A 52686-nucleotide genomic window follows, 5' to 3' on the forward strand; every position below is an offset into this window, starting at 1 on the left:
TTCAACTATCTCTAGCAGGTGGGAAAACCTTGAGAGTACCATGGATTATTGTCTCAAACACCTTTATGCTTATCGACGCCAGATTCAAAGAAATTTAAACAGATCCCCAGAAACATGACAAAGTAGGGTTAACACATTACTTCAATTTCAATCTTTCACTTTTGAAGATGGTCTGATCAAAATTAGGCCAGTTGGCATTTTTCACATCTTCAGCAGTGACTACAAAGTGTTGAGGTCCGTAGGTAACTGCACCTGAAAGATTTGCTTTATTCCTTTTAGACACTTCTAATGTCCCTAGGTTTTGATATTCCCCATTTTTGTTTTCCGCCCAAAGAATATAATAATCTCTTTTGGGTGTCAAGCGAGACGGATTTGCTAAATTCTCTACGTTTACATCAAATGTGTAAACTCCTCCTTTTTGTTTTTTCACTTTAACCTGACCGTCTGCTCCAGGAACCACCGCAGAATTAGGGAAAGTATATTTCTTATTACATGACCCTAATGCAAAGATTACAGTGGCTAAAAGTGATAGTAAAATGATTCGATTCGTTTTCATAATAATTGTTGGTTTATAGTGTTTAGACACCAAACTTTCAATTAGGTCACACCTCTTTTGAATAAAAATCAATAAAAACTTAAAAAATACTATAAACATTTAAACATCAACTTCTTAAATATCAAATAAAAAATCCACGGTCTACAATAATCTGTGAACCGTGGATACCTTCTTGAAATATTTTTGATGCTTAATGCTTCACTATCACTTCATTTGCAAAATCTTTGATGGGTACATGGAATTCACCTTGCTCGTTGGCTATTACCACCGTAAGATTGCCAATGGACAATAATCTTCCCTTTTTGTCCTTATAAGACACTGTATCTCCTATCATGTAATTCCTTCTTACATAATATGTGTATAGGGTCTTTTGCACCAATTCGATAGAGCCTACTCCTAATGCCACTACCAGTGTCAGCACAACTCCTGATACGATAATTACCAAGTTGCCTGTGATCACACTGATATCTATACCAGCTTGGTTCAATGCAGTAAGAGTGAAAATTATTGCAATGATAAAAAAAACGATACCACTGACCATGGAAGCGCCTGTGAATGCTATAGCTTCTAAAAAACCTCTAATCGCCCTTTTGATAAAATTAGCGATATACAAACCTATGATTAAGAGTGCTAGAGCGCTAAAGAGTTTTGGCAGATACGACACCAAATTGGTGATCTCATTAGATATAACAGACCAGCCTAAGATATCGGCAGCCACTGTCAAAAAGACCAAATACAGAATCCACCTGACAAATGCGATGATCACTTTAGATAAATCAAACTCAATGGAGGAATCACCAAAAGATCTTGACTCTTTGAGTCTATTAGAAATTTCATCAATCTTTGATTTCTCCAAGACCTTTGCGAGCACAAAGGTGATCAATTTTGTAAAAAGCCATCCTAAAACAAGAATTACAACAGCACCTAACAAGCTTATGAGATTAGCACTCAGTTGCTCACCCATTTTCAAAAATGTATTCATCGTCACTTCTGCCCAATCGGTAATTGTTTTCATATCAATTAGTTTTGTTTTTGTTGATAAACAATTCATTTAAGGAAACTGGTAATGCATCTCCAAATAGACTTGCAATTTCTAAAATCAATTTAGCTTTAGAAACATCTGCCATAACTTTTTCTTTAAGCTCTGGTGGGGTTTCCTCTAGCTTTTGATCCAATAATTTAAATGGATTTATATCACTCATATCTCTATGGTTTTATAGACTTTCAATAACTTGCTCTTTGCTCTACTCAACCGCATTTTCACTGCGCTGGTACCGATTTCATATAATGCTTCCAAATCCCCAATACTTGCATCATCTTGATACTTGAGCAAAAGGATCATTTTCTCTTCTGGGTCGATTTTTTCTAAAGCCGATTTCAATCGCTCTACTTCCATACTTTGAATCTCAAAGTCATCCTCTGGGTTTTGGAGGTTGAGTAATTCATCAGTATCTACTGCATGACGCATCATCTTTGCATCCCTATCTCTATTGACATAGTTCACACAATGATTGTAAGACAAGCTATAAAGCCAAGTCGAAAACTTAGATTTACCTTGGAATTTACCAATACTAACGAACAATTTCAAAAAAATGTCATGGGTGATGTCTTGCGCTACTGCTTTGGACTTGGTAAAACTCAAGCATTTGTTAAAAACTAGCTTTTCATACCTGTTGTATAGCTCTTCAAAACAGCGGATATCCATGGTTTTCACCATTTCGGACGCTATGGCCTCATCCGTCATTAATTTTAACTTTTCTCTATCTACCATTGCGATTTAGACACCGTATTTTAGGAAAAGTCACTCCCACTGTGCAATATTTATTTAGCAATCAATTCAGCGACTCTATTCCCTAATCCTGTCGCCTTTTCTAAAAACAAATCGGCTATATCCCTACCCTCAAATTCTCCTTCACCTGTAATTGCAGATGCTCCAAAAGAAGCTTCTACAGTATCTCCCCCCACTATAATCATCCCATGTATCATCATGGCCCTTATCATCGAAAACATCACCGCCTCCTCTCCTATCGAAAACCCTCCTCCAGTCACAAAAACAGCCCCAAACTTATCCTTCAACATCCTTCCTTCAAATGGCCAACTATTGATAAATTCCTGAACTTCAGGAGCCATATTTGCATTGTAAACAGGTGAACCAAGGATAATAGCATTTGCCCCTGTAACCTCTTCTATCAGCACATCTTTGATGTCTTTTAACACAACACCAACCCCTCCTTGCGCCGATACACCTTTTGCCACAGCCTCTGCCATGGACTTGGTCTTCCCTGATTGAGAATAATAGGCAACTAATACAAATGGCGCTTCCTGTGAAAAAGCATCAATTGATATCAATTGTAAAAAAACCAATGCATAGATTTTTAAAACTATACCCTTCATCTATTGTGCTTAGGATGATTCAGCCAGCAAGTTATGATAAAATTCCAGGAGTTCCGAGAAGGGTTTAAAACCTTTCACTTCAATACAGAAAAACATTCTGCAATTTTATCTTGAAAAAAATTAAAAGTTGAGGGATACCAATAAAAATTTATTTGATATCCCTCAACATAGAAAATGTTATTTGAGGTTATTTTTTGAGAAAATCTCTCAAAACATAGTGTAGAATCCCTCCATTTTTATAATAAGCTACTTCTATTGCAGAATCCAACCTACAAGAAACTGAAAAAGAAACTGATTTACCTTCCTTATTGACAGCTTCAACTTGAAGTGTTTTTAGGGGTGTCAAGTCATCAGCAATTCCAGTGATCGTATATTGCTCTGTACCATCAATTCCTAAGGTTTCTGCTGTATCACCTGCCTCATATTGCAAAGGAAGTACACCCATTCCTACTAAATTGCTTCTGTGGATTCGCTCATAACTTTCAGCCAAGACAGCCTTGATGCCTAGAAGGTTTGTTCCTTTCGCAGCCCAGTCTCTGGAAGAGCCACTTCCATACTCTTTACCTGCCAAAACTATTAGTGCTGTATTGTTTTCCTTGTATTTTTTTGAAGCATCGTATACACTCATTTCTTCCCCACTTGGAATATGAGTAGTATAGCCTCCTTCTTTGGATGTGAGTTGATTTTTGATCCTGACGTTGGCAAAAGTACCCCTGACCATCACCTCATCATTTCCTCTTCTGGAACCATAGGAATTGAAATCCTTCCTTTCAACTCCTCGATCAATCAAGTACTGTCCTGCAGGACTGTTAGCTGCAAATGACCCCGCTGGGGAAATGTGATCGGTGGTAATTGAATCACCTAGTTTGAGTAAAACTTGCGCTCCTTTTATATCTTTTGGTTCAGCCACATCTTCCGATAAGCCTTCAAAAAATGGTACTTCTTTGATGTAAGTACTCTCATCTGACCATTGATAGATCTCATCCTGAGGGGCGTTTAGTTCCTTCCATTGCTCATTCCCTTCGAATATTTCACCATAGCTTTTTTGAAAATCAGCTGGAGAAAGTACCTTTCCCATCACTTCAAAAATCTCTTCATTACTTGGCCAAATATCTTTTAAATAGACTGGCTCCAAGTTTGGATCATACCCGATTGGCTCATTTTGCAAGTCTACGTCAACCCTTCCGGCAAGTGCATATGCAACCACTAGCATGGGAGACATAAGGTAATTCATTTTCACTTGCGGGTGCACCCTAGCTTCAAAGTTCCTATTGCCGGAGAGAACAGAACTCACGACAAGGTCATTTTCTTCCACTGCCTTCGCTATATGCACAGGCAATGGACCAGAATTACCAATACATGATGTACAACCGTATCCTACTACGTGAAACCTCAATGCTTCCAAGTCATCCAATAGTCCTGCGGAACTTAAATAGTCTGTCACTACCTTTGAACCTGGAGCCAGAGAGGTTTTAACCCAAGGTTTCACATCTAGACCTCTCTCCCGGGCCTTTTTGGCAACCAAACCTGCTCCAATCATCACAGAAGGGTTGGAAGTATTGGTACAAGATGTGATCGCTGCAATCACAATAGATCCATCATGCAAGGCAAACTTCTCATTGTTTAGCTTTACAACAACAGTTTTTAGTCCATTTTTAACTTTTGTCTCATATTCAACCTCATTTGGACTAGTACCTTTGTTTTCAGACGGTTGACTTCCTCCTTCTCCATACCATCTCCCCTCTTCTCTCTTATCTATAGGAATGTATGCTCTACCATGAACCTCTTGTAGTAGCTCTCCAAACTTTTCCTTGAACTCCCTTACCAAAATTTTATCTTGTGGTCGCTTTGGTCCTGACACGGTAGGTTCGACAGTACTTAGGTCAAGAGACACTACTGAGCTATATTTGATTTTCGCTTCATTTTCCCTCCATAGCATATTAGCTTTTGTATAGTCTTCCACTAAAGTAATCTGATCATCAGACCTATTGGTCTTTTTCATATAGTCCAAAGTCCTGTCATCAATAGGAAAATAAGTCACTGTGCAACCAAACTCGGGAGACATATTTGAAATGGTAGCCCTGTCTGGTACAGTCAAATTATCTAATCCAGAACCAAACACCTCAACAAACTTTCCTACCACACCATACCTTCTAAGCATCTCTGTGATGGTCAAAACCATATCAGTTGCTGTAGTCCCAAGTGGAAGCTTTCCTGTAAGTTCAAGCCCTACTACTTCTGGCATAATAAAATAAATGGGCTGTCCCAAAATCGCTGCCTCTGCCTCAATTCCACCTACACCCCAAGCAACTACTCCTATACCATTTACCATCGGGGTATGAGAATCTGTACCTACCAAAGTATCTGGAAAAACTTGTGAATCTCTTGCTATCACACCTTGAGCCAAATACTCCAAATTTACCTGATGACAAATTCCCATCCCTGGAGGTACCACGGAAAAATTATCAAATGCCTTTTGAGCCCATTTTAGGAATTGGTATCGTTCTCCATTTCTTTCGTATTCGACATCTACATTTTTTTGATAGGAATAATTTGTCCCAAAGTAATCTACTTGGACAGAATGGTCAATAACAAGGTCAACAGGTATGAGTGGGTTGATTTTGTTCGGATCTTTTCCCTTTCTTACAGCCTCCGCTCTCAGCGATGCAATATCAACTACCGCTGGAACCCCCGTAAAGTCCTGCATCAAAACCCTTGCTGGCTTGAAAGGCACATCTTTATCAGAGGCGTCTGGAGTCCAATTTGCCAAAGTTTCGACATGATCTTTGGTTATTGCAAAATCATCATAGTTCCGAAGTGCGTTTTCTAATAAAATCCGAATAGAAAATGGCAGATGATCAATCTTAAAACCAGCATCTTGCATTTTTTTCAAACTCCAGTAGGTGAATTCTCCCTTCTCGGACTTCAAGCTACTTTTTACTTTAAAAGGATCGAGTGACATGTAGGTATGTTTTAGTTTGGTTAAAGAAAATTAAAAAAACAGGGTGATTAAATATCGTGATTTTTCGTTGAAATGAAAAATCCCCAGCTAGACATGTGCATCTGAAATCGTGAATTTGTCAATTAATCAAAACAAAGACATTAATTAGAAAACACTAAATAGTCAACCTAATAAAATTGAAAAAAGTTTACCTGTAAACATTAAATGATACATTGAGCTACATTTTTATAGGCATTCGCTAGGTAAAAAATATCTAATTTATGATTTTATGCGTAGGGCGTGTTGCCAACTATAAAAATCAATACAGGTCATGAACTTAAGGAAAAATATCAAGTATGGTATATTAGAAAACTCCCTTACACTTTTAATTCATCCGATCAAGTATTTGAAACCTAGATGAATTACTTATAAACTCTGGTACAATGGTTTTCAAATGAGCTACAATGTCACCTTCATTTCCTTTTTCAAGCAAAGGAAAAAACATTTCTATCTGACCATTGATTTTAGAATAATTAAAAGATTGAACCCTAGCTATCAAAATTTTAGGGTGATGTGTAAGCCCAACAGACTCCGAATCATTTAGAAGTTCCTCATAAAGTTTTTCTCCATCACGAAGACCAGTAAATACTATCTGAATATCTTCCCCTACTTTTCTGCCACTTAATTGGATCATTTTTTTTGCCAAATCAATGATTTTCACAGCCTCACCCATGTCAAACACAAAAACCTCTCCCCCGTTCCCAATGATTCCAGCTTCGAGGACAAGCTGACAAGCTTCTGGAATAGTCATGAAATATCGTGTGATCTCTGGATGGGTCACCGTCACAGGGCCACCTTTGTAAATTTGACTTTTGAAAAGAGGAATTACCGAACCACTTGAACCGAGTACATTCCCAAACCTTGTTGTTACAAATTTTGTGTAATTTTCTTGATGATTCTTTTCCAAATACTCATTTAATGCCTGCACATAAATTTCTGCTGCTCTTTTGGTTGCTCCCATTACATTGGTGGGATTGACTGCCTTATCAGTACTCACGAGCACAAACTTTTCCACCTTATTCAAAACCGCCAAATCCGCCAATACTTTTGTACCTATGACATTATTATTAATAGATTCTTCTGGATGATTTTCCATCATTGGCACATGCTTGTAGGCTGCTGCATGAAAAATCAAATTTGGCTTGTAAGTTTTGAGCACCTGCTGTATTTTGTTTTTGTTTTTGATATCAGCAAGAATGAATTTTAGGGGAACTGATGTCTCTAAAGAGCTGAAAATCTGCCCAATTTCATAAAGGTGAGCTTCAGACTGATCAAGTAATAATAAAAGCTTTGGCTGATAGTGAACAATTTGCAAACAAAGTTCTTTTCCAATAGTGCCCGCTGCACCAGTGACCAATACGACCTTCCCCTCCAATTCCTCCTTAATAACAGGCCTATTCAAAGAAATCTGATCTCTCCCGAGCAAATCCTCTATCTTTACCTCTCGAATAGCATTCAATTCCAAGCCGCCATTAACCCATTGGCTTACAGGAGGAACGATACTCACCTGTAGGTTTAATCTTAAGCAAGATTCTGTTATTTCTCTTTTACGTGGTACAGCCAAATTTTGTATTGCTATGATGATATCACTAACACCATGTTTTTCAACCAGTAATTCAAGGTTTTCCAATCCTTTGAAGACGGTCTTTCCATCGATCTGCTTCCCATCTTTCTTGGGGTCATCATCCAGAAAGCCAACTACATCCAGCCGAGTCCCACTGTCTCTTTTGATTACTTCATGCGTAATCATACCTGCTTCTCCAGCTCCAAAAATCAAAGCTACTCTTCCTTTTATTGCTTTTGGCTGATCTTGCGATTTGACAAATAGAAAAATCTCTTTGACCAAAAATCTATATAAAACTAATGTGACCAAAGCAATCAATCCAGCTATGACAATTACAGAAGTCGGCATCAATGGAGCTCTAGAATTATTAAAATAACCTAATTGGCTTATCAATTCAACTAAAATAACTGAAATTAAAACTGTCTGTGCAAGTTTTACGATGTCTTTGAGGCCTGTTAATCGGATGATTCCATCATAACTCTTTGTAATAATCATTGCAATCAGCCCAAAGCCCATAAACACAATTATTCCCAAGAAATTTTTATGGAAATCTTGAAAAGTAAATTCAAAATTGAAACGAATTGCATACCCTAGAATACCAGAAATACAGAAAACGACGATGTCTAACACCGCCACCAACCATTTTGGTATGATTCTGATATTTCTTAAAATCCCTAACATATAACCTTTCGATTAAATTGTTTTTTCTAGTGCTTTAAATCCTGGTTTTTTCACCTCCATGGCACAAATGCACTAAGTATTGTCCAAGTGTGTGGTGAATGGTAGAAGATTTTAGATGTGAGATGTGAGATTTGTGAATTTCGTTTCTAGCTTCTCGTTTCTTGTTTCTCCTCTCTAGTTTCTCTCTACTAAAGAAAGGCTTTTCAAACTTTCCTATTTCCAATCCATCTTGAGCCATCTTCTAGGTCTTGATGAACTACACTTCCAGCACCGATGACACACCACCTGCCGATTTTGACATTGGGTAATATCACAGACTTCGCACCTACCAAAGTACCTTGTCCTACCTGCACATTTCCACACAAAGTACATCCAGGTGCAATATGTGTAAAATCCTCGATTTTACAATCATGATCAATTGAAGCTAAAGTGTTTAGAATCACATGATCACCAATACTACTATCCACTTTGACCACAACCCTCTCCATCACTATTGTACCCATCCCTAAAGATACTGACTTTGAGACAAGTGCAGACTCGTGGATTACAGTGGTAAACTGAGCATTTTTGAACCTTTCATTAGCAAACTTATATCTTCCTTGATTACTTCCTATAGCTATGATTATTGGATACTCATTTGGCAATGTGGAAGGAATCGGTGTGGTTACTCTCATGCCCATCACATACTCAAGCTGTAAATCATCATCAAAGATACCAGCTATATGCTCCTTATTGGGAAACAAATCGATTATCGCTTTAGCATGCCCTGATGCTCCTATGATATTAACCAAACCCATGGCCTAAGCAATTTGATTTCCCTTGAACTTCCCTACTGTAACATGCCCCTGCTGAGTGACTCCCTTTCCTGACAATACATTTACACAAGTGATGAGAAGAATTTTCAAATCAAGCACAAAACTCAAGTGCTGAACATACCAAACATCAAACTCAAATTTGTGACTCCAATCAATGGCATTACGACCGTTCACTTGTGCCCAGCCTGTGATTCCTGGTTTGACAAGATGCCTTTGGTTTTGAACAGAATCGTATAATGACAAATACTCAACAAGCAAAGGACGAGGGCCTACCATACTCATATCACCAACAAGTACATTGATAAGCTGTGGCAGTTCATCTAGTGAAGACTTTCTTACTATTCTGCCAAACTTTGTGATTCTTTGACTGTCTGGAAGTGAATTACCAGATGTGTCGAAAGCATCATTCATTGTTTTGAATTTTATGATTCTGAAAACCTCTCCATTCAACCCTGGTCTTTCTTGGTAAAAGAAAGCTTCACCATTCTTATTGATTAAGGTGAGGACCATCCATATGACAAGAAAAAACGGCAAAAAGATAATGGTAAGCACAAGTGCTACGAACAAATCTAATATCCTTTTACCAACCTGATTATACATACTTTTTCTTGTTTATGCCCTGCTCCAAAATTACGGATACAACCCTCTGTTGATCCTCCATTTTCAATTGGGGGCTACTTGGAAGACAAAGACCTTGTTCAAAGATGATTTCAGCGACCTCACCTCCAAAATACATGCATCCTGAAAAGGATTTCTGTAAATGAAGCGGTTTCCAAACAAACCTACTTTCAATATTATTGTCATTTAAGCTCAGCCTGAGCATTTCTTTATCAAATCCTGATTTATGCGCATCAATACGAATCGTAGTCAACCACCTGTTAGCAAAAACATCATCAGGCTCTTCCAAAAATGTAACTCCCGGAAATTCACCTAAAATTGTTTTATAAGATTCATATACTTTTCTTCTTCCAGCAATTTTTCCTGATATATCCTCTAGTTGAGCCAAACCAACGGCAGCTTGCACATTTCCAAGTCTAAAATTGTAGCCAATCTCCAAATGTTCAAAATAATGGACATTTTCCCTCGCTTGAGAAGCTAATTTCCTCGCTCTCTCAAGTAAGTTTGAATCATCAGCAATCAATGCTCCACCACCTCCTGTAGTAATAATTTTATTACCATTGAATGAAAATACACCTACTTTTCCAAGTGTACCGCAAGGTCTATTTTTATAGCTTGAACCCATTGATTCTGCAGCATCTTCGAGTATGGGTACTTGATATTTTGTACCTAAAGCCAGAATTTCATCATACATTGCTGGCATGCCAAACAAATCTACCACCACGATTGCTTTCGGCAATTTTCCTTTTTTGTCAAGCTCACTCAATGCTTCTTCTAAAGCCTCAGGGCACATGTTCCAAGTAGTGGGCTCACTATCAACAAATACAGGAATAGCCCCCAAGTAAACAATAGGATTGGCAGAAGCGCAAAAAGTAAAAGATTGGCAAATCACATAATCCCCTGCTTCAACGCCAAGTAACATTAACCCAAGATGAATGGCTGAAGTACCTGAGTTTAAACCAACAGCTTTCATAGGCTGTACATGTCCGTCTAGTGCATATTCGAACTCACTCAAAAAGTCTCCACCAGCTGCAATATAGGGAGTTGTAAGCACCTTTGATATATATAGCGCTTCATTTCCATTATAAAGAGGAGAAGATAAAAGGATAGGACTTTGCATTAAATTGTGATGATTTGACCTCTAAAGTAGTCAATCAATCATGCAAAACAAGTGTTTTAAAAAGAAAAAAAACATGGAAATCAGGCTTAAAAAGTCACAAAACTTAAAAAAAAATTAGAATTGCAAAAATCACATGACCTAAAGCAAAATAACATCAATGAAAGTATAAACCACTAATTTTCATTTAGCTCAAGCTTTTTTATAATCTTAGCATTTATTTCTGGAGAAACCTTTCTAGCTTTCTTAGATTTCTTCAAAGATAAAATCGGAGGGGTCTGACTTTGTATTTCTTTGACCCTTCTGAGCGTAATTACATCGAGCCTTAAACCAAGTACTACTGCGGTCAAAACAACCAAAGGCAGCATAACATAATCATTGAACCTGGTCCCCAAAAACATTACAGCAATAAAAAACAACATGATGCCTGTCATGGACAAAGCTACTTGATCATGTCTCAAACCCATCCTCATCATGAAATGATGAATATGGCTTTTATCCGCCGAGAATGGTGATTTCCCTCTTCTAATCCTTTTGGTAAAAATCCTACAAGTATCATATACTGGTACAATCAACAGCGCAAAACCTGAAGCTATAGGAGCATTGAATTTCCAACCTTCAAAACCAGACATGGTACCATTGGAATCAACAAAAAGCACAGTCATAACAGAAAGTGCAAATCCTAAACTAAGTGATCCCGTATCACCCATAAATATTTTTGCTGGATGCCAATTGTAAATCAAAAAAGAGAGAATTCCACCTACTAATATAAATGAAAACGAACTAAATGCGCTCATATCTGCTTGCAAAAACCACCAACCCAAAAAGGTAAATGCGACAAGTGATAAAGACCCAGCCAAGCCATCCAAACCATCAATCAAATTAAAAGAGTTAGTTAAGGCCACAATTGTGAAGATGGAAATACCATAACTGAGTAATACTGGTATTTCATAAATCCCCATAAAGCCATAGAGACCAGAAATACGAATATCTCCAAAAACCACTACCATGTAAGTTGCAACCAATTGACCCAAGAGCTTATGCCAAGGCCTTAAATCAACAAGATCATCTCTTAAACCCAATAAAAACATCAAACCAAAAGCGGTAAGAAAAAACCTTATTTCTACCAAGTCTGGAAATGAAAACCAGGTTATGCTTGCAACAAATGCGCCAATCACAAAGCTGACACCTCCCATAGATGGTGTGAATCCAGTGTGAATTTTACGCCCACCCGGAGCATCTATCATTTTGAGTTTTTTCAATACTAAAATCAATATCGGAGTTACAAGAAATCCAACGATGAATGAAGTGCTGAGGGCAAGAAAAGTTATCATAAAAAGACCAATTTGTTCAAAGGTAAAAAGGATAAATGTCAATATCAATAGAATATCAAAAAAAGTATAAAAAGTCTTGATAAATTAAAATAAATAATTTTTCCAAATTAGATAATTAATGTATTTTAAATAAATAAAAAGGTGTTATAAACTTTCTCCCTAGTCATATTTCACGAATTAAAGCAATAAACAACAGAATCTATGGGATTTAAAAAATTCCAATTACAACTATACAATATTTAATCTAGTCCAGCGTTTTTATTGCCGAGTCTTTTTTTATTTCTAAAAGAACGAAAGAGTTTGTTGAATTCATGTATACAAATCTCATACTTTTATCAAGCTTTTCAGAAACAATCTAAATTCTTGGGTGTCAAAATTACTCATTCCCTCTTGATAAAATAAAATTTGTCCCTTTTCATCTACAACAAAAGTTGTAGGAATTGACTGGGATTGCAAAGAAGAATTTAGACCATGAGATGCATGATAAATGGGAAAATCCCAGCCTTTATCCTTTACCAGCATTTTACTTTTCTCAAAATCCTTATCCGTCGCAATCATCATGAAATCAATACCCTTTTCATCTTTGAACTTCTCATACAATGAAGCTATATGTGGCATTTCAGCCCGGCAAGGCGGACACCATGTAGCCCAGATATTGATAAAGATAATCTTCCCCTCTAGTTGCTTCAGCTCAAATACTTCTCCATTGATATCTGTAAAATGGCCAGCATAGTTGAATGTCTCAAAGGTCTTATTTTCTAAAACAATCTTGGGTTTGATAAGTCCTGTTGAAAGCAAGGCCGATTGTATCCCACCCATGATTGGAGTGATCAATCCTGTAAAATACAAGAATGCAAATATTGATAGTATTAATCCCCAGCTTTTAAATTCTTTTTTCCAATTCATATTTGCAAAACCATAATTAATACCTAAAACTAATTCAGATTAATAAAACAACAAACAAATCCTCACCTATTCAGATGCACTTTTAACTACGTGATTACATTTTATTGATTAGTCGTATATGTAACTAGTCTTGTCTGAGCACCTTTGAATCTGAAGTAAAATTACTTACAGATTTCCAGTATTTTAGTGACAAAACATACAATTACAATCCTTAACTTTTTCTAAGCAAAAGGATAAATTCTAACTTGCGCCTCTTAATTTTAGTAAAGAAGATGAATATAGACCATTATTTAAAAATAGCCGAAGAGCTCAACATCAAGCTAAAGCAAGTAACTGATACAGTAGGGTTATTGGACGAAGGAGCAACTGTTCCCTTTATTTCTCGATACAGGAAAGAGGTTACGGGAAGCTTGGATGAAGTACAAGTGGCAGCCATTAGGGATAGATCCTTACAGCTTAGAGAGCTAGATAAAAGAAGAGAAGCTATCTTGAAATCAATTAAAGAACAGGGGAAACTTGATGAGGCATTAGAGAAAAAAATCAATGCCGCCGAAACTATGGCTATATTAGAAGATCTATATCTTCCATATAAACCAAAAAGAAGAACCAAAGCTACAATTGCAAAAGAAAAGGGATTAGAGTCATTAGCAACCTTGATCTTTGAGCAGAAATCAATCGATTTAGATTCAGAAGCAGCAAAGTATATCTCGGAAGAAAAAGAAGTAGCAAGTACTGAAGAAGCACTTCAAGGAGCTAGGGACATCATAGCTGAATGGATAAATGAAAATGTAGAGGTTAGAAAGAAGATGAGAGATCTTTTTGTCGAAGAGGGGATTTTTGTTTCTAAAGTCATCCCAGGAAAAGAAGCAGAGGCTATCAAGTACAAAGACTATTTTGACTGGTCAGAACCTGTTAAGTCAGCTCCTTCTCACAGGGTTCTTGCCATGAGAAGAGGTGAGAAGGAATTGTTTCTTATGCTGGACTCATGTCCTGAAGAGAACACTGCCATTGCTTTGATGGATAATGTGATTTTAGAAAACGAGGCAAATAGTTCTGTAGACCAGGTAAAACAATCCATCAGAGATTGCTACAAAAGATTACTGAAGCCTTCAATGGAAACTGAGGTTCGCCTATTGACAAAAAGAAGAGCAGACGAAGAAGCGATAAAGGTATTTGCTGAGAATCTTAGACAATTACTTTTAGCTGCCCCACTTGGAGAAAAAGCAGTAATGGCCATTGATCCAGGTTTTCGTACTGGGTGCAAGACTGTGTGCCTTGGACAGCAAGGTCAATTGCTTAGCTATGAAGCCATCTATCCAAATGAACCACAGAAACGAACGCATGAAGCTGGGGTAACTGTGAGATCTATGGTCGAAAAATATAATGTAGAAGCCATAGCAATAGGAAATGGAACTGCAAGTAGAGAGACAGAAGCATTTGTTAAAAGTCTTGGCTTACCCAAAAATGTTATCATCACCATGGTCAATGAAAGCGGAGCCTCCATTTACTCTGCTTCTGAAGTTGCCAGAGATGAATTTCCAGACCTCGATCTGACGATAAGAGGAGCTGTCTCTATAGGTAGAAGGTTGATGGATCCGCTGGCAGAGCTTGTTAAGATAGATGCCAAGTCTATAGGCGTAGGACAATATCAACATGATGTAGATCAAACGTCCCTAAAAAATTCCCTCGATGATACGGTGATGAGTTGTGTGAACGGTGTCGGCGTAGAGATCAATACTGCATCAAAGCAATTATTAACTTATGTCTCTGGTCTAGGACCTGTTTTGGCGCAAAACATCGTAAGCTATAGGACAGAAAATGGCCCATTCAAGTCTAGGGCTGAAATTAAAAAAGTTCCTAGATTGGGAGACAAAGCATTTGAACAAGCCGCAGGTTTTTTGCGAATTAGAAATGCAAAACATCCGCTTGATAGCTCTGCTGTACATCCAGAAAGGTATGATCTTGTTGAAAAAATGGCCAAAGACATAGGAGCTAATTTATCGGAATTGATGAGCTCAGACGAGCTTAGATCCAAAATCATTTTGAAAAACTACGTATCTGAAACCGTCGGAATTCCTACCCTGCAAGATATCATGGAAGAACTTTCCAAGCCAGGAAGAGATCCTAGGGAAACATTTGAAGTCTTCAATTTCCAAGAAGGTGTCAATGAAATGTCTGACTTGAAAGTCGGGATGAAATTACCTGGAATTGTCACAAATATTACGAAATTTGGTGCATTTGTAGACATAGGTGTTCATCAAGATGGCTTGGTACACTTGAGCCATTTGGCTGATAAATTCATCAACGACCCCAATGAGGTAGTATCTGTAAGTCAAAAAGTGGAAGTAACTGTGATGGAAGTAGACATCCCAAGAAAGAGAATTGGACTTAGTATGAAATCAGATCCTTTTGCTGAACGAGGAAAAGTAAAGCAAAAAAATAAAAAGGAGGAACCTGAAGCCGAAGGAGATCTTGCAGCTAAGCTAGCAATGCTTAAAGGTAAGTTTAGGTAAATAGTGAAGCGACTCAGTCATTTTAGCTAAATGGTTGAGTCGCTTTATTATTTAAAACCGTGAAACTACATGCAAGGTCCCCCTTTTACTAAGCTTTGTATTGAGTTAAAACATTGCTAATGCCTTTAAATAATATTTTAAAATTAAATTTCTTTTAGCAGAAACTCTCAATTATCATTTACTTCCACTTTTTACTGATAAGCCTTCTAAAAGATAATTCATTCAAACCTTACCCCTACTGCAGAGCTCTATGTAAGGACAATATTTACACTTTTCTAAGTTGTTGGTTTGGTCAAATGGGATATTTGAATCGTAGAGTTCCTCAAGAAGTACTTTGAGCGTAGACTCATATTGATCTTGCAAGAGCTTATAATCTTGGACTTCTTGAGCTGCAACTTTAGGGATTGGTTTTTCTTTCAGGTACGGATTAAAATCATCTTTGAATATTTCCTTGAAATTGAATAAGGCAGGTTTCAATGGCTTTGCATTCTCAGGGAAACTTGCCTGATAAAGTAGTCCATAATATAAGGTCTGCATTGCCGCTTTATTTCTTTTGGAGTCCTCTCGGTCAAACAAACTTGCTACAGTACTAAACTCTTTTTTATCAGCGCCAGATTTGTAATCTATCAATCTGATTACCCCATCTTTCTCATCTACCCTATCGATTATCCCTTGCAGCTTAACTTTACTCATTCCATCTGAAGTAGTTATTTCAAAATCAGCTTTATAAGTTTGCTCCATAGAGATGATTTTATAAGGAGCGTCAGCTTTGTCTATCGCAAGGAGTTCTTCAATATACTTTTGAAGGACATCCCTCACGATAGCCATCTGACCACTAAGCTTGGTATTCGCATCTTTTTCAAGGTTATAATATTGTCTGATTCCCAACTCAATCGCTGGGAAAACCCAGTTCTTAGACAAATCTTCGAAATCTTCTTTTTCGACTAAACTTCGCCCTTTTCGACTAATAAAACCTCCATATAGGTGCTCCATACTGTAATGAGCCAAGTTACCAAAAACACCTGCATCAATTTCCTCCTTAACCTCTTCCTTTTCTTTGACTTTGGCGATGTATTGAAAGTAAAACTTAAGTCTACAATCAAGGTAAACACTCAATGCTGAAGGAGAAAAATATTTTCTCGAAAACCCGTTTTCATCTACTTTGTAAGCTTCAAGAAGCTTCACTACATCTTTGTCCTTCTCTATGATAATCTCTTTGCTTTGATGTAAATCAACGGGCAAATACACTACTTCCTCGTCTTCTTGCAAGTTCATTTCGACTTGCATCTGCTGTATATACCTACTTTTCTCACCAGCTTTTCCTTGATCAGATGATGTGGTATAAATCATGTGAACCTCCTTGGCTTGATGAAGTAACCTGTAAAACGTATAGGCATAGATTGCATCGTTTTGCTCTTGGACAGGAAGACCAAAAGCCCTACGAAGGTTGAAAGGAATCATGGAATTGAGAGATGCAGCTGGAGGAAAGCTGTCTTCGTTCATATTGCAAATAATGACACGCTCAAAATCAAGATTTCTGGATTCGAGTACACCCATAAGTTGCAAACCCTGCAAAGGTTCCCCTTCAAAAGGCAGCTTAACTTCTCTGAAAAGTTGTCTGAAAATTTTTATGAAAAATTCCAAATCTACTTCCACTGCTTCTTGACTTCGGAAGATATCTTTTAGCCTATTGAGCTGCTTGTAGCACTGGAAGAGATATGATTGCTGGAGTCCTTCATCTGGAAGCCGCTCTACCAATGCTTCAATCAATGTGGTCAAATAATCAAAGAGATCCTGTGATGCTACTTTTTTGAAAATTAGTTCAAAAAAAGGACTAGCTTTTTGGAGTTTTTCCAAAGGGTAATAAATCCTATTTTCTTCCTGAATTTCCTTGAGTACGTCTTTACAGAACTCACTATTTTCAGCCTTAAGGTATATCAGAGATAAAATATCCTTCAGAGGTCTGTGATACACTGAAAGGACTTGATCTTCCATCTTAATGTATCGCTGAAGTTCAAGAACGGATTCAATAAAAGCGTAAACAGGAGTATTCTTTACAGGATAACCCATCGTCACATTCACCTTATCAACCTGCTCTGGCAAGCTGTGTAATACTGGAAAGAGCATTTGCTCATCAGGTAAGATGACTACCGTCTCTTCCCATGCTTGCCCTTTTGGGACATTCTCTAAAATAGATCCTACAAGATTGGCTTGATTGGATTTGAGGGGCGTTGCATAGGTAGTGATTTTAATATGCTCGCGCTGGATTTTTACTGGAATTTCTTTTGGGAAAGTTTTTTCAAAAACAGGATCCTTCGCATACGCTCTGAAAAACAAGCCTGCTTCTTGGTTGAGATCATCCAAATAGTATGTATCTACATCCCAGTATATCTCTGCACCAAATTCAGCTATGAAATGCTTGATCAAACGCTCTTCAGTGGCTGTGAAGGCATTGAAACCAATAAATACATGATGCTTCTCAGGGTTGGGTATCGAAGTCAAACCTTCTACCACTTTCCTGTAAAGTTGTCCTGAATAGGCCAATCCTGCGACATTCAAATGCGCTTGAAAAGATTCATAGAGGGTGCTCAACATTTCCCAGAACTGCAAAAACTTTTCCTTCTGGTAAGCTTCTTGAAGTTCAAAGGATTTCCAAAACTGCTGGATAAGTGCAACTTGCTCTTCAGTCAAAAAACTTAAATCAGCTGATAGTTCTTTAACCTCCGAAAGATGATGGTATAATTTTTTGGCCTCAGCCATAAACTGATCTACATCGTTGAAGTCCTTGAGGATCATCTCACCCCAATAATAAAACTTATCAAAAGACTCAGGACTGGGATGTAGTGATTGATAAACTTTGAATAGCTCAAAAATCAAGGTTAAATTATCTGCAGGACGCTGCTTCGCATATCCATAAAATAGCTCCTCTATCGTCACTACTTCTGGCATCCATGTCGGCTCCGAGATCAACTGTCCCAAATGCTGGGTAAAGAACAAACCAGCCCTGCGGTTGGGAAGTACAACCCGCAATTGCTCTAGGTGCTGATGCTCACTCAATATCCGCTCAGCGGTATTTTTCAAGAAACCTTTCATATGACTTTTACTATTTCTCCACTTTCCAAATAACACAAATACCCAACTGTCTCCAAACTGGTCAACTCTGCTACCAAATTCACATATTCTTTGACCTGCTTTTCATAACTTGATCGTTTTTCTCCAGTTTTGAAATCCACAACGATGGCATTCTCACCTTCCAAAATCACCCTATCGGGCCTCCTCTGTTTACCTCCCGGAAGTAAAATACCTTGCTCTGGTAAAAAAACAGCTCCAGTTCCAAACCAAGACTTGAACAGCGTATTTTCAAATAATCCATTCAATTGAAGTTCAATACCTCCCTTTTCTACCTCTGAAATTCTTCCTTCGAACATCAATCCCTGCAAATGTGACATCATCTCTTCATAATCCCTTGACTTCTCGAGGATCTCATGAATCAGCAAGCCAAAGTCTCTCTTTTTTCTTTGATCAATACCATCCTGTGAAAAGTCCACGGCATACTTCTTCACTTTCAATAAGTGATGCCATTGCTGATAACTCCACCTCAACTTCGAAGTGGAAGGCTCTGGTTCTTTTTGCAATACTGCATTTGGCCAATCTCCCAATTCAAAACAAAAGTCACTTTCCTCAAACTTTCCTGCTCCTAAACTTTTCCAAAAGGTATTGCTTGGTGCTTTGAATATCTGCTGAAAATGCACTTCCAGTTTGTTCACGTTTTCACCCTTCTTATCCCAAGACGATAGTGCCCAAAAAACTTCTTCTGCTCTGGTCAGTGCGACATAAACCATATTCAAACTATCCAAATATGCCATCACAGCTTCTTCAGCAAATACCTCTGAAAAATCTGACTGTGCCAATTGACTACTCAAAGACAAAGGCACTACAATAGGTTCTGGCTGCTGCGCTATCTGAAAAGGTGCCCACACTACATTGGCTTTACGGGTATCAAATATTTCCCAGTTCAAAAATGGCATCAATACGACTTTGAATTGAAGTCCTTTGGATTTGTGTATGGTCAAAATTCTCATGGCATCGTGACCTTCAGGAATTTTGACTGTTCGCTTGGTGCGTTGCTCATCCCACCAGCTCAAAAACCCAGATAAATCTGCTCTATTCTTCGAAACATAATCATAAACGGCATCTTTGAAAGCACCCAAATAGGCGAGCTCCAGCCCTGAAACTTGTAAACCTAACAATACGATCAGTTCCTCCACTACTTCCATCAAGGGGAGTTGGAGTAAGTACTGATATTGATTTTTGAATTGCTGAACTTCTGTATCTAAAAATCTGGGGGTTTCATTTACCTTAAATAATTGATGATCCACCTCATGCCCATCGATGACAACCTTGAAATACCACATGGTCTTAAACTGAATGAGATCTTCAGAATCCTGTAGGTATTTAAGACCAGCTACCAGCGCTTTGACAGCTGCTGATTTGGTTAGAAACATACTTTCATCAGATAAAACATCAAACCTATATCCCGTATCAGGATGATCCATGGCATATTGCATCATGGTGTCGGCGATACGCTCACCTTGTCGCTTAGTTCTGACTAAAAATGCGATATCTTGGAGTCGATACCCCACCTCCTGTAAATGAATCACCATATCTGGAAGCCTATTCAAGGCTTGTTCTTCAAAATTCCCCTCTTCCTCGTCCTCCTTGTCAATAACCAAAAACTCCCATTTCACTTTGCCTTGAAAGCCTTCCGAAAGCTTATGCTGAGGTACATGCTGCTGTACATCTTCATATGCCAAAGGTATGATTTCAGCCTTCTCTGCTCCATACCTATCTTCCACAGCTGCTGCAAAAGCTTCAGGAAGCATGTTGAAAATGGCATTATTGAAATTCACGATATTTGGTAAGCTCCTGAAATTGGTATCAAGATTTTTATTGCTGACATTGTCTTTGCCCATTTCATCCTCTACTTGATGGAGCAAAAGCTTCATTTCCCCTCCCCTCCACCTATAAATGGATTGCTTCACATCTCCCACCAGAAGATTGGTATGCCCTTGGGCAAGGGTGTTTTCCAATAGTGGTTTGAATGATGCCCACTGAAAACCAGAAGTGTCTTGAAACTCATCAATAAGGTAGTGATTAAATTGATTCCCAACCTTTTCATAAATAAATGGTGCATCGTGTGACTTGGTGATTTCTTTCAGGAACTCATTGGCATCCGAAATCAGCAAGATATTCTCCTCATCTTTGATCATGGTAAGCTCATCAAGCAAGTGCTTGAATACACCAAAGACTGAAAGATTTTTAGAAATTGCTGTCAGGGTGTTCCATTTGATGGTCAAAGAAGCAAACTGCGCCAGAACTTGTCCAAGTCCCTGATGGTAGGCCGTCTCGATTTGTGCAATTTTTTTACTTGATTTGGAGTACCACTTATCTACATTCTCAGGCAGTGTGATTTGGGTTGGAGAGAGCTCTGGAATCGGTTGATTCTTGTCACCCAGTTTGTCAAATTTGAGGGCAAAACTTCTGCTACCACCACTAAAATCTGTCCAATCTAAAGCATTAGAGATTCTAATTTGATTAGCTTGTTCTTTGAGGGTTGTCGCTATCTTGATGATTTCTTGTCTTTGAGCAAAGACAAAACCCTTCAAGCTTTCAATATTTTTCTTGTCCTTTAGAAAAGCCCTGATTTCTGGAGCATATTTTTTGAAATCCTCTTGAAAAATCTGTCTCCCTAAGTCTTTTATTTTATTCCTAATATCCCAAGACTTACCCTCTTGAATCTCTTCAATTGCATAGCTGACTAACCAGCGATGCAGGTCTTCATCATCCATCACTTGCATCACAAGTCTATCTACCACTTGATCCAAGACCGCATCTTGGTCTAACTCCACTTCGAATTTGGCATTGAGATCCATTTCTCTGGCAAATGCTCGAACTACTTTTTGAAAAAAACTATCTATAGTACTTACAGAAAATCTACCATAGTTGTGAAGGATTGTCGTAAGTGTCTGGGAGGCTCTGAGCATCAATTCATCTGCACCAATTTGAAGTGCACTCATGATCTCCTGATCCATTTTATTTGTAGAATCTACTTTGGATTTCAAGCGCTTCAGTTCTTTGATAATCCTTTCCTTCATCTCTTGGGTGGCTTTATTGGTAAAAGTCACTGCCAAGATTGATTTAAAACTAATAGGGCTCTTCAGGGCAAGTTTTAGATATTCCATAGTCAGGGTATATGTCTTACCCGACCCTGCCGAGGATTTGTAAATAATAAAAGGTCTAGTGCTCATATTGAAAATCAAGATAGGCAAAAGAAAAATAAATTGAGAGGATATAAAAATGTAATGACAGAAGATGTCAGAAAAAGGCAAAAAAAAAGGACTTATTAACAGCGCCTGCTAATAAGTCCTTTAAAAAAATGGAACGGTTACACTATTGGGTTCTAAATGACCAAGTCGGGCTATTAGCTACATTTCTTCCATCTGCTCTAGCGACCACATACCAATAGTAGGTAGTGTTAGGTCTAAGGTTGGATACTACGACTTGTCTTTCTGAGAGGTTTTCTCCGAGCAATGTTTGAGTGGAAGAATTTGACTCAAAGATATACACTGTATAGCTTAACTGAACATTCCTGTTTTGTTGTTCTATGTTCCACTGGAAGGTAAGGTTTGGTTGCTGATTCACAGCGCCATTTCCAGGAACAGGGTCAAACAATAAGACATTTCCAATATTTCTTTCATCTTTGATCAAAAAGAAATTGGTGACTGTTTGGTTGTTTTCAAATACAGCTAGATTTGCTGTAGATGTTAGGTATTCATTTTTTCTTGCGGTGATGATTACATCTCCTTGTCTCACTTTTTCAAATGTAAAAGCACCAGCACTATCAGTCAAAATCGTGGTACTGGAAGGTGCTGTAGACACCATCACTCCTACAAGTGGCTCGTATGTTTCCCCGTCTACAACCACACCAGAGATAGAACCAAAACTTTCTATATCAAACATGTCTTCTTCACATGCCGTCAAATAAGCACAGCAAAATATGGCAAGTATATAATTTAATCTTTTCATTTTAATTTCTTTTTACCCAGATAGAATTTTAAACCGAGGTTTGCCCCCCAAATGTTATCATTGAAACTTCCAGCCTCAATACCATCAAAGCGATCATTAAGGAGTTGATTCAAGAATACTTTTCCAGTAAGTCCTACTTGGTCAGAAAACAAATACTCTATTCCTGCACCATAGTGAATGAAAGGCAAAATCTTTTCTGTAGATAGGCCTACCTGATCCTGAAGATTGAAATATGCCCCTCCTCCTACTTTTAGGAATGGTGAGAATTTACTGCTAGAATTTGCTACATATAGCACACCTAAATCTGCAAAAGATTCCGTCTTTTGAAAAACCCTATTGATGTGAATTTGCTGTACACCTCCAGCACCTTCGATAAAGAAAGATGGGGAAATTCCAAAGCCTACATCTGCCCTGAAACCTGGCCTCATGAAACTAGTAGAATAGTCTCCGATATAGCTTTGGCCAGAACCTGAAAGTCCCAAATAGAATGGTGTTCTAAAGGTGTTTTGTTGAAGTCTACCTACGTAATCTGTCTGGATGTTAGCTTCTTTTTCGAGAAGGTAATCTTTGACTGCTGGGTGATCCATCCCTAAGGAGTCTTGGGTTACCCAAAGTTTATCTACTAGACCTTCGATAATTAAACTATGAACTGCCTTTTCTACAGCTTCATTGATTGCCATTTCTCGAGGTTCATTATAAGTGAAGCCAGTTTCTGCCTCCAAAAGTCTGCGAAACTTAACAAACCTAAAGAAGCCTGAAGTAATCTCCTGAGACAAGATAGACTTGGTGGTATAAACAGATTTGAGGATCTTACCATTGCTGGTAGAAATCGCTCTAAGGTAGATACTCACCCTATCTTCTCTGTATTGGGCTGAAGCATCGGCACCAAAGTACCTTACACCTGCACCACCAGTATATACATTGGTTTCATAAGAGACTATTCCCCCTTCCAACAAAATGCCTGCAAATAGTAATGGAGGTAGAACCACATTAGGGTTTTGCTCGTATTGTGCACGACTTGAGCTGATAATTTTCCTTTCGTTGATAAGGTTACTGATGTTTTCCCGCTCTATAGGGACAAACCATCCAGATTCCTCAAGCGACCTGATTAAGATATTGGTCGCACCTTGGGTAACTGCTGTTGACCAGCTTGCCCCGACATTGGATTCCTTATATTGCCCAGTTTGATCTCGAAATTTGTATACAGCAGCCACAATTGGTTCTTGTGGTTTTGGTAAGCTTTGAATTTCGGACTTCATGGGTGTTTCTGGCCCTAACCTGGCCCCTCTATCTCCAAATGGCTGATAGAAAAAAGGCGAACAACTCTCGAGTACCAAGAGTGTACTTAGCGCTAAAAAAAGCACTAAACTTCTTAAACGATTCATTGAATATTCCCTAACCTAATTTAATTAAATGGTACTTCAACCACAGTAGTAGCACCTGACTTGGTGTCTACTATGGTAATATTGAGTCCAGCCCCACCATCTGACACTTCTATTTGAAAATCTCCTAGTTGAAAAGTCCCTTCTTGCAAGCTACTTTCTCCAAATTGTCTTAAAACAAGTTCTCTAGACAACCTACTCAAAATCTGTCTATTCAAACTTTCAGAAAACTCCTGAAGTGGATCTCTTTGAGCACCTGCTTGCGTTCTACTCTGCGCATTTGGGTCTGTAGTAGTGTCTTGCGCTTGTGCCGAGGCCATCATCCATTGGTAGTTGAATGTATTACCTCCGAAATTTGGGTTTCTAGCTTGATAGACAAACTGCTGAGAGAATGCGTCAGAAAACCCAAAAAGTATAAATGCTGATAGTATTAATATTTTTTTCATTTTTCAAATTCTTTAATAAATTCCTGTTCCTTTCATGTCACTTCCACCAAGTTGCTTGAGAAGCTCCTCATAGTTTGCAAGATACATTTTTGTCGTTGCTGTGGCGTCTATGGCCAAACTTTCGATAACATCCCCCCTTGGCTGAAGCAAAGATTGAAATATTAATGTCTCATTGATCAATATCTCAACCATGGTTGTATTGAGTCTAAAGGGTTTTTCTTCGATGAAGATGGTATAGTTTTTTGCTCCTTCTGGAGCTTCCCATTCTCTAAAGAAAAAATCATAGAACTCTTTTCCACTTTTGGTTTTGGTTTCATCTATTATCAATCCATCCAATTCTAAATTCAATCCAGACTTCAACTTTTGTGTCTCCTCTTTTACAATAGATTCAAAGAGATTTTTTAATTCATCTGGAGCTTCTTGAAGGACTTTAGTTGTATCAATCACATTACTTTTTGACAATGAATCGATTTTTGAGGTTTCGATGTTCACAATTTCCTCTACCTGAGCTTGTAGCTTGGCGATTGGAATAATAAACATTAATATGATGATGAAAGCCTTCATTTTTTTTCTAAAACTCCATTAGCTACCGAATAGGAAAAGCTGAAGTAGTGATGTTAACCTGCATCCCTTGCCCTCCTGCACCTGGTCTTTGAACTACTTCTACTGGCGAACTTGCATCGTCTAGTCTCAAATTAAGACCTTGTTGATTTCCTGACTGAGAAACCCTTACAGTTTCAATGGATGAGTTGCCCAAGATGGTTGGATTGTTGAGGAAATCTAGGTTGATTTGATTATTGTTCCCATTTTGCTCCAGCAAAGCATACCTTGTAGCCAATCCCGAATTTTCAATTGAAGTATTGATCCTGTTATTGTTTCCAGATTGAAATGTGGCGACACTAATATTATCACCTATAGTATTGATGTTAACAACATTTGCATTTCCACTTTGCGATACCCTCGAACTTACTTTGAAGCCTTGTTGATTTATAAAGCCAATGTTTAGGTTCCCTTTTTGGTTAATTTGAGCAAAATTTCCTAACTGTAAAACTTGAGGCGTTTGAAAAATTGAAGCTGTATTTTGATTTCCAACTTGCTGGATTTGGGCTACATTCTCAAGCTTATCTACATCTATGTGTATAGCTTCTATTGCATTTAATTCTAGAAGACTTTTTTGATCCAATACTTCAACTGTCTGCTGAGCAAAGACATTGCCCGACAACATGAAAATCCATGCTAATACTAAAATGGAAGATGCTTGTTTCATTTTCTAGAATTTATTGAAATGTAAAACCTTTATCTGGTAAATTGAAATTAAGTAAGGTCAAATAAAAGCCTTACTTAATTTTAATTGTGAAATTCTTAATACGCTTCAATGACACCCCTTGTTTTAGGTCCTTAATTTTGCGTCACCGTAGCCATATTGCCACTCCCATTTTGGGTAATAATCGCCTGATTGCCTATACCCATCTGGGTTAGGGTAGCTATATTGCTAGATCCATGCTGCATGATCAAGCCCATATTTCCTTCTCCACTTTGGTAAATTGTAGCTTGGTTAAAGTCGCCTTCTTGAATCAAGTGTGATTGATTATCTGTACCCAATATGGTAAACACTGCTTCGTTGAAATCCCCCAACTGACTCGCCATCACATCTCCTCTTCTGGCTCCTTGGAATGCTACATTGATATCATTACTAAGACCATCTTGGGTAAGCCTGAATTGATTGCTTTGCGCATTGTTGTTATAAGTCACCACGGCATTGTTATCATCCTGATACTGTCTGATATAGACATCTCCACCATTTCCTCTGAAGTTGATGATTTCAGCATTGTTACCATCACCTTCTTGGGTTTGCTCTACAGAAACACCTCTAGTTCCTGGGCCTGCAACAGTGATGGAAGCATTATTACCGTTCCCTATCTGAGATTGGGAAACGGATGAGTTTTGAATCAAACCTTGACCTAAAAATATATTGTTATCATTACCCTGCTGATATTGGGTAGTCACATTGTTGTCTCCTGTAGTAGAAGAAGTGGTGTTATTATCACCTATTTGTGTTTGAGTAGTATTTGCGCTACTTCCAGCGCCTTGTTGGCTAAGAAATGCCTCATTTCCCACACCTGTCTGCGAAACTTCTGCTTGATTTCTTCCTCCAGCTGAAGTTTGTGAAACCACTGATTTGTTCTCCCCTACTTGCATGATGTTTACATCATTATTGTCACCAGTCTGTGTGCTGGTTGCTGTATTCTGGGCTATTGCCATTGCTGTTACAAAAAAGGCAATAATTGCTAAGTTAATTTTTTTCATTGTGTACTAATATTATATTTTCTCCCTGTAGATTGATTTAAATAAGGAAAAGGAAGCCTGAGTTTTAAGCTTCCTTTCCAATTGTTCTTAATAATTACCAGATTGCATAACATTTGCGGTGTTACCCATTCCAGTTTGTGTAATGCTTGCATTATGAGCAGATCCACTTTGATCAATCAAAGCGAAGTTGCTAACACCTGTTTGTAAAATCACCCCAATATTGGAATCTCCAAATACTACAACAGAGGCTTCATTAAGATCACCATCTTGTCTTATCAAGTGATTATTATCATCGCCATCTTGATAAAGTCTTGCTGTGTTTTCAAGTCCTGTTTGGATAATCCCCCTATCTGATGCTTCCCAATAAGGAATTACACCAGTATTGTTTCTGTCTCCAACTTGATAGATTTCAATCAAATTTTCTGCACCAGACTGAGTAGTCGTAGCTATGTTATCACTTCCTTCTTGGTCAATATATACACTACTTCCACCATTTTGGGTAGAAAAAGCATAGTTTCTATCTCCTTCAGTCTGTAAATGAATTGCAGTATTTTCACCACCTGATTGAACCAGACGTGAGTAGTTGAAGTTTCCTTCCTGAATTTGAGAACTATTATTCCCTGGTCCATTGAAAATGGATGCTTCAGCCTTGTTATTGTTCCCGATTTGATCTTGATAGCTCATATTTCCAGGAACAGCTCCTCCCCATGGGTTTCTCTGATAGATATCAGCAGTATTGTTATTCCCTTCTTGATTCTGTACAGCCGTACCATTACCCTGCTCTCTTTGTCTGATATTTGCCTCGTTACCTTGACCTATCTGATCTTGTAAAGCATAGTTACTATAAGTCACTTGACTGGTAGTTGCTTCTCCTTGTTGACTAATAGAAGCGGTGTTGCTACCAACTTGTGCTTGGTAAGCTTCATTCCCATTACCTACTGAAAGGATAGTCGCTGCATTGTTTCCTGATTGGTTTTGACTTGCATCATTCCCATCACCAGTCTGGGTAGTCGTGGCTGTATTCTGCGCCATCGCAAAGGAAGAAGCAAAAAGCGCTGCAAAGATTAAAGTAGATTTTTTCATAATTATTCTATTTAAAGGAAGAAATGAGCCTGTATCAATTGACCTTGAATTCTAATTTCTTTTCTGCCCAAATTCTACAAGGCATTTTGTTAAGAGAATTTTTTTGGGATTGATACAGACTATCTCTAGTTAGTGGTGGCTTAGTTACCTTGGATGATTGTAGCAGTGTTCATGTTGCCTGACTGCATAATCGTAGCAGTATGTCCATCACCAGTCTGTGAAAGAATTGCGGTATTTAGATTACCTGATTGCATCACTGTAGCCGTCAAATCACTGTCTAATTGTAATACAGGGTCTCCACCTATTCCTCTGATTACGTTTCCGTTGCCTGTTTGAGTAAAGGTTGCAATATTGTTGCTTCCAGCTTGGGTCAGGTTAGCGACATTTAAATCTCCATCCTGAGTAATTATACCAGTGTTTCTATCACCTGCTCCAATAATATGAGACTCATTCGACTCACCTGTTTGAGAAATTCTATAATCTAAGAAAGTTCCATCTCCGAATTGAGAAGCGGTATTTGACGTACCATCTTGAATAATTACGCCATTGTTTCTTTGAGAAAAACCTCCACCTTCGAATTGCTGAGATGCAGTATTGAAAGAACCAGCTTGATCGATTAGTACATCAGCAGCTCCAGAACCTTGATTGGTACCAAACAAAAGCTGATTTGCACTATTCTCGATTCCATCTTGACGCAATGTAGCATGATTGTGACCTCCTCCAGTTATTTCTTGATTACCTGAGTTACTAGTCCCAAACTGAATAGAAGACATGCTCTGCGTATATCCACTGTGCATGGTTTGAGTCAAAGTATTACTTATACCATCTTGAAAAGCAGAGGCATTTTGACCAGAGTTATATCCACCCGCGTTGAGTGTTTGCTCTACACTGTTAGATGTACCTAGTTGAGTGATAGAAGCGAAGTTTCCTGGTGAATTTCCTCCTCCACCTGTTTGGTTCATTTCTACCACAGCGCTGTTACTTGTCCCATATTGAGAAACAGTTGATGATTGTGCACCATTATTATTTGTGAATTGCCTCACCACTGATTCGTTATCAGCACCTTTTTGATCAACGGTAGAACTCTGATTTAAACCAGTCTGAGTGGTCTCAGAATTGTTGCCATTTCCATCTTGGGTGGTCGTTGCAGTATTTTGCGCCATCGCAAAAGATGAAGCGAAAAGCGCTGCAAAAATTAAAGTAGATTTTTTCATGATTTTATAATTAAATGAAGAGATGAGCCTGTATCAATTTACCTTTGCGGCTATTTCTAACCTAGATTCTTCAAGACTTAGGAGTAGAAACCCAATTGAAATTGATACAGACTATCTGTTAGTGATTGCTTAGTTTCCTTGGGTGATTGAAGCTGTATTACCTATTCCATTTTGAATAACAGATCCAACATTCATGCTGCCAGTTTGCATGATAGAAGCAGTGTTAAAGGAACCTTCTTGCATGATATCAGCTATGTTCAAAGTACCAGTTTGTGAAATGTTAGCAATATTGAAGTCTCCATCTTGCTCAATTGCACTTCTATTGCTCACACCAAATTGGTTTGATGAAGCTACATTGAAGTCACCAGACTGTAAGATATCTGCATGATTATCATCACCAGTGTTATTCACATTACCTCTAGGTCCTTGATCTATTCTTGCAGTATTGCCTTCGCCTAGTTGCTCAATAGAAGCCGTATTTATCAAACCTGATGATTGGCTTTGAGAGTTAATAGAAGCTGAGTTGAAATCACCTTCCTGAAAAATAGAAGCATCTGTACGACCCATCAAGTAAACACCAGCTTTGTTTCCATCACCTAGTTGCTCCACGGTAAGAAAACTTTTATCAGAATCAAAACTGTTACCGTTTTGCATGTATGCTCTTTGGGTACTTGAACCGATCACTCCATTGCCATTAACAGTTGACAAAAGGTTATTATCTCCTATTTGTCTTATTCCAGCATCTGAAGATCCAGCAGTACCAGCATCATTTGGACCTGCTTGAGTTAATCCTGCATAGTTATTAGCCCCTTCCTGCTCAACTGTAGCTGAAGCACCTCTTTGTTCTTGTCTTACAAATGCAGTATTATCATTTCCATCTTGAGATATAGTTGCAAAATGACCCGCACCAGCATTAAAACTATTTCCTAGTACTTGACTTACAGTTGCACTATTGTCTTCACCAGATTGAGTGATTTCAGAGATATTAGATGGATTTACTGTTGCATTCATACCAGTTACTTGAATTGTAGTGGCGGTGTTTCTACCCGTTTGGTCAGTTGTAGAAAGATTGTTGTTTCCTGATTGATCAGTAGTGGCTGTGTTCTGCGCCATCGCAAAAGATGAAGCGAAAAGCGCTGCGAAAATTAGTGTTGTTTTTTTCATAAGTTTACTTGTTTGTTTGTGTATTAAATTGGTTTTGGTTTGTGTGGATTTATTGTTAGTTATTTTGTTGACATATACCCCAATTGAGCTTGAATGGACGCTACTGATTATCTTCTTTTCGACCTACTTTTTGTTGCCTCACTATTGCCGAATTGCCAGAACCAGATTGGACGATAGAAACAGTCCCTGCACCTTTGTTTTCAATGATCACGCTGTTAGCATTGCCTTTCACTTTCACCTCACTTTCCCCCTCACGATTTACTTCCAAACTATCCTTGTCCGTAAAAACCTCCCCGTCTATAATGACTATGTTTTCACCTTCTACAGACGCTACATCTTTTCTAAGGGCTGCTTGCCTTTCCATGATCTCTTGTCTCATCTTTGCAGCACGAGCCATGTGAGCTTGCCTTAAGCTGTCTATTCTAGAGGTAGCTGCTTCAGTATTTGATTCCTGAGCATTTGCAGCTCCACCAGTAGCTGTGTTGAAAACTATTATCATAATTAATATCAACTTATACATTACAAAATATTTTTATTGTTATTTGAATCATGTTTTTTGCATTTCAAATCACTAACTCTACAAAAGTACCTTCTTTAGGAGGGATGAGCAATACGTACTTTCCGTATTTATTGAGAAAAATTAGTAAGTAATTTCACTTACAGTAGCACAGCTAAACAAACGCTAATCAAAACCCACTCATTAGAAATGGTGATTTTACTATTGAATCAAAAAAAAAAACCATCAAATTAAATTGATGGCTTCGATCATACTTTTAGCTCCTACCTTTCCCATGATATTCGCTCTGTGTTTTTCTACTGTTCTCGGGGACAGGTTTAACTCCTGGGCGATCACTTTAATTGGATACCCACTCGCCGAGAGTTTATAAATCTCTTTTTCACGTTGTGTAAGTTTTGACAAACTCACAGACTCCTCTTCATAATTATCAGCAAGATTTATAGTCGACAAGTCTGAATTACCTTCACCTACCTTTGACACCAAAGAAGTATTGAAAATGATTTCTTTTTGATTTAGCTGAACAATTATACTTCCTGTTACATCTTTGACCATGTAAATATCAAAAACAGCATCTGCAGAAAGACCTGTACTGACTTCCTCTATGTTTGCAAACTGAATCAAGCCTGATAAAAGCCTGTTGTATTGATGAAGTGCTTTAGAATCAGAGGGAAAATCTAAGGTTTCCAAAAAGCTTTTACCGTAAAAGGACTCATTTCCATCTGTGAAATTCAGCTTAAAAGCATCGTTACACATTTTAACTTTTCCAGATTCCAAAATGAACATGGGCACAGTATTGTTGTTGAAAAACCCCATAAATGACTCATGATTCTGCACTCCAAAAGCTTTAACTTTTCGAAATTGATTTACAATCTTTTTTTCTATGGTTGCATAATTAAATGGTCTAAAAAGCAAGTTATCCACTCCCAAAACTAAAGCGGACTTAATGAGATCTTCCTGCATATTGTCCAAGACCAAAAATACAGGAACACCATTATCCTTAAGAAATGACTCAATAACTTTGTAAACATTTACAGGATTGACACCCTCCCTATGCGCCCCACATATAAATAAATCAACTTCATTGGACTCTATGACTCCTATCGCAGGTATATAGTCAGTAACGTATGTAATTTGATACCTGTAGTCAGGTAAAAATTTCTCGAATTGCTGGAGTTCAGACGGGTTATTCCCTAGGATTAAAATTCGATGCATCACAAAATACAGTTTATTATTGGGCAACTAAACTGTATGCAATATACATATTTTTACATACGAAAAGCAATTTTATGCATTTGTAAATATTGTTTTTGCGTGACCCTTATTTTTAAACGGTTGGATAACGTGATAAACGGATCGTTTGTCTACAAGGTAGCATTCCATAAAATCTCTACTGGATGTAATGCCTGCTTTCTAGTCCCGTCTTTGATTTGATGCCTACAAGAAGTACCTGGCGCAGCGATGATTGTGTCTTCAGCGGCAGACCTTACAGATGGAAATAGTACCATCTCACCTATCTGCATACTGAGATCATAGTGCTCTGCCTCATAACCAAAAGATCCTGCCATTCCACAGCAACCTGAAGGGATGATTTCAACTTGATAGTTTTCTGGTAGTGACAAGATTTTCTGCGTCCACGAGAGGGCAGACAAAGCCTTTTGATGACAATGCCCATGTAGTTTGATGTGCTTTGCTCCCTTGATAAAAGACGAAGCGTCGATATTGCCTGCCATCACTTCTCTGCCTAAAAATTCATCAATTAAAAGCGTATGGAACTTCAATTTCTTTGCTCCTTCGACCAACTCTGGTGATACTAATCTCGGATATTCATCTCTGAAACTCAAAATGGCGGAAGGTTCAATACCTATAAGTGGCGTATTGCCATCTATGATATCTTGAAATACTTTCACATTACGATCTGCATGTGATCGAGCCTTTTCTAACAAACCCTTGGAAAGAGCGGACCTTCCACTTTCGTCATGATCTACAATTTTGACTTCATACCCTAATTTTTTCAATAACTTGATTGCTGTAATACCTATAGGTGTATCATTATAGTCAGTAAACTCATCAACAAAAAGGTAAATTGACTTAATCACTTTTGAAGGAGCAGGAAGTTTTGCATACTCCTTTTTGTACCAACTCCTTAAGCTGATTGATGAAATCTTCGGCAGTTGTCTCTTGGGAGCCACACCTAAGACACGCTTCATAAGCTTAGATGCCAAAGGATTACTCAAAGTGAAATTTGCCAAAGGTGCCACTATTGAGCCTATTTTGTTCAAGTCGTTGATATAACCAAAAACTTTTGACCTGAAAGGAACGCCATTTGATTTGTGATATTGGTATTGGAATTCCGCCTTCATGGAAGCCATATCTACGTTGGAAGGACATTCTGCGGTACAGCCTTTACAAGAAAGACAAAGATCAAGTGCCTCCTTGATTTCAGGATGATCAAAAGGGTTTGGTTTTTGATCTTTTGTCAAAAACTCCCTTAGGGTATTTGCCCTTCCTCTAGTAGCATCTCGCTCCATTCTGGTAGCTTGATAGCTTGGACACATCGTCCCACCTGATTCAGGAAGTTTTCTACAATCACCTGAACCATTACATTTCTCTGCCATTCTCAAAATACCACCTACTTGATCGAAATTCATCAAAGTATCTGGCTCTGGGGTATTCATGTCTGGCTCATACCTTAGCGAGGTATTCATGGGGGCGGTATCTACGATTTTACCGGGGTTAAAAATATTGTCTGGATCCCAGGTAAACTTCAACCTTCGGAAAAGCTGATAGTTCTCCTCTCCCACCATCAGCGGAATAAACGGTGCTCTGACCCTACCATCTCCATGCTCTCCACTAAGAGAACCATTGTACTTTTTAACCAATTTGGCAACATCAAAAGATATTTGATAGAATGCCTCCTGATCCTCCTTTTTCTTTAAATCCAAAATAGGTCTCAAATGAATCTCACCTGCTCCTGCATGTGCATAGTGAACAGGTTGCTGACCATAAGCCTCCATCATTTTATCAAACTCATCTATATAGTCTGCCAAATCCTCTATGTCTACCGCAGTATCTTCAATACAGGCTACAGCTTTAGCATCTCCAGGGATGTTTGCTAAAAGTCCAAGACCTGCACTTCTCAAAGCCCAAGCCGACTTAGTCATGGCAGGGTCTATGATTGGAAAAGCATAGCCAAGTTGATTAACCTTCAAGTCGGCTACAAGTAAGTTAGCTTTTGCCATGGCTTCAGCCTCAGTCTTTCCTGTGAACTCAACCATCAATAGCGCCATTGGGTCTCCTTCTACAAAGTACCTGTTTTTGCTATACTCTATACTCTCTTTGGTACAGTCTAGGATAATCTTATCCATCAGCTCCACAGCAGTAGCGGGATGCTTCATCGCTACTTGGGAAGCCTTCATGCTTTCGTGAATGGTATGAAAATGAGCTGCCACTACCACTTCGATAGGATCTGGTAGCGGATCAAGTGAAACTTTAATTTCAGTAGTAAAGGCTAGCGTACCTTCAGAGCCTGCAAGCAGCTTACAAAAATTGAATGGCTCACCTCCCTGTGTGAATACTTCTGACGCTAAAAGGTAATCTACAGCATAGCCTGTATTTCGACGATGTATAGATTTTTTAGGAAAGTTCTCTCTTATATTTTTCTGGTTTTCGGATTGACCAAGTTCTTCCTTGACTTGTCGGTACAACTTGCCTTCTAAGGTATCTAACCTACATTTTTGGTCAAACCCATCAGGCGTCAAAGCACCAAAAACTGCCTCGTTGCCATCACTTAAAAGCGTATTTAGAGAAATCACTTTTTCTCTTGTCGTACCATAGACAATTGATGTAGTTCCAGAAGAGTTATTACCAACCATTCCTCCTATCATTGCCCTGTTTGCAGTGGATGTAATCGGACTGAAAAACAAACCATATGGTTTCAAAAATCTATTCAATTCATCCCTAACCACTCCAGGTTGAACCCTAACCCATCGCTCAGATTCATTAAATTCGAGTATTTGGTTAAAATGTTTGGAAACATCGACCACTATGCCGTTACCCACACACTGTCCAGCCAAGGAAGTTCCTGCAGTCCTTGGGATCAAAGAAGTCTTATGAGCATGTGCAAATGCTATCAATAATTTTAAGTCTTCAGTAGTCTTAGGAAAAGCCACTGCCAAAGGCATTTCTCTATACACAGAAGCGTCTGTGGCATAAAGGGTTTTGGTCAGTGAATCAAATTTCAACTCCCCTTGTAGCTGGGAAGAAAGTTTTTCTAGGCTTGGCAATAGGTTTGGTTGGCTTGAACTCATGGCCCAAAAATAAGCATTTGAAGCAATGCTTTCTTATCTTTCGGAAAAATTCATCCGTATGTTCTTCATTTTGTCGCAACTTCTTTCATTTCTAGTTATGCCACTGAGTATTTGTTTGGCATTTATATTAATCGGCTATATCAGAGTTAGGAAAAATAAAGGAAGAGGTTTCTTGCTTACTGGCATAGTCCTTTTACTTTTTTTCAGCAATCAGTTTATCAGCAATTGGGCAATGAATCAGTGGGAGCCTGAAGTGAAACCATTCTCTTCCTTACCCAATTATGAGTGGGGAATTGTCTTGACTGGGGTGACTAATATCAACAAGGAAGTCAACGATAGAACATTTTTCAACAAAGGGGCTGATAGAGCTACTCACGCCATACAGCTTTACAAATTGGGGAAAATCGAAAAAATTCTTATCACAGGGGGCATGGGATTGAACCCACAAAGTCCATCTGCAGAAGCTATACTTCTTAAAAATGTAATGGTAATCGCAGGAGTACCTGAAGAGGCTATTGCATTGGAAGGTAAAGCCCTAAACACGAGGCAAAATGCGCTTTTTTCCAAGGAAATTCTAAACCAAATGCAAATACCAACTGATCAAAAACACCTACTTATCACCTCTGCTTTCCACATGAGACGATCCAAAGGATGTTTTGACAAGGTAGAAATAAATACAGACACATTTCCAGTGGATTACTATGGTCATTCGAGCAAGTATGATTTACCTACCCTTTTATATCCTGATCCTTATGCTATTTTCAAATGGCAAAAACTCTTCAATGAATGGGTGGGATTGACCGTGTACAAAATTGTAGGGTATGTCTAAATCACTGCTTTTTCAACAACCTGAATTGTAACTTCTCTTCATCCAGTGCGGGGTTATCTGGATGATCTACAGAAAACCAAATGCCTTCTTGGCTGTCAAAAACATAATTACCGTTGGCTTCATTTTCTGGAAGTGTCAGCTCTCCAGTTTTAGCAAATTGCTCATCAAGAAAAACAAATGCCCAGCGAGAAGGAACGTATTGCCTCATTGCATCACCACCTTCTAGCTCATCTTCAAACTTTGCAACTCTTACGTATGTATTTTGCTGAGGGAGAAAATGAATACTTTGATAACTATCCGTATAATTGATCAACCTCATGATCTCATCCATATCTTCAAAAATATCCCTATCTGAAACGGGAGGGTCAGGTGAAAACTTTGAAAAAGAAGCATCAAACTTACTAAGCCCCTTACCTTTGTAAACATAGATGTCTTTGTAATTGTGATTGATAATGATCTCATTGTTTTTGCCTTTATTAATGAAAGGCATGATAAACTTATTAAGATTAGTTCCTAAGTAAGTTTTGTCATAGAAGCTCAACTTTTCAATCCCGTGATTTTCAAGATCATAAGACACAAGGTTCGGAATTGCAGAAAGTTCATCAATTGAAAGTGAATTGTACCGAAACACCATCGGGAATGCAGCTGTATAATATTTCCCATCAATTATCTGAAAGTTGTAAGATATAAAGTCAAAATTTTCCTCAACAAAACTAGATGAATCAAATGTTATGTCTTCAATTATTTTTCCTTCACGGTTGACTTTGTATATGTGGCTATTTGAAGAAGATAGCCATATATTATCCTCATCATCAATCAAATAATCAGAAACTTGGCCTGATATCCCATTGGGCCCTTCCTTGTCAATATGGATTAAAAAGGACATTTGATGTGACGCTTTATCAAATGCTGCTAATGAAGAAAGGCTATAATTATAAAAATACACGTGGTTCCCTTGGTTTTTCATCCCTAAGTTGAAATGCCCCCACCCTTCAGGTAAATCGAATGAAATCACCTTTTCTGTCAATTCATATGGTTCATCTCTAACATTTCCCTCATCAGATTTTGGATTGCAACAAGCAAATGCAAGAAAAGTAAAGCGTAATAAATAATTGGATCGCACCATATATTTAGAGATTTTAGATTTTGAAAAGAACCCCTAATATACCAATACTTTTAGTTATTGAAAATTTATCCTAGCTTGATTTCTTCTTTAGATTCGCCATCTTCGATTTCTGCCACTAATTCATCATACCAATCAGCACCAAATTTTCTAATCAACGCATCTTTCAAAAATTTATAAACAGGGACTCCAAGCTGTGTTCCTAGTACACAAGCAGCACTGCATATATCCCATCGATCATAATTCAAAGCTTCAAAACCATCATATTTCTTTACCCTAATCGGATATAAATGGCAAGAAATAGGTTTTTTGTAAGCAATCTTTCCATCTAGATAGGCTTGCTCTATCCCACACTTGAGTACACCCTTTTCATCATAAAGTGCATAGGCACATTCCCTATTATCGCCAATCGTAGGCGTTCCTTTATCACCATCTTTATCGATTACCCAAGTACCCTGCCTGTCTATTGCATCCCTACCTTCCTGTGTGATATATTCTTTCACAATTGGATAAATCTCTTCTATGATTTGCGTCTCTTCGTCTTCCAAAGGCGCTCCAGCATCACCCTCTACACAACATGCACCTTTGCACTTTTCCAAGTCACAAACAAAAAACTGATCTTTTATATCATCACTGATCACAGCATTACCTACTAGTATCATCTTTTATCATTCTTTGCACGCAAAGCTACAAAAAAGGATTTATCATTCAACCGCATTAATGTTACCAGTCATTGCAGCATGCCTTCCGCACATGTAGGGGGCGATTTGAGTTGCGAGTTCTGGTGTAAGTGTAAATAGCATCGTTGAATCAGTAGCTACAAAATTGACCGAAGGATTATCTTCAAAGCTACCAACCACATCATTTTGAGCTAAGAGCGTAGTATTTGCAATGCCCATAATTAAAAAAGGGTGCGCTCTACCAGCTTCATTTTTGATTTTATACCTCGACCCGATTTTCAAAGTAAGTGCTGTATTTTCGACATTCAGGTTTGCTTGTGCTCCTTCTCCCTGGATTGCAGAGAAAACATATGCTGTTGCTCCAACATTATTAATTGTAATAGTGGAATTTACAAAGTTTGGGTCTGGTATGTTATCCTGTTCTTCTGTACAAGCAAAAATAACAGACACTATAAATATTGTGGCGGCAAATAATTTGAAGTTGGTTTTCATATTTCTCTCTTTATGGCATGAGATACGATGAAATCCAAAGCTTTGGTTGTTAAAAATCATAATGGGACAAAAAAAGAACTGCCTCGACTTTTCGAGGCAGTTCAACCCAGCACTATGAAGAAAAGCTTTTTAAAGCCTTACTATGATTACTAAACAGCACTTGATTAATATTGTTTAAGAAGTTCTAAAAAAAATATTATTTTTTTTCTAGAACCTAAATTCATATCCTGCTGTGATAAATCTAGGCAAACCTACTTGAATACCTTGGGGTCTCCTTGAAGCAATATATCTTCTATCCGTCAGGTTCTTTACGGTAATATTAAACCTTGAATTCCACCTTTTGACATCATAACCTATCATGGCGTCCAACAAGGTATAACTATCAATTCTACCGTTTCTACCATCCAAAGTTGGCTCAACCCTATTCAACTCATCGCCAAACTGATCGCCTACATAATTTAGCGTAAGTCTTCCGATAAAACCACCATTAGTTTCCACAGTCAAAGCGGAATTTACAAACCAATTAGGTGCATAAGGTGTCCTGTTTCCATTGATATTGACATCATTGATAAACCTATCTGCCGCATAAGTTGACATGGCGTAGGTAGCATTGATATCGTAATTCAACTTGGTTCTACTCAATCCAAATAAATTCCCAAGTTCAAAAATCACAGCTGATTCAACACCTCTGTGTTTGGTAGCGCCTGCATTCACTACTCCAAAACCCAATCCTCCAGCAGATTCTGCAACTGGAATGATTTGATTGCTAAAATCCATCCAGAACCCTGTCATTTCGACAAATAACCAATTTCCAATCTCGGAACGAAGACCTAATTCATAATTCACACTTTCTTCAGCATCCAAGTCTAACACATCGCCCATTGCAGTAATCGCATCTTTTGTCCTAGGAGGAGCATATCCTTTGTGAACACCACCAAAAATATTAAGCTTCTGATTTGGTCTATAATTGAAGCCCATTCCTGGGATAAGCTCATGAATCACATTACCTGCCAACAAGACTGTATCTCTTATCCCTATATTTTCAAAGTTCCTTCTCCTGATATCTCTTTCATAATTGAAGTTCTCATACCTCACACCTATATTTAGATCTACCTTTTTGCTTATGGCAAATTTGTTTTGAGCATATGCAGCAAATGCTTCTCCTGTTCTTACCTCATCCTCTACCAAGTTACCGCTTTTCACACCTGCTTGGGTTCCATTTACCCTTTGCTCATTAGCTTGTTCATAAAGTAATCTTGTACCTACGATCAATTCATTTTTGATATTGAAAAGTCCATGATCCACTTCCAATCTCGGCTCAATCCCACCCACTGTGAATTGACGATTTCTATTACCCGTGGAATTTCTCATGAAAACAGCCCCACCTGGAATAGCAGTATCTCCCCATACAACACCTGTCCAGTTTCCTGGAGGTGTATTGGTCTCATTTATTTGAAAATCTTGACGATTCCAATTCCTCGTAGTAGTATAAGCATAAGCAATGGTATTCAATCGAACATTTTCATTGAACCTGTATTTATGGCTGAAGCTTATTGAATACCTAGAAACATCAAGCTGATCATCAGGTGCCATCCTAGTGAAATCCTGTCCTCCTTGATCATACATCACCTGATTCAGTCCTATATAAGTAGAGTTTGACACCTCATTGTATAATCCTAGCTTCAATCCTAACTCTGATTTATCATTGATATTAAAAAGGAATTTGGTATTGAAATCAGTGATATCAAAAGATGTAGGCCCAACATTGTCTGCACGTTTTTTAAGCAAATTCACTTGCATACCTGTATTTCCAAATGTATTTCCGTAATTAACCAAGCCTGAAAAGAATCCACCTTGACCTCCTTGAAGACGCACCGAACCCTCTTGCTCTTGGGGAGGATTTGGCGAAATATAATTCACCACACCTCCTATAGTCTGTGGACCATATAGAATCTGACCAGATCCTTTCAAAATCTCAACGCCAGCCATTCTGTCAATAGCAGGGGTATAGTACATTTCAGGCTCTCCATAAGGTGATAACGCTACAGGAACACCATCTTCAAGCACCAAAACTGACCTACTCCTATCGGGATCAAGTCCCCTAATGCCTATATTCACACGCATTCCTACACCTTCCTCATCCACCACATGTACTCCTGGTGATCTTCTAAGCACTTCATTACCACTCAATGGTGATATGGTATTGATTTCTTTCTGATCTATGAACGTTACAGACCCTGGTACTTTACTGAACACCCTGTCTTTAGATGAAATTACAGTGACTTGGGGCATTTCAACTCCTGTTTCTTCAAAAACCAACTCAAGCTCATTTACTTCTCCTCCTCGCACTTCTACTGATTTTGTAAAAGTCTTGTACCCTACAGCTGACACTTTCAATAAGTACAAACCATCTTCTAGGTCAAAAATCCTAAAGCTACCGTCAAGTTTTGAATAAGCTCCTTTTACCGTACCAACTACGGCAACATTTGCATAAGGAATGGTCTCACCATCCATAGACTTCACTTGTCCCGAGATCACTAAAGTGTGATCTTCATTTTCATTCACAGAAATTGCCAGTGTCGGTATGGTGATCAAAAGGAATAGATAAGTAAAAACTGTTCTGATTTTCATCTGAGTTGAAGTAATTATTATTCTTATTTAGATTTAATTCAATTAGTGCGCAAATCTAAAACCTATTTATACTTAATCCAAATAAATAGCAAACGCATTAATACATTTTTCCCAAATACAGGGAATGTGCCACCCAGTATTAATTTTCAACTTCCGGCACCATTCTTAGCCATTGTTATCGCTTCGGATAATCATATTGCGATTCTTATCATACTGTTAGGAACAATTCAGGGAAATATTTCCTTACTTTGCAATGTGCAAGCTGGCTTGTCGCTGTTTCGAATATCGGAAGAGAGGAAAGTCCGGGCAACAAAGAGCGCCATACTTCCTAACGGGAAGGGATCATATTGGAAACGGTATGGTTACAGAAAGTGCCACAGAAAATATACCGTCCTGTCCTGATAGCTATCGGGATCGGGATAAGGGTGAAATGGTGGGGTAAGAGCCCACCGTGCTGATGGTGACATCAGTAGCAGGGTAAACCTTATGGGTTGAAAGACCAAATAGGCTCCGATCTAAGGGCTGCTCGTCCAAATTTCTCTTTGCGAAGAGAAATCATCGGAGTGGGTAGGTTGATGGATTCCGATTGTGAAGTCGGAACTAGATAAATGACAGGCAGTTTGATTGGGAAACCAATAGGACTACAGAACCCGGCTTATAGGCTTGCACATTTTAATTTTAATAAGACAAAAAACTACTATATGCCTAAGATCCTAATTATAGATGATGAAAAAGTCATCAGAGCAACACTCAAAGAAATATTAGAATACGAAAAATATCAAATATCTGAAGCTCAGGATGGTCAAGAAGGGTTAAAAAAAATTCAAGAAGAAGATTTTGATCTTGTACTTTGTGATATTAAAATGCCTAAAATGGATGGTATTGAGGTATTGGATCATGTATCAAAGCTTGATAAGCAGCCGCAATTCATCATGATATCTGCCCATGGATCTATAGAAACTGCCGTAGAAGCAACAAAAAAAGGAGCTTTTGATTTCGTTCCTAAGCCACCTGATCTAAACAGACTTTTGCTCACCGTAAGAAATGCTTTAGATAAAAAGAACTTGGTGACTGAAACGAAAGTATTGAAGAAAAAGCTTTCGAAGAAGTTGGACATGGTTGGTGAGTCTGGTGCGATACTTCAAGTCAAAGAGACGATCGAAAAGGTAGCTCCTACAGATGCTCGGGTACTGATCACTGGTCCTAATGGCACAGGAAAAGAGCTTGTAGCGCATTGGCTACATCAAAAAAGTAATCGAGCTTCTGCTCCATTTATCGCTGTAAACTGCGCAGCTATTCCAGCTGAATTGATCGAATCAGAGCTTTTTGGTCATGAAAAGGGTGCATTTACATCTGCCATGAAACAGCGTCAAGGTAAATTTGAGCAAGCAAATGGTGGGACGCTTTTCTTAGACGAAATCGGAGACATGAGTCTATCTGCTCAAGCCAAAGTACTTCGCGCCCTGCAAGAGCACAAAATCACCCGAGTAGGTGGAGATAAAGATATCAAAGTAGATGTACGTGTACTTGCCGCCACCAATAAAGATTTGAAGAAAGAAATCGAAGAGGGAAACTTCAGAGAAGATCTTTATCACAGGCTGAGTGTTATCTTAATTCAAGTGCCCGCTTTAAGAGAGAGAAATGAAGATATTCCTTTGCTAGTTGAAAAGTTTCTGGAAGACATATCAGCAGAGTATGGTACTGCCAAAAAAGGTATAGATAAAAATGCAATAGCCAAGCTTCAGGAATTTCCTTGGACTGGAAACATCAGAGAATTGAGAAATGTGGTAGAAAGATTGGTGATCCTGGGAGGTCAGTCAATCAGCCTTGATGATGTAAAAAAATATGCTGACTATTGATAGTCAGCATATTTTTTACCCTTTGATTTCTTTTGAATCTACTGCTTTGGCATACGCAGGACATGGTCTGCTAGATGCACAAGATGCCAACGCCAACATACCTACGCCTAACACTACAATTACTAATCTTTTCATCGACTTCATTTTTTAACAAGTTCAAATATGTCTATTTCTCTGAGGAATACAAAATTAATTCAGCATTAAGTTGCAGCCTCTAATTTCACTATTGTCAAATCTTCCCAAAACCTCCAAGAAACCATCTTGATCAATCTTACCAAGGTCTTGGGTTTCTATAAAAGCACAGGAGTGAAAATTTGCCAAATCTATGACATTTATACCCCCTTGTGCTTTTTTTGAAAGGGAAAAAGGGTCATTGGCATCTCTGATCAATACCTTCATTGTAGCTGGTAAGCTATACTTTCCTTGTCCAGTCGAATATGCCTGTGACATCAATTCGGTCATACCATATTCGGAATGAACAGTACTTACGCCAAAAGAACTTGTAAGTATATCATGAACCTCTTGCCTGATCATCTCCTTTCTCCTACCCTTCATCCCACCAGTCTCCATTACGATTAAGTTATCCATTCTGGGAATACTGATATGGCTTTCTGCAATATCCAAAAGTGCAAAGGTCACACCTAACAGAAGGACTTTTCTATTTCCATTCTTCAACTCTAGCAGTTTTTCGATCAGTTTCGCATGATCATAAAGGTAAGTGCCCGAATGCTTAGATTGAGATTGGGCTATAAAATATTCAGCCATAGATACCAAAGAGCTCCCAGGTCTTTCCATATAGGCTGGTAAAAGTGCTAGAACATGAAAATCTTGAATACTTCCATATTCATGCTCAAAAAGTCTTAAGGCATGTTGAAGATAGAATTCTTCCGACCAAATGTAATGCTTACTCGTCACCGTTCCTGTGGTACCACTTGAGGAATAATACTTAGCATACTCACTTAAAGGACCTGTGACCACTTGGTGATCTTTGAAAAATTGAATTGGCAAAAATGGTATCTGATCAATATTTTTGACTGAGGATGGGTTTATATTTCGATAGGCCAAATATTTATTATAAATCGGATTGTGTTCTGCCTGAAACTGAAATAGTTCTAAGGCCAAAAGATCAAAATCAAAATTTGAAATATTTAGTATATATTCTGAAAAACTTTTGAAATAATTCATCGTTTTATATTTTGCTATCACAAAATTAAGCAAATTTACCTTTGAATAATCTTTTACCAACAACCTTAGGCATGAGAAGTTCCAAACTCTTATTTTATGCGATAATCTTTGCTTGCAGTTTAAATGCTTGTATTTCGCCGCCAAATGATTTTCCAACAGTTCCAGAGATTGCATTTGAAGGAATGGAATTTGTCAATAATGCTGGTGTAGATTCACTTATTGTTTCCATAAGTTTCAAAGACCAAGAAGGTGACTTGGGGCTCAACGCCACTGACCTTAACCCACCATTCGATGAACTGATTTTTTTACGAGATAATGCAGGATCACTTATAACATACAGCCAAAGACCTTCAAATGCTCCTTCATACAATCCCATCGATTGGGCAATTAATCCTCGTGTTAATAATGTTGTAGTTAATGATACAATCTGGGTGGAAGTCAACCCGAACCATTTTAATATTTTTGTTAATTTTTTTATCAAAAGAAATGGTGTTTTTAGTGAGTTTAGATGGGAGGACGCACCTTACTTTACTACTTTTAATGGTAGATTCCCTAGAATACTTCCAGATAATAGAACACAAGGTGTGGAAGGAACGATACGATACAGCATGAGATCCTTTGGTTGGGAATCAATATTTAGAAATGACACCATCAGAATTGACCTACAAATTCAAGATAGGGCTCTCAACCGAAGTAATATTGCATCAAGCCCAGAATTGACGCTCCAGCAGATCACTAGAAATTGATATAGATTGCAATCCTTGTAGTTTTAACCCCAAGTCTTATTTTGCAAATAATAGGTACTTGGATCTTACTTCAAATCTTTTCAAAAAAGCAAAATTGAAGCTCATCCATCAAATTGCTAGTCAAAAATCAATTAAATATCTAAATGAGAAGTTGGCGTATTTTTTGACATATCTATCATAAATTAAATATCAAGAAATGTTTTCAAACCTCACTACTAAAAATTAACCTAATAGACAGGCCATCGAAAAACACATTTTAGTCAACAATCTCATTTTTGATAAAGTACAATAAAACAAACAGGTTCAGGCTTCAGAAACCGTTGATTAAGAAATCCTAACATTTTTCAAATAGCTTATTTCTCTAATTATCAAAAATTGTAATACCTTTTTCAATTACACATTCGTTTAGAAACTGAACATAAAATAATTTTTAACCTTATTTGAAAAAATTATCAGCCAACACAACCTTTTTGGCAAGGATTATGTTAAAACACCTTAAAATTTTGTTTACATATTTCAATAAATGCAGACTAAGCACTGCAAGAATCAATTAAAACCTTAAATATAACAAAAATGAAAAAGACGATTTATTTTGCCTTCATCCTAACAATGATTGGCTTTTCGGATTCTTTTGCTCAAGGCTTAAACTTCGGTATCAAAGGTGGAGCAAATATTGCAAACTATAGTGGGGATATATCTACATTCAGTTCTGAGAGCTTCACCTCATATCATGCAGGTGCATTTGTAGAGCTAGGTTTAGGAAGCAATTTCTCCATTCAGCCAGAGTTACTTTACTCTACAATAGGTTCAAACATCTCTTTCAATGATGCAAGAGAAGATTTCAAAAATGAGTTAGGGTACATTTCAGTACCTGTGCTGGCAAGAGTGTATTTGATTCCTAATAGGTTAAGTTTAGATTTTGGCCCACAGGTCTCTTTCTTGATGAACCAATCTGAGAATGTAGATATCTCAAACTCTAACACTTTTGATTTTGCGGTATCAGGTGGAGCTACTTTACACATCTTGGGTCCATTGTTTATCCAAGGAAGATACAACCTAGGTCTTACAGATGTAAAACCGGATGCTGATGTAACAAATAGAGTCGTTCAGCTTTCCGCTGGTCTTAGATTCTAATTAAAATCAATTTAAAATTCCTGCCATTCTTTAACTAATCAATAGGTAAACAGCAGGCTAATATTTTACATTAACTTGACCTTGAGCCAAGGTATTTAAGACATGTCTCACCAATATTTCTTAAGACTAATGGCTCAGGGTCATTTTTTTTATATAGTTTCTCATTTATTTTATCAAGGTGTCATCTATGGCAGTTGAATTGTGGTTATGTTGAAAGATCATTGATTTGAAATCATTTTGATAAAATGATAGTTGTAATAGTATCAATCGTTTTTCACCTATTTTCAAAACAACCACAAAAAATAGAACCGCATGAAAAATTCATACCCAGAAATAAAGAACACAATGATCTGATTTTGGGAACGGGTTTCTATTTGACCACAACAAACAAAAACATATGAAAGCATCTGACCTTTTTGTCAAAGCACTGGAAAATGAGGGAGTCGAATATATTTTTGCCGTACCTGGTGAAGAAAATTTGGACCTTCTCCAATCTTTAAAAAAATCTAAAATCAAATTGATCCTTACTCGCCATGAACAAGGAGCGGGATTTATGGCAGCAACTTACGGGAGATTGACAGGAAAGCCAGGTGTTTGTATGGCTACCCTCGGTCCTGGTGCCAGTAACCTGGTAACACCCGCTGCTTATGCCCAGCTTGGGGGAATGCCCATGATGATGATCACAGGACAGAAACCCATCAAAAAAAGTAAACAGGCTAGGTTTCAGATCATCGATGTAGTCGATATGATGAGGCCTATCACCAAATACACCAAACAAATCGTCAACAGCAACAACATTGCCTCCCAAATCAGAGAGGCGTTTAGGATAGCACAAGAAGAGAAACCTGGTGCTGTTCATTTAGAATTCCCAGAAGATATCGCACAAGAAGAATGTGAAGACCTGGTATTTCAAGTGACTGGCCATATTATTCCAAAACCAGACGATAAAGCCATCTCTGATGCAGTTGAGATGATAGAGAAAGCAAATAAACCTTTGCTACTCATAGGAGCTGGAGCCAATAGAAAAGTAACATGTGAAGCACTCAGGGCATTTGTGGACCATACAGGTATATACTTTTTCACCACACAGATGGGCAAAGGAGTAATTGACGAAAGACATCCAAAGTATCTGGGCACAGCGGCACTTTCAAGCAATGATTTTCTACATGCAGCGATAGACGAGGCTGACTTGATCATCAATGTAGGACATGATGTGATCGAGAAGCCGCCATTCTTTATGAAGCAAGGAGGCAAGAAAGTCATTCATGTAAACTTCTCCCCCGCCGAAGTAGACCCTGTTTACTTCCCTCAACTCAATGTAGTGGGAGATATTACCAATGCTATTAAGAAAATAAGTGATGATATAAAGCCCCAAGATCACTGGGACACCACGCTCTTTGAAAAAGTGAAATCTGAAGTGGCTGGTCATTTGAGCAAGTATTTTGAAGACACCAGGTTTCCGATGCTTCCCCAAAGGCTGGTTAACCTATTACGAAATAAACTTGCGTCCGAAGACATCATCACTTTGGACAATGGAGTTTACAAACTTTGGTTTGCAAGAAACTACACTTGTCACAAGCCAAACACCCTTTTACTGGACAATGCACTGGCTAGCATGGGAGCAGGATTACCTTCAGCCATGGCTGTCAATATGCTTTACCCAGACCGCAAGGTAGTATCTGTGTGTGGAGATGGTGGATTTATGATGAATTCGCAAGAGATAGAAACAGCCGTAAGACTAAAGTTGAACCTTACTGTCATCATCCTCAATGATGAAGCTTACGGAATGATCAAGTGGAAACAGGAAGATATGGGATTTGATGATTTTGGTTTGGACTACAAAAATCCAGATTTTGTACAGTATGCATCAAGTTATGGGGCGAATGGCTATAGACCAGAAAGCGATCAAGATTTTCAAAAAACGTTAGATCACTGCCTTGAAACTGATGGTGTTCACTTAATAGATCTGCCTGTGGACTACTCCCTCAATCATCCTATTTTAAATGTAATGTTGAAAGAAAAAGCTAACAAATTATGAGCAATCAAAAACTAGAAGTTTTCAATCCATACAACCTAAAGCTAATCAAAGAAATCTCCGTAGTGGGAAAAGAAGAAGTCAAAAAAGCTTTGGAAACTGCCCACAACTTATTTTTAGACCGGTCAAAATGGATTCCTGCACATGAGCGCATCGAAATTTTGGAAAAAGTCCAAGAGATCATGAAATCCAAGGTAGAAGAACTCACAAAAACTGCTGCAGAAGAAGGTGGAAAACCTTATCAGGACTCCAAAGTAGAAGTTCTCCGTGCTATCAATGGCGTCAAAATAGCAGCTGAGGAAATCGCTCGTCTCAATGGTGAACAAATTCCAATGGGAATCACAGCATCATCCGTTGGAAGAATAGCATTTACCACCAGAGAACCCATAGGAGTCGTTGCTTCTATATCTGCTTTCAATCATCCGCTGAACCTTATCATTCACCAGACTGTAACTGCATTTGCTGCAGGCTGTCCTGTGATTGTAAAACCTGCTTCTACCACGCCGCTTTCATGTTTGAGTTTTGTAGAAATTCTCAAAGAAGCAGGAGTACCAGAGGGATGGGTACAGTGCCTTATCATGGACAATGAGGCTGCAGAGACTGTAGTCACAGATAAGCGAATCAACTACCTTTCCTTTATAGGATCAGCCAAAATAGGCTGGTATCTAAAATCTAAACTTGCACCAGGCACCAGGTGTGCCCTAGAGCATGGAGGAGCAGCACCTGTCATTGTAGAGCCTGATGCAAATATCGAAGACATGATCCCTGCATTGGCCAAAGGTGGATTTTATCATGCTGGACAAGTATGTGTATCTGTACAAAAGGTATACGCTCATGAATCTATCGCTAGATCAGTAGCAGAGCAAATCGCTAGAGCCGGTGAAAAAATGAAAGTGGGTGATCCCCTCGACGAAGCTACGGAAGTGGGACCACTCATTCTCCCCAAGGAAGTAGACAGAGTAGAGGAATGGGTGGAAGAAGCCAAAGCTAAAGGAGGTGAAATCCTATCTGGTGGAAAAAGAATATCCGAGACTTGCTATGCACCCACGGTAATATTCAACCCACCTCAAAATGTAAAAGTCTCACAAGAAGAAATTTTTGGTCCAGTTGTATGTGTTTACAGCTACAGTGATAGACTTGAGGCCATTGAGAGCGCCAATTCACTGGACTATCATTTTCAAGCTGCTGTATTTACGCAAGACATAGACATCGCACTAGATACTGTGCAAAGACTTAATGCCACTGCTGTAATGGTCAATGACCACACTGCCTTTAGAGTGGATTGGATGCCATTCGGTGGTAGAGACTCTTCTGGCGAAGGACTCGGAGGCATTCCTTATTCTATGCATGAAATGACAAGGGAAAAACTTATGGTCATCAAAAGCAAGCTGCTTTAAAGGTCGTCGATCCTAGATTTCAGATTATAAATTTTAGATTGTATTGAGAAGACCTGTCAGGGTTTCGACTACGTATTGTGAAAGGGCAATTATTTCACAGATGCGATAGGTGATAGAAAACCTGACAGGTCTAAAATATATTGATTGAAGTTCCGATAGCTATCGGGATTAGATTGTAGATTGTGTTTGACGCTCGAATCTTGTTTCTTGTTTCTAATCTTTCCCTTCTGAAAAGTCAATTTTCACATTGATGGTCTTAAGGTTTTTAATGTAATCTAAGTTATACTCCTTGGGTTTGGATACGTCAATATGTATATTTTCTAAAGTGAAATTAGCAAGACTATATTGATCTGATTCTTGAGAGTTAAAAACAATGTCACATGAAAGCTTGATGTTACGAAGGGTAATATTACTCGCAGAAGAGAAGCGAATACCTTCTTCTCCTTTAAGATCAAAAAACTGCGTCCATGGCTTGATGTATAGCATATTAGAAACATTCCCTTGAATATCTTCAAGTAGGATATTTTCATAAACTTGTGGAGTATCTGGCCTCATTTTCAGCCAAAGTAGCCTTGTAGCTTGAGATACTTTCGTTCTTCTCAGAATTATATTGTTGTTATGGACAGACTCACTTCCACAAGTCAAAGCACTGTGACAAAACCCAAACTCACAATCTTCTATGATAATATTGTAATTCCCTCCATTGTTTTCATCCTGATCTGCATGCGGCCCCTTCCCTCCTTTGAGTGCTATTGCATCATCATTAACTGACATAAAACAATTCTTCACAAGTACATTTGTACACACATCCAAATCTATAGCATCAGAACTCGGTGCCTTTTCATGGGCAGGACTGTGAGGTGCGTAGATATACAAATCTAAAATTTTCACATTTTCACATTTGTAATAATGAGAAGTCCAAAAAGGAGAATTTATCAACCTGATCCCAGAGACTTGCACATTTTTACTATTTGAAACAAACAATAGCCGAGGTCTCATTTCATCCAAGTTAGTACATTCGGGGTTAAATGCTCTTCTTAGCCAGAAAGATCTCCAATATCTCAAACCATTACCATCCAATGTCCCTTTCCCTGAAATGGTGAAACCGTCTAAACCATCAGCATTTACCAAAGCGGCAAAATACTTCAAATTCTGTCCTTCAATTCTGGTATCCAAAAGATCGAAATGGCTAATATCATCGCTGCCCCTAAGCACAGCTCCCTGCTCAAGATGAAGGTGAGTACCTTGTTTAAAAAATATTGAACCACTTAAAAAAACTCCCTTGGGAACAATCACTACACCTCCTCCTTCTTCATAAGCCAAATCAATTACTTTTTGTATCGCTTCTGTCTGGAGTACTGTACTATCCATAATAACAGCATAATCTGTCAATCTATAATGCTTTCCTAGCTTGTCAATATCTGTAGCCACTACTTCCCCAAACCAAGCTGGAATCACTGAACCGTCTGGAAACACATCCTGCTGGGCTTTGAGCCCATTAGGAATTAAAAAAATGTAACATAAAAGAGCAAGGTAAATTTTCATAGATAAATTTTTGATTATAAAGAAATTCAAGTCTAATTAGCAATTTAAGACACGTTCCTCGAAAAGGAATCCTGCTATGTCTGGTTTTAAAGTTTGAAGTGATGTAAATTAAGATTTTAACCCTAATTGGTTATGGCTAAAGAAAACAAATGGAAAGAAGAACTCGAACTATTAAAATCAATCATTGAACAAAAAACACCTCTTCAGCACGGGATTAAGTGGGGCGGCGATGTTTATATGTTTGAAGGAAAAAATGTAATTGGAATCAGTGGTTTCAAAAACCATTTTGGGGTTTGGTTTTTCCAAGGGAAATTCATAGATGACCATCAACAAAAGTTCATCAATGCACAAGAAGGTAAGACCAGTGCTATGCTCCAGTGGAGAATGACTTCTGCTGAAGACATTGATGAAAAAACACTATTAAATTATATTAGTCAGTCCATCGAAAATGAGAAAAAAGGAATAAAACATACTCCTCAAAAGGCAAAAAAAGCCGAATTGACTGGTGCTTTAGCCACTCACATGGAATCAGATTTAGTTCTAAAGAAAGCCTTCGGGACATTAAGCCCTGGCAAACAAAAAGAATACTTGGAATTTATCAACGCTGCAAAGAAACCCGAAACGCAACAGGCCAGAATAGTTAAAATCAAACCTTTGATTCTTGAAGGAAAAGGGCTCAATGATAAATACAAAAAATGAATCGGCAACCAGACAATAACTTTTTCAGTTTAAACATATCATGAAGTCCAAATACCTTTTCATATTTATCGTTCCTATTGTTGTCTTACTCATGATCTCAAAAACAACTGAAGAAGTAAAACCTTCTCATAAATCAAATCCTGACTTAGCAACCATTCCACCAAGTTCTGACTGGTTGGGGACACCCGTAGATGAAAAAGGTAGATTTACGAACTTGTATCACGATTTTGAATCATCAATAAAAGATGTCTTAAAGTGGAAAATGAGTGCAAACCCACAAAAGGATGAAAAGAAAAATGACAATAGGTCTCTGCCCATCAGCAAAACCAATTTTGACTTTAGTGGAAATGAAGATTATCTCATATGGCTTGGCCATGCAAGCTATTTGATCAGGGTAGACGGGGTTACAATGATTACTGACCCTTTGCTTGAAGACAATCTTTTTCTAAAACGAAAAAGTGAACTCCCTTTCCCCCTGGAAAACTTCCCAAAAATTGATTTACTATTACTCTCACATAATCACCGAGACCACTGTGACAAATCTGGGATTTCGTGGGTGGTAGCGCAAAATCCTGATATAGAAATTCTAACAGGCCTAGGAATGAAAAATGTGATTTCCTCATGGATTAATGATCAAAAAACTCAAGAAGCAGGTTGGTTTCAAACCTATAACACAAGCCCTTCCATTAAAATCCATTATGTCCCTAGCCGACACTGGTCAAAAAGGTCTTTGAATGATGATAACAAGAGCCTTTGGGGCGGATTTTTCATAGAAGGAAAAAATCAAAGCATCTATTTCATGGGAGATAGTGGGGCAGGTCCACATTTTGAAGATATCAAAAATGCATTTGGTTCACCTGACTATTGCCTCATGGGCATCGGGGCATACAAACCCGAATGGTTTATGCACCAAGCACACATCAGCCCAACTGATGCCATTGAAGCTTTCAATACGCTGGGCGGGGAGTACTTCATCCCAATGCATTATGGGACTTTTGACCTATCAGACGAACCCTTGCTGGAGCCTTGGGATGTAATCTCTTCCTCACAAGAAAAAATCAATGGTCAGCTTATTGAGCCAGTTTTAGGAAGCAACCTTATTCAAGCTCCTTGATTTCATTATGCCATTTACCATCATTGGTTTAAAAAGGTTTTGGCACTGAATCAAACACTTCATTAAATCACAATACATGTCTAAAACTCAGCAATTCCGATTTTAAATAATTGAAGTAGTTTGATCAATTTGCTTTAGAAAATAGACATAGGATTCCCATGACCCTGTTTCCAGGGAATTCTTTTTTTTAATTAAACCAGTTTTTGTGTTTT

General features: G+C 38.2%; 41 protein-coding genes and 1 other RNA gene. 10 read left to right on the plus strand and 32 right to left on the minus strand.

Annotation, left to right across the window (positions count from 1 at the left end):
• Positions 1 to 136 precede the first annotated feature (136 nt).
• From MM239_RS13150 to MM239_RS13205, 12 genes are all read right to left on the minus strand, one after another.
• Positions 137 to 556, minus strand: a complete 420-nt coding sequence (locus tag MM239_RS13150; RefSeq protein WP_241348711.1) for a hypothetical protein — start codon at positions 554 to 556, stop codon at positions 137 to 139.
• Between the two features lie 190 nt (positions 557 to 746).
• Entirely contained in the window at positions 747 to 1571 is an 825-nt protein-coding gene (locus MM239_RS13155; protein WP_241348712.1) for a mechanosensitive ion channel family protein, read from the minus strand.
• Between the two features lies 1 nt (position 1572).
• Entirely contained in the window at positions 1573 to 1758 is a 186-nt protein-coding gene (locus MM239_RS13160; protein ID WP_241348713.1) for a hypothetical protein, read from the minus strand.
• Positions 1755 to 2327 carry an RNA polymerase sigma factor gene (locus MM239_RS13165; RefSeq protein WP_241348714.1) on the minus strand — a complete coding sequence of 191 codons (573 nt, stop codon included), beginning with the start codon at positions 2325 to 2327 and terminating at the stop codon, positions 1755 to 1757. The genes MM239_RS13160 and MM239_RS13165 overlap by 4 nt, the downstream gene beginning before the upstream one ends.
• 50 nt (positions 2328 to 2377) lie before the next feature.
• A complete protein-coding gene (locus MM239_RS13170) occupies positions 2378 to 2950 on the minus strand; it encodes a flavodoxin family protein (protein ID WP_241348715.1) in 573 nt (190 codons plus the stop codon).
• Positions 2951 to 3137: 187 nt separating this feature from the next.
• Complete coding sequence (gene acnA, locus MM239_RS13175) at positions 3138 to 5912, minus strand: aconitate hydratase AcnA (protein ID WP_241348716.1); 2775 nt, start codon at positions 5910 to 5912, stop codon at positions 3138 to 3140.
• 364 nt (positions 5913 to 6276) lie between these two features.
• Positions 6277 to 8196 carry a polysaccharide biosynthesis protein gene (locus MM239_RS13180; protein WP_241348717.1) on the minus strand — a complete coding sequence of 640 codons (1920 nt, stop codon included), beginning with the start codon at positions 8194 to 8196 and terminating at the stop codon, positions 6277 to 6279.
• Between the two features lie 203 nt (positions 8197 to 8399).
• Positions 8400 to 8993 carry an acetyltransferase gene (locus MM239_RS13185; protein ID WP_241348718.1) on the minus strand — a complete coding sequence of 198 codons (594 nt, stop codon included), beginning with the start codon at positions 8991 to 8993 and terminating at the stop codon, positions 8400 to 8402.
• Positions 8994 to 8996: 3 nt separating this feature from the next.
• A complete protein-coding gene (locus MM239_RS13190; protein ID WP_241348719.1) occupies positions 8997 to 9611 on the minus strand; it encodes a sugar transferase in 615 nt (204 codons plus the stop codon).
• The gene (locus MM239_RS13195; RefSeq protein ID WP_241348720.1) at positions 9604 to 10749 is read right to left on the minus strand and encodes a DegT/DnrJ/EryC1/StrS family aminotransferase; all 1146 of its coding nucleotides are present in this window, start codon (positions 10747 to 10749) and stop codon (positions 9604 to 9606) included. The genes MM239_RS13190 and MM239_RS13195 overlap by 8 nt, the downstream gene beginning before the upstream one ends.
• Positions 10750 to 10922: 173 nt before the next feature.
• Entirely contained in the window at positions 10923 to 12080 is a 1158-nt protein-coding gene (locus MM239_RS13200) for a glycosyltransferase family 4 protein (RefSeq protein WP_241348721.1), read from the minus strand.
• 324 nt (positions 12081 to 12404) lie between these two features.
• Positions 12405 to 12986: a TlpA family protein disulfide reductase gene (locus tag MM239_RS13205; RefSeq protein WP_241348722.1), complete on the minus strand. Its 582-nt coding sequence runs from the start codon at positions 12984 to 12986 to the stop codon at positions 12405 to 12407.
• A gap of 272 nt (positions 12987 to 13258) precedes the next feature.
• Between MM239_RS13205 and MM239_RS13210 the strand changes: the two genes are divergently transcribed.
• Entirely contained in the window at positions 13259 to 15499 is a 2241-nt protein-coding gene (locus MM239_RS13210; RefSeq protein WP_241348723.1) for a Tex family protein, read from the plus strand.
• A gap of 222 nt (positions 15500 to 15721) precedes the next feature.
• Here the strand turns inward: MM239_RS13210 and MM239_RS13215 are convergent, their stop codons facing one another.
• The 14 genes from MM239_RS13215 to MM239_RS13280 form a co-directional block, all read right to left on the minus strand.
• Positions 15722 to 18592 (minus strand): PD-(D/E)XK nuclease family protein, encoded by a 2871-nt coding sequence (locus MM239_RS13215; protein ID WP_241348724.1) that lies wholly within the window; start codon positions 18590 to 18592, stop codon positions 15722 to 15724.
• Complete coding sequence (locus MM239_RS13220) at positions 18589 to 21807, minus strand: UvrD-helicase domain-containing protein (RefSeq protein ID WP_241348725.1); 3219 nt, start codon at positions 21805 to 21807, stop codon at positions 18589 to 18591. Before MM239_RS13220 ends, MM239_RS13215 begins: the two co-directional genes overlap by 4 nt.
• Positions 21808 to 21949: 142 nt before the next feature.
• Positions 21950 to 22585, minus strand: coding sequence for a carboxypeptidase-like regulatory domain-containing protein (locus tag MM239_RS13225; protein WP_241348726.1), 636 nt, complete (start codon positions 22583 to 22585; stop codon positions 21950 to 21952).
• Positions 22582 to 23970: a CsgG/HfaB family protein gene (locus MM239_RS13230; protein WP_241348727.1), complete on the minus strand. Its 1389-nt coding sequence runs from the start codon at positions 23968 to 23970 to the stop codon at positions 22582 to 22584. Before MM239_RS13230 ends, MM239_RS13225 begins: the two co-directional genes overlap by 4 nt.
• A 20-nt stretch (positions 23971 to 23990) precedes the next feature.
• A complete protein-coding gene (locus MM239_RS13235; RefSeq protein WP_241348728.1) occupies positions 23991 to 24413 on the minus strand; it encodes a curli production assembly/transport component CsgF in 423 nt (140 codons plus the stop codon).
• A gap of 12 nt (positions 24414 to 24425) precedes the next feature.
• Positions 24426 to 24977, minus strand: coding sequence for a curli production assembly/transport protein CsgE (locus MM239_RS13240; protein WP_241348729.1), 552 nt, complete (start codon positions 24975 to 24977; stop codon positions 24426 to 24428).
• A 22-nt stretch (positions 24978 to 24999) separates the two neighbouring features.
• Positions 25000 to 25680, minus strand: coding sequence for a hypothetical protein (locus tag MM239_RS13245; protein WP_241348730.1), 681 nt, complete (start codon positions 25678 to 25680; stop codon positions 25000 to 25002).
• A gap of 131 nt (positions 25681 to 25811) precedes the next feature.
• The gene (locus MM239_RS13250; RefSeq protein WP_241348731.1) at positions 25812 to 26720 is read right to left on the minus strand and encodes a hypothetical protein; all 909 of its coding nucleotides are present in this window, start codon (positions 26718 to 26720) and stop codon (positions 25812 to 25814) included.
• A gap of 87 nt (positions 26721 to 26807) precedes the next feature.
• The gene (locus MM239_RS13255; RefSeq protein WP_241348732.1) at positions 26808 to 27803 is read right to left on the minus strand and encodes a hypothetical protein; all 996 of its coding nucleotides are present in this window, start codon (positions 27801 to 27803) and stop codon (positions 26808 to 26810) included.
• 140 nt (positions 27804 to 27943) lie between these two features.
• Positions 27944 to 29017 (minus strand): hypothetical protein, encoded by a 1074-nt coding sequence (locus MM239_RS13260; protein ID WP_241348733.1) that lies wholly within the window; start codon positions 29015 to 29017, stop codon positions 27944 to 27946.
• Positions 29018 to 29146: 129 nt separating this feature from the next.
• Positions 29147 to 30181: a hypothetical protein gene (locus MM239_RS13265; protein ID WP_241348734.1), complete on the minus strand. Its 1035-nt coding sequence runs from the start codon at positions 30179 to 30181 to the stop codon at positions 29147 to 29149.
• Between the two features lie 100 nt (positions 30182 to 30281).
• Positions 30282 to 30701 (minus strand): hypothetical protein, encoded by a 420-nt coding sequence (locus tag MM239_RS13270; protein ID WP_241348735.1) that lies wholly within the window; start codon positions 30699 to 30701, stop codon positions 30282 to 30284.
• Between the two features lie 222 nt (positions 30702 to 30923).
• Complete coding sequence (locus MM239_RS13275; protein ID WP_241348736.1) at positions 30924 to 31910, minus strand: LuxR C-terminal-related transcriptional regulator; 987 nt, start codon at positions 31908 to 31910, stop codon at positions 30924 to 30926.
• Positions 31911 to 32059: 149 nt separating this feature from the next.
• A complete protein-coding gene (locus MM239_RS13280; RefSeq protein ID WP_241348737.1) occupies positions 32060 to 35005 on the minus strand; it encodes an FAD-binding and (Fe-S)-binding domain-containing protein in 2946 nt (981 codons plus the stop codon).
• Positions 35006 to 35030: 25 nt separating this feature from the next.
• On the opposite strand from MM239_RS13280, the gene MM239_RS13285 reads away from it, so the two are divergent.
• Positions 35031 to 35834, plus strand: coding sequence for a YdcF family protein (locus MM239_RS13285; protein WP_317235638.1), 804 nt, complete (start codon positions 35031 to 35033; stop codon positions 35832 to 35834).
• Position 35835: 1 nt separating this feature from the next.
• On the opposite strand, the gene MM239_RS13290 is transcribed toward MM239_RS13285, so the two are convergent.
• The 4 genes from MM239_RS13290 to MM239_RS13305 all read right to left on the minus strand — a co-directional run bounded on the left by MM239_RS13290 (position 35836) and on the right by MM239_RS13305 (position 40760).
• A complete protein-coding gene (locus MM239_RS13290) occupies positions 35836 to 36960 on the minus strand; it encodes a DUF4221 family protein (RefSeq protein WP_241348738.1) in 1125 nt (374 codons plus the stop codon).
• Positions 36961 to 37025: 65 nt separating this feature from the next.
• Positions 37026 to 37619: a DUF3109 family protein gene (locus MM239_RS13295; protein ID WP_241348739.1), complete on the minus strand. Its 594-nt coding sequence runs from the start codon at positions 37617 to 37619 to the stop codon at positions 37026 to 37028.
• A 42-nt stretch (positions 37620 to 37661) separates the two neighbouring features.
• A complete protein-coding gene (locus MM239_RS13300) occupies positions 37662 to 38129 on the minus strand; it encodes a hypothetical protein (protein ID WP_241348740.1) in 468 nt (155 codons plus the stop codon).
• Between the two features lie 207 nt (positions 38130 to 38336).
• Positions 38337 to 40760, minus strand: a complete 2424-nt coding sequence (locus MM239_RS13305; protein ID WP_241348741.1) for a TonB-dependent receptor — start codon at positions 40758 to 40760, stop codon at positions 38337 to 38339.
• A gap of 254 nt (positions 40761 to 41014) precedes the next feature.
• Between MM239_RS13305 and rnpB the strand changes: the two genes are divergently transcribed.
• Positions 41015 to 41434, plus strand: an RNA gene (gene rnpB / locus MM239_RS13310) — RNase P RNA component class A.
• Positions 41435 to 41461: 27 nt separating this feature from the next.
• Positions 41462 to 42619 (plus strand): sigma-54-dependent transcriptional regulator, encoded by a 1158-nt coding sequence (locus tag MM239_RS13315; RefSeq protein WP_241348742.1) that lies wholly within the window; start codon positions 41462 to 41464, stop codon positions 42617 to 42619.
• A 189-nt stretch (positions 42620 to 42808) separates the two neighbouring features.
• Here the strand turns inward: MM239_RS13315 and MM239_RS13320 are convergent, their stop codons facing one another.
• Positions 42809 to 43804 carry a LuxE/PaaK family acyltransferase gene (locus tag MM239_RS13320; protein WP_241348743.1) on the minus strand — a complete coding sequence of 332 codons (996 nt, stop codon included), beginning with the start codon at positions 43802 to 43804 and terminating at the stop codon, positions 42809 to 42811.
• 71 nt (positions 43805 to 43875) lie between these two features.
• Here MM239_RS13320 and MM239_RS13325 point away from each other — a divergent pair, with 71 nt between their 5' ends.
• The 4 genes from MM239_RS13325 to MM239_RS13340 all read left to right on the plus strand — a co-directional run bounded on the left by MM239_RS13325 (position 43876) and on the right by MM239_RS13340 (position 49116).
• Entirely contained in the window at positions 43876 to 44550 is a 675-nt protein-coding gene (locus tag MM239_RS13325) for a hypothetical protein (protein WP_241348744.1), read from the plus strand.
• 573 nt (positions 44551 to 45123) lie between these two features.
• A complete protein-coding gene (locus tag MM239_RS13330) occupies positions 45124 to 45684 on the plus strand; it encodes a porin family protein (RefSeq protein ID WP_241348745.1) in 561 nt (186 codons plus the stop codon).
• Positions 45685 to 46081: 397 nt separating this feature from the next.
• Positions 46082 to 47722: an acetolactate synthase large subunit gene (locus MM239_RS13335; protein WP_241348746.1), complete on the plus strand. Its 1641-nt coding sequence runs from the start codon at positions 46082 to 46084 to the stop codon at positions 47720 to 47722.
• The gene (locus tag MM239_RS13340; protein ID WP_241348747.1) at positions 47719 to 49116 is read left to right on the plus strand and encodes an aldehyde dehydrogenase family protein; all 1398 of its coding nucleotides are present in this window, start codon (positions 47719 to 47721) and stop codon (positions 49114 to 49116) included. Before MM239_RS13335 ends, MM239_RS13340 begins: the two co-directional genes overlap by 4 nt.
• A 213-nt stretch (positions 49117 to 49329) precedes the next feature.
• Here the strand turns inward: MM239_RS13340 and MM239_RS13345 are convergent, their stop codons facing one another.
• Complete coding sequence (locus tag MM239_RS13345; RefSeq protein ID WP_241348748.1) at positions 49330 to 50661, minus strand: rhamnogalacturonidase; 1332 nt, start codon at positions 50659 to 50661, stop codon at positions 49330 to 49332.
• A gap of 132 nt (positions 50662 to 50793) precedes the next feature.
• On the opposite strand from MM239_RS13345, the gene MM239_RS13350 reads away from it, so the two are divergent.
• Together MM239_RS13350 and MM239_RS13355 are read left to right on the plus strand one after the other, a co-directional pair.
• The gene (locus tag MM239_RS13350) at positions 50794 to 51360 is read left to right on the plus strand and encodes a YdeI/OmpD-associated family protein (RefSeq protein WP_241348749.1); all 567 of its coding nucleotides are present in this window, start codon (positions 50794 to 50796) and stop codon (positions 51358 to 51360) included.
• A 40-nt stretch (positions 51361 to 51400) separates the two neighbouring features.
• Positions 51401 to 52474 (plus strand): MBL fold metallo-hydrolase, encoded by a 1074-nt coding sequence (locus MM239_RS13355; protein ID WP_241348750.1) that lies wholly within the window; start codon positions 51401 to 51403, stop codon positions 52472 to 52474.
• The last annotated feature ends 212 nt before the right edge of the window (positions 52475 to 52686 follow it).

Source organism: Belliella filtrata (assembly GCF_022549775.1).
Taxonomy (GTDB): Bacteria; Bacteroidota; Bacteroidia; order Cytophagales; family Cyclobacteriaceae; genus Belliella; species Belliella filtrata.

Excerpts from the sequence above, each read along its gene's own strand:
- MM239_RS13290 (WP_241348738.1), bottom strand. The coding sequence starts at position 36,960 with ATGGTGCGATCCAATTATTTATTACGCTTTACTTTTCTTGCATTTGCT.
- MM239_RS13305 (WP_241348741.1), bottom strand. The coding sequence starts at position 40,760 with ATGAAAATCAGAACAGTTTTTACTTATCTATTCCTTTTGATCACCATA.
- MM239_RS13345 (WP_241348748.1), bottom strand. The coding sequence starts at position 50,661 with ATGAAAATTTACCTTGCTCTTTTATGTTACATTTTTTTAATTCCTAAT.
- MM239_RS13355 (WP_241348750.1), top strand. The coding sequence starts at position 51,401 with ATGAAGTCCAAATACCTTTTCATATTTATCGTTCCTATTGTTGTCTTA.
- MM239_RS13295 (WP_241348739.1), bottom strand. The coding sequence starts at position 37,619 with ATGATACTAGTAGGTAATGCTGTGATCAGTGATGATATAAAAGATCAG.
- MM239_RS13160 (WP_241348713.1), bottom strand. The coding sequence starts at position 1,758 with ATGAGTGATATAAATCCATTTAAATTATTGGATCAAAAGCTAGAGGAA.
- MM239_RS13180 (WP_241348717.1), bottom strand. The coding sequence starts at position 8,196 with ATGTTAGGGATTTTAAGAAATATCAGAATCATACCAAAATGGTTGGTG.
- MM239_RS13155 (WP_241348712.1), bottom strand. The coding sequence starts at position 1,571 with ATGAAAACAATTACCGATTGGGCAGAAGTGACGATGAATACATTTTTG.
- MM239_RS13170 (WP_241348715.1), bottom strand. The coding sequence starts at position 2,950 with ATGAAGGGTATAGTTTTAAAAATCTATGCATTGGTTTTTTTACAATTG.
- MM239_RS13205 (WP_241348722.1), bottom strand. The coding sequence starts at position 12,986 with ATGAATTGGAAAAAAGAATTTAAAAGCTGGGGATTAATACTATCAATA.
- MM239_RS13250 (WP_241348731.1), bottom strand. The coding sequence starts at position 26,720 with ATGAAAAAAATTAACTTAGCAATTATTGCCTTTTTTGTAACAGCAATG.
- MM239_RS13215 (WP_241348724.1), bottom strand. The coding sequence starts at position 18,592 with ATGAAAGGTTTCTTGAAAAATACCGCTGAGCGGATATTGAGTGAGCAT.
- MM239_RS13240 (WP_241348729.1), bottom strand. The coding sequence starts at position 24,977 with ATGAAGGCTTTCATCATCATATTAATGTTTATTATTCCAATCGCCAAG.
- MM239_RS13335 (WP_241348746.1), top strand. The coding sequence starts at position 46,082 with ATGAAAGCATCTGACCTTTTTGTCAAAGCACTGGAAAATGAGGGAGTC.
- MM239_RS13230 (WP_241348727.1), bottom strand. The coding sequence starts at position 23,970 with ATGAATCGTTTAAGAAGTTTAGTGCTTTTTTTAGCGCTAAGTACACTC.
- MM239_RS13245 (WP_241348730.1), bottom strand. The coding sequence starts at position 25,680 with ATGAAACAAGCATCTTCCATTTTAGTATTAGCATGGATTTTCATGTTG.
- MM239_RS13150 (WP_241348711.1), bottom strand. The coding sequence starts at position 556 with ATGAAAACGAATCGAATCATTTTACTATCACTTTTAGCCACTGTAATC.
- MM239_RS13285 (WP_317235638.1), top strand. The coding sequence starts at position 35,031 with ATGCTTTCTTATCTTTCGGAAAAATTCATCCGTATGTTCTTCATTTTG.
- MM239_RS13330 (WP_241348745.1), top strand. The coding sequence starts at position 45,124 with ATGAAAAAGACGATTTATTTTGCCTTCATCCTAACAATGATTGGCTTT.
- MM239_RS13265 (WP_241348734.1), bottom strand. The coding sequence starts at position 30,181 with ATGAAAAAAACAACACTAATTTTCGCAGCGCTTTTCGCTTCATCTTTT.
- MM239_RS13235 (WP_241348728.1), bottom strand. The coding sequence starts at position 24,413 with ATGAAAAAAATATTAATACTATCAGCATTTATACTTTTTGGGTTTTCT.
- MM239_RS13210 (WP_241348723.1), top strand. The coding sequence starts at position 13,259 with ATGAATATAGACCATTATTTAAAAATAGCCGAAGAGCTCAACATCAAG.
- acnA (WP_241348716.1), bottom strand. The coding sequence starts at position 5,912 with ATGTCACTCGATCCTTTTAAAGTAAAAAGTAGCTTGAAGTCCGAGAAG.
- MM239_RS13190 (WP_241348719.1), bottom strand. The coding sequence starts at position 9,611 with ATGTATAATCAGGTTGGTAAAAGGATATTAGATTTGTTCGTAGCACTT.
- MM239_RS13255 (WP_241348732.1), bottom strand. The coding sequence starts at position 27,803 with ATGAAAAAATCTACTTTAATCTTTGCAGCGCTTTTTGCTTCTTCCTTT.
- MM239_RS13270 (WP_241348735.1), bottom strand. The coding sequence starts at position 30,701 with ATGTATAAGTTGATATTAATTATGATAATAGTTTTCAACACAGCTACT.
- MM239_RS13315 (WP_241348742.1), top strand. The coding sequence starts at position 41,462 with ATGCCTAAGATCCTAATTATAGATGATGAAAAAGTCATCAGAGCAACA.
- MM239_RS13350 (WP_241348749.1), top strand. The coding sequence starts at position 50,794 with ATGGCTAAAGAAAACAAATGGAAAGAAGAACTCGAACTATTAAAATCA.
- MM239_RS13200 (WP_241348721.1), bottom strand. The coding sequence starts at position 12,080 with ATGATAACTTTTCTTGCCCTCAGCACTTCATTCATCGTTGGATTTCTT.
- MM239_RS13195 (WP_241348720.1), bottom strand. The coding sequence starts at position 10,749 with ATGCAAAGTCCTATCCTTTTATCTTCTCCTCTTTATAATGGAAATGAA.
- MM239_RS13275 (WP_241348736.1), bottom strand. The coding sequence starts at position 31,910 with ATGCATCGAATTTTAATCCTAGGGAATAACCCGTCTGAACTCCAGCAA.
- MM239_RS13320 (WP_241348743.1), bottom strand. The coding sequence starts at position 43,804 with ATGAATTATTTCAAAAGTTTTTCAGAATATATACTAAATATTTCAAAT.
- MM239_RS13300 (WP_241348740.1), bottom strand. The coding sequence starts at position 38,129 with ATGAAAACCAACTTCAAATTATTTGCCGCCACAATATTTATAGTGTCT.
- MM239_RS13340 (WP_241348747.1), top strand. The coding sequence starts at position 47,719 with ATGAGCAATCAAAAACTAGAAGTTTTCAATCCATACAACCTAAAGCTA.
- MM239_RS13280 (WP_241348737.1), bottom strand. The coding sequence starts at position 35,005 with ATGAGTTCAAGCCAACCAAACCTATTGCCAAGCCTAGAAAAACTTTCT.
- MM239_RS13185 (WP_241348718.1), bottom strand. The coding sequence starts at position 8,993 with ATGGGTTTGGTTAATATCATAGGAGCATCAGGGCATGCTAAAGCGATA.
- MM239_RS13325 (WP_241348744.1), top strand. The coding sequence starts at position 43,876 with ATGAGAAGTTCCAAACTCTTATTTTATGCGATAATCTTTGCTTGCAGT.
- MM239_RS13220 (WP_241348725.1), bottom strand. The coding sequence starts at position 21,807 with ATGAGCACTAGACCTTTTATTATTTACAAATCCTCGGCAGGGTCGGGT.
- MM239_RS13260 (WP_241348733.1), bottom strand. The coding sequence starts at position 29,017 with ATGAAAAAATCTACTTTAATTTTTGCAGCGCTTTTCGCTTCATCTTTT.
- MM239_RS13225 (WP_241348726.1), bottom strand. The coding sequence starts at position 22,585 with ATGAAAAGATTAAATTATATACTTGCCATATTTTGCTGTGCTTATTTG.
- MM239_RS13165 (WP_241348714.1), bottom strand. The coding sequence starts at position 2,327 with ATGGTAGATAGAGAAAAGTTAAAATTAATGACGGATGAGGCCATAGCG.